Annotated in this window: 47 protein-coding genes and 2 pseudogenes (2 of these 49 cut by a window edge); 18 read left to right on the plus strand and 31 right to left on the minus strand. The window is 66.6% G+C overall.

Features of this window, described 5'->3' with window-relative positions:
- Both MJ956_RS13205 and MJ956_RS13210 read left to right on the plus strand, forming a co-directional pair.
- Positions 1–53: the 3' end of an ATP-binding cassette domain-containing protein gene (locus MJ956_RS13205; RefSeq protein ID WP_253964911.1), read on the plus strand. 736 nt of this gene lie to the left of the window's left edge; 53 of the gene's 789 nt are visible here — the last part of the coding sequence; the start codon falls outside the window, past its left edge; it ends in the stop codon at positions 51–53.
- A gap of 81 nt (positions 54–134) precedes the next feature.
- Positions 135–866: a glutathione S-transferase gene (locus tag MJ956_RS13210; protein WP_253964912.1), complete on the plus strand. Its 732-nt coding sequence runs from the start codon at positions 135–137 to the stop codon at positions 864–866.
- Between the two features lie 86 nt (positions 867–952).
- Here the strand turns inward: MJ956_RS13210 and MJ956_RS13215 are convergent, their stop codons facing one another.
- Positions 953–1,780 carry a lytic murein transglycosylase gene (locus MJ956_RS13215; RefSeq protein ID WP_253964913.1) on the minus strand — a complete coding sequence of 276 codons (828 nt, stop codon included), beginning with the start codon at positions 1,778–1,780 and terminating at the stop codon, positions 953–955.
- A 396-nt stretch (positions 1,781–2,176) separates the two neighbouring features.
- Between MJ956_RS13215 and MJ956_RS13220 the strand changes: the two genes are divergently transcribed.
- A complete protein-coding gene (locus MJ956_RS13220; RefSeq protein ID WP_253964914.1) occupies positions 2,177–4,693 on the plus strand; it encodes an EAL domain-containing protein in 2,517 nt (838 codons plus the stop codon).
- 184 nt (positions 4,694–4,877) lie between these two features.
- Here MJ956_RS13220 and MJ956_RS13225 read toward each other — a convergent pair whose 3' ends face one another.
- Positions 4,878–5,708 carry a universal stress protein gene (locus MJ956_RS13225; RefSeq protein ID WP_253964915.1) on the minus strand — a complete coding sequence of 277 codons (831 nt, stop codon included), beginning with the start codon at positions 5,706–5,708 and terminating at the stop codon, positions 4,878–4,880.
- Positions 5,709–6,572: 864 nt separating this feature from the next.
- On the opposite strand from MJ956_RS13225, the gene MJ956_RS13230 reads away from it, so the two are divergent.
- The gene (locus tag MJ956_RS13230) at positions 6,573–6,818 is read left to right on the plus strand and encodes a hypothetical protein (RefSeq protein ID WP_253964916.1); all 246 of its coding nucleotides are present in this window, start codon (positions 6,573–6,575) and stop codon (positions 6,816–6,818) included.
- Positions 6,819–6,882: 64 nt separating this feature from the next.
- Here the strand turns inward: MJ956_RS13230 and MJ956_RS13235 are convergent, their stop codons facing one another.
- From MJ956_RS13235 to xylF, 6 genes are all read right to left on the minus strand, one after another.
- Positions 6,883–9,144 carry a transglycosylase domain-containing protein gene (locus tag MJ956_RS13235; protein WP_253964917.1) on the minus strand — a complete coding sequence of 754 codons (2,262 nt, stop codon included), beginning with the start codon at positions 9,142–9,144 and terminating at the stop codon, positions 6,883–6,885.
- Between the two features lie 250 nt (positions 9,145–9,394).
- Positions 9,395–10,258, minus strand: a complete 864-nt coding sequence (locus MJ956_RS13240; RefSeq protein WP_253964918.1) for a MipA/OmpV family protein — start codon at positions 10,256–10,258, stop codon at positions 9,395–9,397.
- 287 nt (positions 10,259–10,545) lie between these two features.
- The gene (locus MJ956_RS13245) at positions 10,546–11,940 is read right to left on the minus strand and encodes a M20/M25/M40 family metallo-hydrolase (RefSeq protein ID WP_253964919.1); all 1,395 of its coding nucleotides are present in this window, start codon (positions 11,938–11,940) and stop codon (positions 10,546–10,548) included.
- A 140-nt stretch (positions 11,941–12,080) separates the two neighbouring features.
- Positions 12,081–12,905: an ATP-binding cassette domain-containing protein gene (locus tag MJ956_RS13250; protein WP_423724874.1), complete on the minus strand. Its 825-nt coding sequence runs from the start codon at positions 12,903–12,905 to the stop codon at positions 12,081–12,083.
- Between the two features lie 8 nt (positions 12,906–12,913).
- On the minus strand, positions 12,914–14,227 hold the full coding sequence (locus tag MJ956_RS13255; RefSeq protein ID WP_253964921.1) for a sugar ABC transporter permease: 1,314 nt from the start codon (positions 14,225–14,227) through the stop codon (positions 12,914–12,916).
- Between the two features lie 256 nt (positions 14,228–14,483).
- Entirely contained in the window at positions 14,484–15,527 is a 1,044-nt protein-coding gene (xylF, locus tag MJ956_RS13260; protein WP_253964922.1) for a D-xylose ABC transporter substrate-binding protein, read from the minus strand.
- Positions 15,528–15,714: 187 nt separating this feature from the next.
- On the opposite strand from xylF, the gene MJ956_RS13265 reads away from it, so the two are divergent.
- The 3 genes from MJ956_RS13265 to MJ956_RS13275 are packed head-to-tail and all read left to right on the plus strand — an operon-like array spanning position 15,715 to position 20,050.
- The gene (locus MJ956_RS13265) at positions 15,715–16,935 is read left to right on the plus strand and encodes an ROK family protein (protein ID WP_253964923.1); all 1,221 of its coding nucleotides are present in this window, start codon (positions 15,715–15,717) and stop codon (positions 16,933–16,935) included.
- Entirely contained in the window at positions 16,935–18,347 is a 1,413-nt protein-coding gene (locus MJ956_RS13270) for a di-heme oxidoredictase family protein (RefSeq protein ID WP_253964924.1), read from the plus strand. Before MJ956_RS13265 ends, MJ956_RS13270 begins: the two co-directional genes overlap by 1 nt.
- On the plus strand, positions 18,344–20,050 hold the full coding sequence (locus MJ956_RS13275; RefSeq protein ID WP_253964925.1) for a CRTAC1 family protein: 1,707 nt from the start codon (positions 18,344–18,346) through the stop codon (positions 20,048–20,050). The genes MJ956_RS13270 and MJ956_RS13275 overlap by 4 nt, the downstream gene beginning before the upstream one ends.
- 9 nt (positions 20,051–20,059) lie before the next feature.
- On the opposite strand, the gene modC is transcribed toward MJ956_RS13275, so the two are convergent.
- The 6 genes from modC to MJ956_RS13305 all read right to left on the minus strand — a co-directional run bounded on the left by modC (position 20,060) and on the right by MJ956_RS13305 (position 24,896).
- Positions 20,060–21,190: a molybdenum ABC transporter ATP-binding protein gene (modC, locus tag MJ956_RS13280; RefSeq protein WP_253964926.1), complete on the minus strand. Its 1,131-nt coding sequence runs from the start codon at positions 21,188–21,190 to the stop codon at positions 20,060–20,062.
- Entirely contained in the window at positions 21,187–21,858 is a 672-nt protein-coding gene (gene modB / locus MJ956_RS13285; RefSeq protein ID WP_253964927.1) for a molybdate ABC transporter permease subunit, read from the minus strand. The genes modC and modB overlap by 4 nt, the downstream gene beginning before the upstream one ends.
- A 4-nt stretch (positions 21,859–21,862) precedes the next feature.
- Positions 21,863–22,657, minus strand: coding sequence for a molybdate ABC transporter substrate-binding protein (gene modA, locus MJ956_RS13290; RefSeq protein ID WP_423724873.1), 795 nt, complete (start codon positions 22,655–22,657; stop codon positions 21,863–21,865).
- 38 nt (positions 22,658–22,695) lie between these two features.
- Entirely contained in the window at positions 22,696–23,658 is a 963-nt protein-coding gene (locus MJ956_RS13295) for a ribokinase (protein WP_253964929.1), read from the minus strand.
- 110 nt (positions 23,659–23,768) lie between these two features.
- Positions 23,769–24,266 carry a cupin domain-containing protein gene (locus tag MJ956_RS13300; protein WP_253964930.1) on the minus strand — a complete coding sequence of 166 codons (498 nt, stop codon included), beginning with the start codon at positions 24,264–24,266 and terminating at the stop codon, positions 23,769–23,771.
- A 102-nt stretch (positions 24,267–24,368) separates the two neighbouring features.
- Positions 24,369–24,896 carry a redoxin domain-containing protein gene (locus MJ956_RS13305; RefSeq protein ID WP_253964931.1) on the minus strand — a complete coding sequence of 176 codons (528 nt, stop codon included), beginning with the start codon at positions 24,894–24,896 and terminating at the stop codon, positions 24,369–24,371.
- A gap of 299 nt (positions 24,897–25,195) precedes the next feature.
- On the opposite strand from MJ956_RS13305, the gene MJ956_RS13310 reads away from it, so the two are divergent.
- Positions 25,196–25,753, plus strand: a complete 558-nt coding sequence (locus MJ956_RS13310) for a cytochrome P460 family protein (RefSeq protein WP_253964932.1) — start codon at positions 25,196–25,198, stop codon at positions 25,751–25,753.
- 54 nt (positions 25,754–25,807) lie between these two features.
- Here the strand turns inward: MJ956_RS13310 and MJ956_RS13315 are convergent, their stop codons facing one another.
- Positions 25,808–26,956, minus strand: coding sequence for a CaiB/BaiF CoA transferase family protein (locus MJ956_RS13315; protein ID WP_253964933.1), 1,149 nt, complete (start codon positions 26,954–26,956; stop codon positions 25,808–25,810).
- A 265-nt stretch (positions 26,957–27,221) separates the two neighbouring features.
- On the opposite strand from MJ956_RS13315, the gene MJ956_RS13320 reads away from it, so the two are divergent.
- From MJ956_RS13320 to MJ956_RS13330, 3 genes are read left to right on the plus strand one after another with little or no spacing between them, the layout of a single operon-like run.
- Complete coding sequence (locus MJ956_RS13320) at positions 27,222–28,598, plus strand: MmgE/PrpD family protein (RefSeq protein ID WP_253964934.1); 1,377 nt, start codon at positions 27,222–27,224, stop codon at positions 28,596–28,598.
- Positions 28,595–30,121, plus strand: coding sequence for a fumarate hydratase (locus tag MJ956_RS13325; RefSeq protein ID WP_253964935.1), 1,527 nt, complete (start codon positions 28,595–28,597; stop codon positions 30,119–30,121). Before MJ956_RS13320 ends, MJ956_RS13325 begins: the two co-directional genes overlap by 4 nt.
- Before the next feature lie 33 nt (positions 30,122–30,154).
- Entirely contained in the window at positions 30,155–31,009 is an 855-nt protein-coding gene (locus tag MJ956_RS13330) for an HTD2 family dehydratase (RefSeq protein ID WP_253964936.1), read from the plus strand.
- A gap of 42 nt (positions 31,010–31,051) precedes the next feature.
- Here the strand turns inward: MJ956_RS13330 and MJ956_RS13335 are convergent, their stop codons facing one another.
- The 3 genes from MJ956_RS13335 to MJ956_RS13345 are packed head-to-tail and all read right to left on the minus strand — an operon-like array spanning position 31,052 to position 34,035.
- Complete coding sequence (locus MJ956_RS13335) at positions 31,052–32,581, minus strand: tripartite tricarboxylate transporter permease (RefSeq protein WP_253964937.1); 1,530 nt, start codon at positions 32,579–32,581, stop codon at positions 31,052–31,054.
- 31 nt (positions 32,582–32,612) lie between these two features.
- Positions 32,613–33,053, minus strand: coding sequence for a tripartite tricarboxylate transporter TctB family protein (locus MJ956_RS13340; RefSeq protein WP_253964938.1), 441 nt, complete (start codon positions 33,051–33,053; stop codon positions 32,613–32,615).
- 7 nt (positions 33,054–33,060) lie between these two features.
- A complete protein-coding gene (locus MJ956_RS13345) occupies positions 33,061–34,035 on the minus strand; it encodes a Bug family tripartite tricarboxylate transporter substrate binding protein (RefSeq protein WP_253964939.1) in 975 nt (324 codons plus the stop codon).
- A gap of 269 nt (positions 34,036–34,304) precedes the next feature.
- On the opposite strand from MJ956_RS13345, the gene MJ956_RS13350 reads away from it, so the two are divergent.
- Both MJ956_RS13350 and MJ956_RS13355 read left to right on the plus strand, forming a co-directional pair.
- Complete coding sequence (locus tag MJ956_RS13350; RefSeq protein ID WP_253964940.1) at positions 34,305–35,276, plus strand: hydroxymethylglutaryl-CoA lyase; 972 nt, start codon at positions 34,305–34,307, stop codon at positions 35,274–35,276.
- Between the two features lie 5 nt (positions 35,277–35,281).
- Positions 35,282–36,466 carry a CaiB/BaiF CoA transferase family protein gene (locus MJ956_RS13355; protein ID WP_253964941.1) on the plus strand — a complete coding sequence of 395 codons (1,185 nt, stop codon included), beginning with the start codon at positions 35,282–35,284 and terminating at the stop codon, positions 36,464–36,466.
- 122 nt (positions 36,467–36,588) lie between these two features.
- Here the strand turns inward: MJ956_RS13355 and MJ956_RS13360 are convergent, their stop codons facing one another.
- Positions 36,589–37,539 (minus strand): TAXI family TRAP transporter solute-binding subunit, encoded by a 951-nt coding sequence (locus MJ956_RS13360; protein ID WP_253964942.1) that lies wholly within the window; start codon positions 37,537–37,539, stop codon positions 36,589–36,591.
- Positions 37,540–37,739: 200 nt separating this feature from the next.
- Between MJ956_RS13360 and MJ956_RS13365 the strand changes: the two genes are divergently transcribed.
- A complete protein-coding gene (locus MJ956_RS13365; RefSeq protein WP_253964943.1) occupies positions 37,740–39,911 on the plus strand; it encodes a malate synthase G in 2,172 nt (723 codons plus the stop codon).
- Between the two features lie 118 nt (positions 39,912–40,029).
- Here the strand turns inward: MJ956_RS13365 and MJ956_RS13370 are convergent, their stop codons facing one another.
- The 10 genes and pseudogenes from MJ956_RS13370 to MJ956_RS13415 all read right to left on the minus strand — a co-directional run bounded on the left by MJ956_RS13370 (position 40,030) and on the right by MJ956_RS13415 (position 51,022).
- Positions 40,030–40,377 (minus strand): hypothetical protein, encoded by a 348-nt coding sequence (locus tag MJ956_RS13370; protein ID WP_206455193.1) that lies wholly within the window; start codon positions 40,375–40,377, stop codon positions 40,030–40,032.
- Between the two features lie 1,078 nt (positions 40,378–41,455).
- Positions 41,456–42,682 (minus strand): annotated as a pseudogene (locus MJ956_RS19015) (polyhydroxyalkanoate depolymerase); the annotation flags it as partial.
- A gap of 96 nt (positions 42,683–42,778) precedes the next feature.
- Positions 42,779–43,297: a hypothetical protein gene (locus MJ956_RS13380; protein ID WP_253964945.1), complete on the minus strand. Its 519-nt coding sequence runs from the start codon at positions 43,295–43,297 to the stop codon at positions 42,779–42,781.
- 114 nt (positions 43,298–43,411) lie between these two features.
- A complete protein-coding gene (locus MJ956_RS13385; protein WP_253964946.1) occupies positions 43,412–43,705 on the minus strand; it encodes a DUF1330 domain-containing protein in 294 nt (97 codons plus the stop codon).
- Positions 43,706–43,765: 60 nt separating this feature from the next.
- The gene (gene pyrF, locus MJ956_RS13390) at positions 43,766–44,491 is read right to left on the minus strand and encodes an orotidine-5'-phosphate decarboxylase (protein WP_256477871.1); all 726 of its coding nucleotides are present in this window, start codon (positions 44,489–44,491) and stop codon (positions 43,766–43,768) included.
- Positions 44,488–47,412, minus strand: coding sequence for a DNA polymerase I (gene polA, locus MJ956_RS13395; protein ID WP_253964970.1), 2,925 nt, complete (start codon positions 47,410–47,412; stop codon positions 44,488–44,490). Before polA ends, pyrF begins: the two co-directional genes overlap by 4 nt.
- Before the next feature lie 534 nt (positions 47,413–47,946).
- Positions 47,947–49,404 carry a xylulokinase gene (gene xylB, locus MJ956_RS13400; protein WP_253964947.1) on the minus strand — a complete coding sequence of 486 codons (1,458 nt, stop codon included), beginning with the start codon at positions 49,402–49,404 and terminating at the stop codon, positions 47,947–47,949.
- Positions 49,401–49,826 carry a type II toxin-antitoxin system HicB family antitoxin gene (locus MJ956_RS13405; protein ID WP_253964948.1) on the minus strand — a complete coding sequence of 142 codons (426 nt, stop codon included), beginning with the start codon at positions 49,824–49,826 and terminating at the stop codon, positions 49,401–49,403. Before MJ956_RS13405 ends, xylB begins: the two co-directional genes overlap by 4 nt.
- Positions 49,823–50,020, minus strand: a complete 198-nt coding sequence (locus tag MJ956_RS13410; RefSeq protein WP_253964949.1) for a type II toxin-antitoxin system HicA family toxin — start codon at positions 50,018–50,020, stop codon at positions 49,823–49,825. Before MJ956_RS13410 ends, MJ956_RS13405 begins: the two co-directional genes overlap by 4 nt.
- A gap of 114 nt (positions 50,021–50,134) precedes the next feature.
- A complete protein-coding gene (locus MJ956_RS13415) occupies positions 50,135–51,022 on the minus strand; it encodes a hypothetical protein (RefSeq protein WP_253964950.1) in 888 nt (295 codons plus the stop codon).
- Between the two features lie 201 nt (positions 51,023–51,223).
- Here MJ956_RS13415 and MJ956_RS13420 point away from each other — a divergent pair, with 201 nt between their 5' ends.
- A complete protein-coding gene (locus MJ956_RS13420; RefSeq protein ID WP_253964951.1) occupies positions 51,224–53,122 on the plus strand; it encodes a propionyl-CoA synthetase in 1,899 nt (632 codons plus the stop codon).
- Positions 53,123–53,143: 21 nt separating this feature from the next.
- Here the strand turns inward: MJ956_RS13420 and MJ956_RS13425 are convergent, their stop codons facing one another.
- Positions 53,144–53,713 carry a histidine phosphatase family protein gene (locus tag MJ956_RS13425; protein ID WP_253964952.1) on the minus strand — a complete coding sequence of 190 codons (570 nt, stop codon included), beginning with the start codon at positions 53,711–53,713 and terminating at the stop codon, positions 53,144–53,146.
- Positions 53,714–53,933: 220 nt separating this feature from the next.
- Between MJ956_RS13425 and argB the strand changes: the two are divergent.
- The 3 genes and pseudogenes from argB to rsgA all read left to right on the plus strand — a co-directional run bounded on the left by argB (position 53,934) and on the right by rsgA (position 56,547).
- A pseudogene (gene argB, locus MJ956_RS13430) lies at positions 53,934–54,836 on the plus strand (acetylglutamate kinase).
- A 254-nt stretch (positions 54,837–55,090) separates the two neighbouring features.
- The gene (locus tag MJ956_RS13435) at positions 55,091–55,237 is read left to right on the plus strand and encodes a hypothetical protein (protein ID WP_253964953.1); all 147 of its coding nucleotides are present in this window, start codon (positions 55,091–55,093) and stop codon (positions 55,235–55,237) included.
- Between the two features lie 275 nt (positions 55,238–55,512).
- Positions 55,513–56,547 carry a ribosome small subunit-dependent GTPase A gene (gene rsgA / locus MJ956_RS13440; protein WP_253964954.1) on the plus strand — a complete coding sequence of 345 codons (1,035 nt, stop codon included), beginning with the start codon at positions 55,513–55,515 and terminating at the stop codon, positions 56,545–56,547.
- Positions 56,548–56,587: 40 nt separating this feature from the next.
- Here the strand turns inward: rsgA and MJ956_RS13445 are convergent, their stop codons facing one another.
- Positions 56,588–57,287 carry the 3' portion of an MFS transporter gene (locus MJ956_RS13445; RefSeq protein WP_253964955.1) on the minus strand. Its footprint extends 476 nt past the window's final position, so only the last 700 of its 1,176 coding nucleotides appear in the window; its start codon lies beyond the right edge, outside the window — the gene reads right to left on this strand; it ends in the stop codon at positions 56,588–56,590.

The raw sequence follows: 57,287 nt of genomic DNA on the forward strand, positions 1-57,287 counted from the left end.
TGGCGCTGATGACCGGCGCCAAGCAGCCGGAACCGGAGATGGCGGCGGCGTGATTTCACGCTTGCGAGGGTGACGACCGGCGGCTTACGGCGCACCGCGGGCAGATGCCCCGCATTGAAGGAGCACGCCGACCCGTGGCCTACGACCTCTATTACTGGCCCGCGATCCCAGGCCGCGGCGAGTATGTCCGCCTCGTCCTGGAGGCAGCGGAAATGCCCTATCGCGACGTGGCGCGGCTGCCGGAGAGCGAAGGTGGCGGTAGCGGCGCCATGATGGCGTTCGTCGCGGGCCGTCACGGCCATCGCACCCCCTTCGCGCCACCCTTCCTCGTGGATGGAGATCTGCTGATTTCGCAGACCGCCGAGATCTGTGCCTTTCTCGGCGAGCGTCATGGGCTTGCACCAGAGGACGAAGCGGACCGGCTGTTCGCCCGCTCGATCGCGCTGACCACTGCCGATTTCGTCAACGAGGCGCACGACGCCCATCACCCGATCGGTGTCGAGGACTATTACGAGGACCAAAGGAGCGAGGCGAAGCGTCGCGCGACCGGATTTCGCGACAGACGCATGCCGAAATATCTCGGCTGGTACGAGCGCCTGATCGCCGCCAATCCGACGGGATCGGGCCATCTCGTCGGCGATCGCCTGACCTATGCCGATCTCGGCCTGTTCCAGACCCTTGCCGGCCTCGCCTACGCCTTCCCGACGCGGATGGCGGGCATCGGGGGGGACTATCCGAAAACCGTGGCGCTGGCCGCCCGAGTGGCGTCCCGACCCGCGGTTGCGGCCTATTTGACGAGCGAGCGGCGTATCGCCTTCAACGAGGACGGCATCTTCCGCCACTACCCGGAGCTCGACGGGGCGTAAGCGCGGCGTCAAGCGCGAACGCCCCGGCACGAGGCCGGGGCGCGCAACGTATCAACGGCGGAGCGCGAAGCCCCGCCCTGAGGTCATTAGTTGGCGAGCTTGGAGGCGAACAGCGCCAGCGCCTTCTGATAGACACCGGCACGGTTCCAGTCGCGCAGCACCGAGAAATTCGGCTGGCCTTCCTGGTATCCGGCACCCGGCCGCCAGCCGTGCTGGCGCAGGAAGTTGGCGGTCGAGGCAAGGACGTCGGCCTTGGAATTGATCAGGTCGCGCCGCCCGTTGCCGTCGCCATCGACGGCGAAGCGCAGGTAGTTCTTGGCCAGGAACTGGGTCTGGCCGATTTCGCCGGCCCATGCGCCGCGCATGTTTTCTGGCCGCATGTCGCCGCGATCGACGATCGCCAGCGCCGCCAGGAGTTCCTCCGAGAAAAAGGCCGAGCGCCGGCAGTCATAAGCAAGCGTCGCCAGCGAGCTGAAGATGTTCATGTTGCCGGAATTGCGACCGAAACCCGTCTCCATGCCCCAGATCGCCACAATGACTTCCTTCGGGACCCCATACCGCTTCTCGATGGAGTTCAAAAGGCTGGCGTTCTGTTGGATGATCTGCTTGCCCTTCTTGACGAAGGAAGCCGGCGCCCGCCGCTGCATGAAGGCATCGAGCGACAGCTTCATCGACTGCTGGTTGCGGTCGAGGCTGATCACCTTGCTGCTGTATTTCGTCGGCATCAGCGCGGATTGGATGGTGCCGGCGGAGATTCCGGCGCGTTGCGCCTCCTGGGCGAATTGCTGCTTCCATTGGTTGAAGCCGCCGGGACCGTTGCCGCATTGGGCGGCAAGCGCCGGAGCGGCAGTCATGCCAAGCGTCAGCGCCACTGTTGCCGCGAGCATCCGGATAGATGTCAGTCGAGCCTTCATGGGGTTTTCCTTATTCAGATAGATGGATAGCCACCGCCTGGGCTGGCTGTGTGTCGAAGTTGCGGGGTCGGGCAGAGATCGATCCGCCGCTAACGCGAGCGATGCGCCAGACAAGTTGAGCCGTGATCGTCGCCAGTCTTTTTGAAACCATCGGGTTTCTACCCTATTCGGCTATCCTTGCGTAGTGCATGGATGCGACAATGTCCGGTGGCGTAACACATCGGACGAAGGGAACGTTCCTGCGACGGCCGTGCGGGCGACCCGTCGTCGTGCGGCTGCGGCGTGCGAGGAACGATCGAATGCCGATCGGCGGACGGTCGCCATCGTCCCTGGCGGCAGGAAGACCGATCCGCCGCCTTAACGATTTTTTGCCTGGCGGTCGGGCAGATTGGGCGCATGAGCGACGCCGGCATGCACCCTCTTTGCGAATTCCTCGACGCACTGCCCGACGGCAAGGAGGCGGAACGCTGGCGCTTCGCATTGGAGAGCGCTGGCTCCGGCGTCTGGGACGCCGACCTTGTCGCTGGAACTTGCTACTACTCGTCGAGTTGGAAGCGGATGCTGGGCTACGCCGACGACGAGCTCGACGACGATCCCGATTTGTGGCTCGCGTTCGTGCATCCGGCCGACCGGCACACGGCCATCGCCAGCGGCGATCGCCACGTCGCCGGCGAAACGGCGCGGATCGAGACCGAGTTCCGATTGCGGCACAAGAACGGCGGCTGGATCTGGGTTCTCGACCGCGGCAAGGTGGTCGAACGCGATGCGAGCGGCCGGCCGACGCGCATGATCGGCGCGCAGACCGACATCACCGCTCAAAAGAACGCGGAGCGCCATCTGGCGTTGCTCAACGAGCGTATTCAGCTGGCGCTCGATGCGGGCCAGGTCGGCCTGTGGCAGTTCGAGACCGAGAGCGGCCGCCTCGTCTGGGATCAACGCATGCGCGACATCTACGGCATCGGCCCCGGCCCTGCCGAAGTGCCGCGTTCGACCTGGCACGACCGCCTTCATCCGGACGATGCGGCCGAGGCCGAGCGTGCCATCGCGATCACGGCCGAAACCGGCAAACCGATGAAGACCAGCTACCGGATCGTCAAGCCGAACGGCGAGGTCCGGCATCTGCACGCGCTTGCCCGGCTGGTGCATCACAGCGACGCGCCGCCGCTGCTGGTTGGCAGCATCTGGGACATTACCGAGCAGGTGCAGAACGCGGCGGCGCTCGCGGCCGAGAAGGAATGTTTGCGCATCACCTTGCAGTCGATCGGCGATGCGGTCATCAGCACCGATGTCGGCAACCGCATCACCTTTGCCAATCCCGCCGCGGCGCGGCTGCTTTGCAGCACCCAGTCGGCGCTGGTGGGAGCCAATATCGACGATGTCTTTCCCCTGATCGACGAAGAGACGAAGGCACCGCTCGCCTCGTCGACCCACCGTGCCGTCCTGTCGCGCCGAACCGTGGACCGCGAAGAGAACGCGATGTTCGTGCGAAACGACGGCAGTGGACGGGCGGTCCGTGATCTGGCATCGCCGATCATCGCTCCCGACGGCCAGGTCGTCGGCGCGGTTCTGGTGATCCAGGACATCACCAATGCCCGTGCGCTGCAGCGTCAACTCGCCTACGCTGCGCGGCACGACCCCCTGACCGGCCTTTTGAACAGAGGGGCATTCGAGGAAAACCTGCAGGCCGCCATTGGCAGCCGCGACTGCGCGCTCCTTTATCTGGACCTTGATCGCTTCAAGCTGATCAACGATACGGTCGGCCACGCTGCGGGCGACGCAGTGCTGAAGCTGGTCGCGAACACGCTGACGGCAAGGCTCCCGCACGGCACCGTCGTCGGCCGTTTGGGCGGCGATGAATTCGCCGCCGTCGTTCCGGTCGCCGATGTGGACGATGCGATGGCGGTCGCCGCGGGGCTGCTGGTCGAAATACGCGCCCAGCGGCTGCACTGGGCCGGCAAATACTACGAGATCGGGGCCAGCATCGGTATCGCGGCGATCGACGATGCGCAGCTGGATCTCGAAACCGCCACCGCGCGTGCCGATGCCGCGTGCTATACCGCGAAATCCGCCGGTCGCAACCGCGTATCCGCCTACTCGCCCGGCGTCGGGGAGGCACAAAGGAACCTGGCACGGATCCAGGTGGCATCCGGGTGGGCCGACGCTCTCGCCGAACGGCGCCTGGTGGTCTTCGGGCAGGAAGTTCGCGACCTCGCCGCTCCCTCTCGACCGGGCCGCCATATCGAGATCCTTTGCCGAATGACCGCGGCGGACGGCTCGATCATTCCGCCCGGCCAGTTCATTCCGGCGGCTGAGCGATTTGGCCTGATGGGCTCCATCGACCGCTGGGTCATCGAGCACACGCTCGAAACCCACGCCGCCAATCTGATGGCGAACGGCTTGTCGGTCGCCATCAATCTGTCGGCCAACACGCTGAGCGATCCCGAACTGTGGCCGTTCGTCAGGAAAATCATCGAACGCACCAGGGTCGAGCCGGCCTGCCTCGTCTTCGAGATCACCGAGACGGCGGCTGTCGACAATTTCGTCGCGGCCGAACGCTTCGTCCACGACGCCCGCAAGGCCGGCTGCCGCATCAGCCTCGACGATTTCGGTGCCGGCCTGAGCTCCTTTGCCTATCTCAAGCGCTTTCAGGTCGACAGTATCAAGATCGACGGCGGCTTTATCCGGAACCTGGCGAATAGTCGCTTCGACCGAGCGGTGGTCGCCTCGATCAGCACGATCGCCCATGAGCTGGGCGTCGACGTCGTGGCGGAGCGGATCGAAGACGCGGAATCCGTTTCGATTCTGCGATCGCTCGGCATCGGCTATGGCCAGGGATTTTTCTTCCACCGGCCGCAGCCGCTCGACCAGCTCTTGCGGGCGCGACAAGGCGTGGGCGTTCGCAAAGCGAGCTGAACGACGCGGCTCCCGCGCGGCCAGAATGCGACGAAGGCGAGCGAGACGTTCCGTGCATCGACCGCCATACCGTCCTGCAATCCACGCGGCGCTCGTCGCGCTTGCGCCAATAAGGAAAATCGGTACCGGTTTTCGGCTCGCGTCCCGCGCCCTGATCGATCCGATCCGGTCTCATGAACCCGGTTTAATGCGCGGTCAGCACCGGCACGGTGGCTTTGGCGATGATGTGGCGCGTCGTGCCGCCGAATATCATCTGTCGCAGCCGGCTTTGGGTGTAGGCGCCCTTGACCAGGAGATCGCCGCCCAGCGCCTGCACATGCTCCAGCACGGCCTGGCCTGGCGAGGCCTCGCCGCCGCGCGTGGTCGCTTCGGCCGGGATGCCCGAGCGTGCCAGATTGCGCGCCAGGCTCTCGCCGGAGGGCCCGTCGACCTCCCATCCTTCCACGCTCAGAACGATCACGCGATGCGCCTTTTCGAGGATCGGCATGGCCAGCGCAACCGTTCTGGCGGTTTCCGTGCTGCCGTTCCAGGCGATCACGACCGTCTTGCCGATCCTCGTCGCCCCCGACGGAGGCACCAGCAGCAGCGGCCGGCCACTTTCGAAGAGCGCCGCCTCGACGGTCGCGACCCGGGATGGCTCCCCGGCCGCGTTCGGGCGACCCATCACGATCAGGTCGAACAGCCGGCCGTAACTGCCGATATGCATGTCCGTGGCCAGCCGACCGCCAGCCCAGCCGGCGGAGGGGGCGGTCGAGCCGTCACTATGGGCAGGCACGCCGGCCTGGCTCATGAACTCATCGAAGGCGCGACGAGCCATGTCTACAAGTTCATGCTGCGCCTCAAGGTCGAGCGGCGGCGCGGCGACGATGAATTCCGCCGAAACGACCTCCGGCACCTCGGGGCGCAGCGCGATGCCCTCAATGTAGCTACCGAACATGTCAGCGAGGAGACGCGCCGTCGCCAGCACCGGCCACATCCGTCCATCCGAATTGACCGGAACGAGAATGTTCCTCATGGCACTTGTCATTCAAGGCTGGAGAACAGGCTTGGTAATCGCGGACCACGGGCGTCGACCAACCGTCATAGTCCGGACGCGAGATATACTGGCAATGCGCTATCCAGGAGTGGCTAGGGCGAGCCTTCGACGACTTTAGCGGCTCATCAGCCACTCCCGGAAACCTGTCAGTGAGTAGCCGCTACGCCAGAGCCCGAACATCAGCCCCGGCGATCGTCGCGGCATCGTACATAGGTGGTTCCATGGAGACCTCCCCAGCGTCGGATACGCAAGGAAAAGATTACGCCCGCGTAACGCGGCGTCAAGGAATTTTTTCGCCTGCCCTGGCCAAATCGGCGCCGGCCGCTCGTGAAGGTGCGGCGATTCCGCCCCGGGCGCGGCGTCTGATGATCCCCGCAATGGGCTGCGGCGGGCGCCGGCAGTGACGGCTGAAATCTCGACGCATCCCCCATTTGAGTGATGCGGCAAGAGCTTGCCGATGATGAAATAGCGATGTTCTTCGGGAGGCTTGGCCTCGCGAAAGCTCATCGCTCGCCGTCAACTGCCCCAAGAAACGGCGAGCGATGATTTTTGTGTCGCGCGTCCGCTCCCGAAGGCCGCGCGACCTGTGTCGGCGCCAGCCATCGCCACCCACTGGCAATCCCGTCGCCCCGGAACGAGGCCTAAAATCGACCGCGCCGTGCGGTGAACGGTGGCGAGCCGCATTGGCCTGCCTGCGTCAGATCATGCGACCGTGATCAGATCATGCGACCGTGAATTGTCGGCCTCACGCCAATGCGTATGATCCAGGCACCGGATTGTCCGGCATGGGGGCTGGGCCCGGCCGTCGCGTTGCGCCCGACCCCGCAAGGGAGGTTCTTCGAGATGAAAATCCTCGTTCTTCTAACCACGGCGGCGGCGGTCGGCTTTGCTAGCCCGGCGCTCGCATTCCAGTGTCCGGCCGACATCGCGATCGTTGATCGGGCTCTGGCAACCAGCTCCCTGAGCGATGCCGACCGCGCCAAGGTCGCCGCGCTCCGGCGGGAGGGCGCGCAACTGCATGCCGCCGGCTCGCATGCGCAATCGGTGCAAAAGCTGGCGCAAGCGAAACGGATGCTGGGCCTCCAGTAGCGACGCTACCGCCCGCAAGCAGGCGGGGAGGAAAAACGTCCGCGACCGTTCGATGGCCGGGCTGTCAACCGCCGAACAAGCGCCGGAACAACGACTGGTCGCTCGCCCGCCCGGACCCCACACGTCCCTCCACCGTCACGCCCGGCGGAGGCGGGCCGTCGTGGATGACGACGCCCTGGCCGCCGACGGCGGCGGGCGGCACCGGCGCGTTGCCGGCCTGATTGTAGTACTGATCCTCGCCGCGCGGCATCTCGGAATCGTAATAGCGATCGTCTCCATAGCCGCCGTCCGCCGTCAGCGGCGCTTCCTGCTCGCCGATCCGGTAGTCGCCCGGCAAGGGCATGGCGGGCAGGCCCTCATGGGCGGCCGTCATGAAATCGTGCCAGGCCTGCGCCGGCAACGAGCCTCCGGTGACCTTCTGCATCTTGGCGCCATTGTCGTTGCCGAGCCAGACGCCGGCGGTCAGATTGGCCGTATAACCGAGAAACCAGGCGTCCTTGTAATCCTGGGTCGTACCGGTCTTGCCGGCCACCTGCCATCCCTCGATCGCGGCCTTGCGGCCGGTGCCGCCGGTGACGACGCGGGCGAGCATGGCGTTCATCATGCCGACGACGTCCTCGGAGACGATGATCGGTGGCACTTCGGCGCCGCGCTCCCACAGCACCTTGCCGCTTTCCGTGGTGATGCGGTTGACCAGGTGCGGTGTCGCCCGATAGCCGCCATTGGCGAAGGGGGCAAAGGCGCCCGTCAACTCCAGTAGCGAGACTTCCGCGGTGCCGAGCGCGATCGAGGCATTATCGACCATCGGCGATTTGATGCCCATGCGCTGGGCGGTTTCGATCACCGCCGGAGCGCCGACATTGTCCACGAGCCGCGCCGCGACGGTGTTCAGCGACTGCCTGAGTGCGTCGGCGACGGTGACCGGGCCGCGATACCGGTTGTCGTAGTTCTGCGGCGTCCAGTTTCCGATCTTCACCGGCGCATCGTCGATCACCGTCTCCGGGCGCCAGCCGTTTTCGAGCGCCGTTTCGTAGACGAACGGCTTGAACGACGAGCCCGGCTGCCGTTTGGCGTCGACGGCGCGGTTGAACTGGCTCTGCGCGTAATCGCGGCCGCCGACCATGGCGCGGATCGCGCCAGTGCCGTCGATGGCGACGAGCGCGCCCTGGGAGACGTTCTGCTTGGCGCCGTCGACCGTCTGACGGATGACCTTTTCGGCGATCTTCTCAAGCCCGAGATCGATCGTCGTCTCGGCGATCACGTCCTCCTTCACATCGCCGATGAGGTCACGGATGTCGCGCATGACGAGATCGGCGGCATAGTGCTCGGCGCCGGTCCAGTAGCTCTTGGCGGTGGTCGGCTTCTGCGCCTTGGCGTCGGCGTATTCGGCTTCGCCGATGAACCCTGAGTCGCGCATGGCGGTCAGCACCACTTCTGCGCGCGCCTTGGCGGCGGCCGGATCGCGGGCGGGCGACAGACGCGAAGGCGCCTTAAGAAGCCCCGCCAGCAGCGCCGCCTCGCCCAGATCGACCTCGGCGGCGGACCTGTTGAAATAGCGCCGCGCGGCTGCCTCGACGCCGGTCGCGCCCGAGCCGAAATAGACCCGGTTGAGATACATTTCGAGGATCTGGTCCTTGGTGAATTTGGTCTCCAGCCACAGCGCCAGGATCGCCTCCTGGATCTTGCGCTGGATGGTCTGTTCCGGATTCAGGAAGATGTTCTTGGCGAGCTGCTGGGTCAGCGTCGAGCCGCCCTGCACTGTCTCGCCCGCCGCCATGTTCTCGTTGAAGGCACGGACGATGCCGACCGGGTCGATGCCCCAATGCTGGTAAAAGCGCCGGTCCTCGATGGCGATCACCGCCTGCGGAATATACGGACTGACTTCATCGAGCGAGACTGCCTTGCCGCCGGTCAGGCCGCGATTGGCCATCAGGTCGCCGGCGACCGAGACGATCTTGACGTTCGGCGGCCGGTCCGGGATCGCCCAGGCTTCCTGCGGCAGCTTGACGGCGAAATAGCCGACCACCGCGGCGACCGCCAGGCCGCCGACGAGACCGAGCATCAGGAACAGCCGGAAGATGTGGCCAAAAAAGCCCCGTCGGCGGCGTCCGCCCCGCGATCCGCCTGAACCGCCGCCTTTCGACCGCCGCGCGGTCGAAGCCGGCTTGGCCGAGCGGGTTTTGCCGGGTGCGGCCTTGTTGCGAAGCTTGCGGCGGGCGTCGTTGGAGGCCGTCGGAACGGCCCGGTCGTCGGCGCTGACATGGAAGTCGTCGTCGCCGTCCGGCCCGTCGAAGGTCGGTTCAATGCGCTCGTGCCGTCGTGCCATTCAGCCCAAAGCCCTTTCGGCGAAGAGCATGCCGCCGCGGCGACGGCCCACCCTCAATCATCCCCTTGCTCTCGGCAATGCAGTCTAATTGCGGCGATTTAACGGGGCGTTAAGCAATCGAAGTGGGTCTCGGACGCGAGCGCCGGCGTCCACGGCCCGAGCATCGGACCCCAAGATGGACCCCCTTTTGGATAATTCCGATGCTTCATCGGAGTCTTGGAGCACTATGCGTCCGGAAGACGCACGCGCTCTAGAACAGATCCAGCGAGAAGCGCCGGGAGATGCCGAGACCGAACGTATACTGATTCTCGTCGCCGGCCTTGACGATCGGCGAATCCTTGGCGTCGCCGACCAGCCGCTCATAGGAGGCGTCGGCGTTGACGAACCAGTCGGTGAAGATCTCGTAGCGAGCCGAGGCCGCGACGCCGACGCTCTTGAAGCCGCCTTTGGGCGCGTAGGTCGTGAAGCGGCCGCCGGAGGCGAAGGCCTCCGAGGGGGTGACGCCGAAATAGGCATCCGTATAATCGCTGGAGGCGAAACTCGCGGTCGGACCGGCCTTGAGGATGAGGCGCTCGGTCGGCCGCGCGATCACATTGGCGCCGATGTCGCCGACGAGGCCCTCAGCGCCGCCGAAGGCATAACGCGCCGCACCGTAGATTTCGGCGTTCTCCCATTCGTAGCTGGCCTTGAGACCCAGCTCGTAGGTTGCGTCGACATCGGTCAGTCCGGCGAGTTCCGGAAAATCGGAGGCTTCGCGCTCGCCGGTGTATCCGAACGACGGACCGATCGAGAAACCGCGGCCGTCCCTGCCGCCGAAGGCGCCGATACCGGGAATGCTCAGATATTCGATGCTGACGATCGGCACCGGCGTGATCTGATACTCGTCCGAACCCTCATAGTCCGGCGAGACGAAGCCGGAAATGCCGAGCTCGAAGACGAAATCCGCGTCGCCATAGTCAGAGGCCGCGGGTGCCAGCGGCGCCGGATTCGGATCGTAGGGGCCGGCGACGTGGTCGGCGGCCGTGGCGGCGAGGCTCGAGCCGAAAACAAGGGCGAGCGCCAGGGCGCCGGTACGCACGATCATGTCCTGATACTCCAGCCATTCGCGCCTCATTACGCCGCTTGACGCCGGGCACGTTATGCCCCTCGTTCATACCGGATATCCGTCGATCGGCAATGATTTTGGGCCGGTTTCGCGCGGTCCGGCGCTGTTTCCGCCGCCGCCGTTGCCTGGCGACCACAGCGGCGGTTCGCCGTGACCCGCCGCGACGGAAAAGGGCGCGGCACCCCCTCGGCGCCGCGCCCTTCGCTGGTCCCCCGCTCGTCATTCGAAGCGCATGCGCTCCGCGAGTGCGGTATCCCCGTGATCACTAAAATTACGCGCGATCCGTTAACGACTCGTTAACCCGCCGCCCCGCCAAGCGCCGCAAGCACCCGCGCCCAGGAGCGCTGGCCCTTGTGGAAGGAGGTCATTTCGTACTTCTCGTTCGGCGAATGGATGCGGTCGTCGCCGCAGCCGAAGCCGATCAGCAGCGACTCCATGCCGAGCCGGTCCTTGAACTCGCCGACCACCGGGATCGAGCCGCCCATGGAAATCATCACCGCCGGATTCGGCCATTCCTCGGACAAGGCCCCCCGCGCCTTTTCGAGCCAGGGCGAATCGAACGGCAACTGGATCGCCGGCGAGCCGCCATGCGGCGCAAATTCCGCCGCGCAGTCGGCCGGCAGACGGGAGGTGACGAACTCGCGGAAGGCGGCGCGGATCCTGGCCGGATCCTGGCGGAAGACCAGACGGAACGAGACTTTCGCGAAGGCCTCCGCCGCGATCACGGTCTTGAAGCCCTCGCCGGTATAGCCCCCGGAAATGCCGTTGAATTCGGCGGTCGGCCGCGCCCAGACCTGCTCCAGCACCGACCGCCCCTTTTCGCCGGCCGGCACCGACAGGCCGACCTGGCCGAGGAAGTCGGTTTCCGAAAAATTCAGGCTGTCCCAGATCGCGCGAACGTCATCCGGCAATTCGTCGACGCCGTCATAGAAGCCTGGGATCGTCACCCGGCCGTCGTCATCGTGGATGTCGGCTAGAATTTTTGCCAGCACGCGGATCGGGTTCTGGGCGGCGCCACCGAAATAGCCCGAATGCAGATCGCGGCTGGCCGCCTTGATCGTCACCTCCTCGCCGACGAGGCCGCGCAGGCCGGTCGAGATCGCCGGCGTGTGCCGGTCCCACATGTTGGTATCGCAGACGAGCGCGACGTCGGCCAACAGCTCCGCCCGGTTGGCGTCGAGGAACGGATTGAGCGAGGGCGAGCCGGATTCCTCCTCGCCCTCAAGGAAGATCGTCACCTTGCAGGGCAATCCACCGGTCTCGGCCTTGTAGGCCCGGCAGGCCTCGATGAAGGTCATCAGCTGGCCCTTGTCGTCGGCCGAACCGCGCGCCACGATCCGCTTCGTGCCGTCCGGCATCTCCCGGATCGTCGGCTCGAAGGGCGGGCTCTCCCACAATTCCAGCGGGTCGACCGGCTGCACGTCGTAATGGCCGTAGAACAACACGTGCGGCGCGCCGGAAGGCCCGTCGTGATGGGCAACCACCATCGGATGGCCGTCCGTGTCGCGCACCGAGGCATCGAAGCCGATCGCGTCCAAATCGCCGGCCAGATACTCCGCCGCGCGCCGGCAATCGGCCGCATAGGCCGGATCGGTGGAGATCGACGGGATTTTCAGAAGCTCGGTGAGCCGGCCGAGCGCCCGGTCGAGATTGAGGTCGAGGCAGGCGAGCACGCTGTCGAGATTGGCCATGGGGGTCCCCTCATTGGAGAAAGCGCCGAATGGCAGCTGCCCTCACGGGTCGCGGCGGCCATCGAACGCGGACATCAGGGGGCTATCGTTAAGGGAGCGGGACGGTCGGGATCAAGGCCCCAGACGGACGGTGCCCTGCGTTACTCCACCATCGCGCCGGGGCCGGGCGTCGCGCCCGGCGGGCACTTGCCAAGGATGATCATGCCGAGCACCTCGTCCTTGGTGACGTCGCCGGTCCTGGCGCCGCCGACGATCTGGCCGTTCTTCATGACGATCACCCGGTCGGCGAGATCGAAGACATCGTGGATGTCGTGGCTGATCAGGAAGATGCCGATGCCGTCCTTCTTCAACTCCTTGATCAGTTCGCCGACCTGCGCGGTCTCCTGCGGCCCGAGCGCGGCGGTCGGCTCGTCCATGATCAGGATCTTGGCGTTGAAGAGGATCGCCCTGGCGATCGCGACCGACTGGCGCTGGCCGCCGGAGAGCGCCTTCACCGGTTCCTTGAAGCGGCGGAAGTTCGGGTTCAGCCGGCCCATCACCTTGCGGGCCTCGGACTCCATCGCGGCGTCGTCGAGCGTGCCCCAAGCCGTCAGGATCTCGCGGCCGAGGAAGAGGTTGGCGGCGGCGTCGACATTGTCGGCGAGCGCCAGCGTCTGGTAGATCGTCTCGATGCCGTAGGCCTTGGCGTCGCGCGGGTTGGAGATCGCCGCCTCCTCGCCGCGCACGTGGATCGTCCCGGCATCGCGCTTGTAGGCGCCGGAGAGGATCTTGATCAGGGTCGACTTGCCGGCGCCGTTGTGGCCGAGCAGCGCCACGACCTCGCCGGGATACAAGTCGACCGAGGCGCCTTCGACCGCGTGAATGCCGCCGAAGGCGATCGAAATGTCGCGCATGTCGATCAGCGCCGGCCCGCTGCGGTCGACGGCGCCGGGGTGGCCGGGGCCGTGATCGGTGATGGCCTCCATCGTCGTGCTCATGCGGCCCTCCTGCGGTAGGTGGTGTCGATCCAGACGGCGATGACGAGGACGATGCCGACGACGATCGACTGCAGCGGCGAATCGACACCCAGAAGCACCATGCCCGATTGCAGCGACTGCATGACGAGGGCGCCGAGCATCGCGCCGATGATCGTGCCGGCGCCGCCGGCGAGCGAGGTGCCGCCGATCACCGCGGCGGCGATGACATAGAGTTCGTCGAGCGTGCCGAGGGCGTTGGTGGCGGCGTTGAGGCGAGCGGTGGAGATCGCCGCGCCGAGAGCCGCGAGCGCGCCCATCAGCATGAACACTTTCATCAGTACCCAGCGGGTGTTGATGCCGGCGAGTTCCGCCGCCTCCGGATTGCCGCCGATGGCGAAGACGTAGCGGCCGAAGCGGGTGCGGCGGGCGACGAAGGTCATGACGATGCCGACGACGATGGCGAGCAGCACCGGCACGGCGACGCCGTAGCCGATCTGCAGGCCGCCCTCGGGGATCTCGATGCCGTTGGCTGTGGCGTAACGCCGGGCGATCGCCGACGGCCATTTATAGGCATTGACGATGGCGGCGGCGCCGATGATCGCTATGAAGGCAATCGCGCCGATCGTCGCCTCCGCCCAGATCGGCCGGAGCGGGAAGCCGAAACTGAGGCGTCGGCGCCGCGCGACGACGAGCGAGAGGGCGACCGCGACGCAGGCGACGAGCGCCAGCACCCAGGTCCATGTCTCGCCGAGCGAGCCGGTGGCGCCGCCGCCCATCAGCCGGAAGGTATCGTCGAGCGGCGCGACCGTTCGGCCGGAGGTCAGCCACCAGGCGCCGCCGCGCCAGACCAGCAGGCCGCCGAGGGTGACGATGAAGGCCGGCACGCCGAGATAGGCGATGACATAGCCTTGCAGGCCGCCGATCGCGACGCCGACGAGGACGCCGCCGAGAAGCGTGATGATCCAGACGAACGGATTGTCGAAACCGAGGAGACCGGGCAGGATCTGCGCCTGCAGCGCCGCCATCGCCATGCCGGTGAAGCCCAGGATGGAGCCGACCGACAGGTCGATGTTGCGGGTGACGATGACCAGCACCATGCCGGTCGCCATCACCGCGATCGACGAGGTCTGCACCGTCAGATTCCAGAGATTTCGGGGCGTCAGGAAGATGCCGCCGGACAGGACGTGGAAGACCAGCCAGATGACCAGCAGCGCGCCGACCATGCCGAGCATGCGCGTGTCGACCTCGGTGGCGCGGATGAAGCCCTTGAGGCCACCGCCGCCCGGCGTCGCCGCCGCTCCGGCTGTCGTTCCCGATGCCGCTTGACTCATGGCCGCCTCCCGAGCGCGGAATGAGGAAATGGGTCGCCGGTTTTCCGCCCGCATTCCGCGCGAACTTGCTGGAATCGATCCGATTTCATCGTGATCGAGAGCGGCGCTTTCTCACTGGCCCGTATGGGGCGCGGCGAGCGCTTGGCTCCGCCGAACTGTGCAACGAATGACGCCGGATAGAAAGCCTTCGGCGGCGTCGCCACGCGTCTTTACGATCGTCGGCCGCCGCCCTCGCGGGCAGCGGCCACAGGTCGTGTTAGCCGCAGGCCGGGACAGAGCCGGCTTCGACACCCTGGCAGACGACGTCTTTCGACACCCAGCCGGCGTCGATAATCGTGTCCAAATTGTCCTTGGTGATCGCGACCGGCTTCAGGAAGATCGACTGCATCTCGACACCCTTGGGACCGCCGCTGAACGCCTCGACGTCCGCGACTTCGCTCATCGCCGTCCCGTTGGCGAGATCAAGCGCGATTTCCGCCGCCCGCTTGCCGAGTTCGCGGGAATCCTTCCAGACCGAGACGGTCTGGGTGCCCCGGGCGATGCGGTTCAAGGCCGCATGATCGGCGTCCTGGCCGGAGACCGGGACGGAGCCTGCCAGACCCTGCGCCTCGAGCGCCGCGATGGCGCCGCCGGCGGTGCCGTCATTGGAGGCGACGACCGCGTCGACCTCGTTGTTGGTGGCGGTCAGGATCTGTTCCATGTTCTGCTGAGCGTTGGCCGGCAGCCAGGCGTCGGTGTAGGCCTCGCCGACATTCTTGATCTTGCCCGAATCGATGGCTTCCTGGAGCACTTCCATCTGGCCGGAGAATAGGAAGTCGGCGTTCGGATCGGCCGAGGAACCCTTGATGAAGGCGTAATTGCCTTCCGGCTGCACCTTCTGCACCTCGCGGGCCTGGATACGGCCGACCTCCTTGTTGTCGAAGGTAATGTAGAAGGCGTCCTGATTCTCGATCAGACGGTCATAGCCGACTACCGGAATGCCGTTGTTGACGGCGCTTTCGACGGCGGGACCGATGGCATCGGAATCCTGCGCGAGAATGATCAGGGCATCGGCGCCCTGAGAAATCAGCGACTCCACGTCGGTGAGTTGCTTCGACGCCGACGACTGGGCGTCGGCCGAGATGTAGCTGGCACCGGCGGCTTCCAGCGCTTCCTTGATCGCCGCCTCGTCGGTCTTCCAACGCTCTTCCTGGAAGTTCGACCAGGACACGCCGACGGTCTTGCCCTCCTGGGCGGAAACCACGCCCACGGCAGCCATCGAGAACACCGCGCCGGCAAGCGCGAGCTTCAGAATTTTCATGAAATCCTCCCGGCGCACTGGCGCCCAACGATCAGACGACCGGACCGTTCTCCCGACCGGTCGAGACTTTTTCCAAGCCTCGTAAAAAATCGTGACAGCAATTCCCATCCGTGTCAACGTGCCATTGGAGGAACCCGCGCGATCCGACTTCAAGAGCGGCGGCGCGGCCGGGAGAACAGGCAGGAACATGCTCGCGAAAACCGATGCGGAGGACGTGCGCGCGCACAACCGGCGCGCCGTCATCGACCATCTGCGGCGGACCCCGGTCTCGACGCGCAAGGCCATGAGCGCGGCCACCGGCCTGTCGGTCTCGGCCGCTTCCGCCATCGCGACGGCGCTGCTGCGCGCCGGCCTGATCGTCGAGATCGATGACGACGAGCGCGCGGCGCGGCGCGGTCGACCGGGCCGAAGCCTCGCGCTCAACGGCTCGGCCGCCAGCGTCGCGGTCGCCAAGATCGCCGTCGGCGAGCTGGCCGTTCGCGTTTGCGACTATCGCGGCGCCATGCTCACGGAGGCGCGGCGAGATTGCGACCTCGCCGATTTCGGTCAGGACGAGATCGTGCGGTTTCTGGCCATGCTGCTCGGCGAAGCGACGGCGCGATTGGCAGGCAATACGATGCCGCAGAACCTCGTGGTCGCCGTCCAGGGAAAAACCGACAGCCATGCCCGGCGCATTCTCTGGTCGCCGGCGCTGAAGGCTCGCGACCTCGACATCGCCGATCCACTCACCGCCCTGACGAAGGTGCCCGTCGGCGTCTTCAACGATTGTTCGCTGATGCCGGAGGCGTTCCGCTGGAAGCCGGATTTCGCCCATCGCGATTTCGCCACGCTGTTCATTGGCGTCGGTGTCGGCATGGGGCTGCGGCTGGGCGGCACCACCTTTCGGGGTCAGCGCTCCTCGGCGGTCGAGTTCGGCCATATCAACCACATTCCCGGCGGCGCCCTCTGTCGCTGCGGCAATCGCGGCTGCATCGAGGCCTATGCCGGCGACTATGCGATCTGGCGGCGGGCGAACGGCCGGACGGACGAAATCTCGGCGGGCCGGGTCAGCGATGCCGACATGCACCATCTCGCCGCCCAGGCCCGATCGGGTGATCCCGCGGCGACGCGGGCCTTCGCCGAGGCGGGCACCGCAATCGGTTACGGTCTCGGGCGCATGTTCACGCTGGTCGATCCCTTGCCGGTCGTCTTCACCGGCTCCGGCGCCCATGCGATGGATCTGCTGGAGCCGGTGATCCGCGCCGGCATCCGCGACAGCGCCATCGACGGGGTCGGCGCCGACATCCCGTTCTCGCTGGCGGACGATGTCGACGAACTTATCTTCGGGGCCGCCACCGCCAAGGGGCTGGCGGCATGCGACGATGAATTCGCCCGAGCCGGCAACGTCGAAACGAGGGAGGCCGCCTGATGCGACGCGCGATCCTCGTGACCGGCCTGATCGCCGCATTGGCGCTCCCCGCCGCGGCGCAAGAGCCCGCCTGGCGCGAAACCGCGATCAAACAGCGGATCGATCCGGCGAGCCTGTCCGGCCTCCTCTCCGCCGAAGCCCTGCGAGACCTTGCGCAGAAAGGCCGCGCGCTGTTCGAAGCGCGGTTCACCATCCTCGACGGCGCCGGCCGCCCGAACGCCACCCAGGCGATCGTCCCGACCGCCTCCCGCCGTCCCGCCGAGCAGGCGTTTCAGCGGCTCGCCGGCCCCGACGCCAATGCCTGCGTCTCCTGCCACAACGAACCCGTCACCGGCGGCGCCGGTGGATTCGTAACAAACGTCTTTGTCTCCGAAGGCTTCGAAAGCGCCGATTTCGACACGCTCGACCCGCAATTTTCCAACGAACGCGGCACCAACCATCTGTTCGGCGCCGGCCTCGTCGAGCTGCTTGCGCGCGAGATGACCGCCGACGCCGTCGCCGCGCGGGCGAGGGCGCTGAGACAGGCGCGCGCGTCAGGCGAGGCGGCGCGCATGGACCTCGCCTCCAAGGGCGTCTCCTTCGGCCGGATCACGGCGCTTCCCGATGGGTCGGTCGATCTCGCCGAACTCGACGGCGTCGACGCCGATCTGGTCGTGCGGCCCTTCACCCAGAAAGGCGTGATGACGTCGCTCCGCCAGTTCACCGTCAACGCGCTCAACCATCATCATGGCATGCAGCCGGACGAGCGCTGGGGCGCCCGCTGGACCGGGACGGCGGATTTCGACGGCGACGGCGTCGCCGACGAGATCGGCACGGGCGAGGTTTCGGCGCTGGTGGCCTTCCAGGCGAGCCTGCCGCCGCCGCGCGAGACCGCGCCGGACGATCCGGCGTGGCGAAAGGCCGCCACCACCGGGCGTCAGCGCTTCGCCGATCTCGGCTGCGAGACCTGCCACCGCCCGGCCCTGCCGCTGGAAAGCCTGGCCTTCGCCGACCCCGGCCCGGTGGATATGGCCGGCACGCTGCGCCAGGGCGATGTGGCAACCCCGGCGGTCTACGATCTCGCGCTGCTCGATTGGGCCAGGACGTTGCCCCGCAACGACAAGGGCGAGATTCTCGTGCCGCTGCTCGGCGATCTCAAGCGTCACCGCATCGCCGACACGAGAACCGCGGCGCTCGGCAACGAGACGCTCGCCCAGCGCTTCGTCGAACGCGACGTGTTCATGACGGCCGAATTGTGGGGGATCGCCGATACCGGCCCCTACGGGCATCGCGGCGACATGACGACGCTGGACGAGGTGATTCGCGCCCATGGCGGCGAGGCGAGCGAAAGCGCCGAAGCCTATCGCGACCTGCCCGAGGCCGAGCGCTCGGCGCTGATCGCCTGGCTGAAGACGCTGAGGATCGAACCGTGAGCCGCCGTCTCGCTCAGAGGGGACGGGGCCTTGCGATCGGTCTCGCCGGGCTGCTCGCCGCCGTCTCCGCCCGTGCCCAGGAAAATCCGACGCCGTCCTTCGCCGGCGATACGCCGGTGTTTCAGGAAGAGGCGAAGGCGGCCGGCATCGACCATGTCTATGGCGGGCCGTGGGAGTTCTTCGTCGGCGGCGGCGGCGCGGCCTTCGACTGCAATGGCGATCGCTTCCCGGACATTTTTCTCGCCGGCGGTAAGGGCGCGAGCGCGTTCTACGTCAACCGGTCGAAGGCCGGCGGTCCGCTCGCCTTCGAGACAATCGCCCAGGATCTCGACCCGAAGGACCTCGCCAACGTCACCGGCGCCTATCCGATCGACATCGACCAGGATGGCCGCGAGGATCTCGTGCTCTTGCGGGTCGGCGGCAATATCCTCTTGAAGGGCGGCCCCGACTGCCGCTTCGACAAGGCGAATTTCGACTGGAAGTTCGATGGCGGCCGCGCCTGGACGACGGCGTTCTCGGCGATCGTCGAGCCGGGGGGGCGGTTTCCGACGCTCGCCTTCGGCAACTATGTCGACCGCTCGGCGCCCGGCTCGCCCTGGGGCACCTGCGCCGACAATGTCCTGCTGCGTTCCAAGGAGGGCGAGACACCGAACTATTCGGAGCCGACGATGCTGACGCCGGGCTATTGCGCCCTGTCGATGCTGTTCACCGACTGGAACCGCTCGGGCCAGCCGGCGCTCAGGATCACCAACGACCGGCAGTATTATCGCGGCGGCGAGGAGCAGCTGTGGCGCGTCGAGCCCGGCCGGGCGCCACGCCCCTATCGCAGGGCCGACGGCTGGCAACATTTGACCATCTGGGGCATGGGCATCGCCGAGGGCGACATCGACGGCGACGGCACGCCCGAATACGCCCTGACCTCGATGGGCGACACCAAGCTGCAATTCCTCGATCGCGAATTCGAGGACGCCCCGACCTATCGCGACGAGGCCTATCAGCGCGGCGCGACCGTCCACCGGCCCTACAAGGACGACGCGGGCAAACCGTCGACCGGCTGGCACGCGGGCTTTGCCGATTTCAACAACGACACCGCGCTCGATCTCTTCATCGCCAAGGGCAATGTCGAGGCGATGCCTGATTTCGCCGCCTATGACCCGGACAATCTCCTGATGGGCGGCTTCGACGGCCGCTTCACCGAGCGCGGCGGCGAGGCCGGCCTCGCCTTGCCGACCAAGGGACGCGGGGCGCTGATCAGCGATTTCAACCTCGACGGCGCGCTGGACCTCCTGGTCGTCAATCGCGGCGCTTCGGCGAGCCTGTTCCGCAATCTCGGGGCGAAAGCGGATTTCGGCCAACGGCCGCTGGGCAATTTCCTTCAGATCGCGCTCGGCCAGAAGGACCAGAACCGGGCAGCGCTCGGCGCCAAGCTCGCGGTCCGCGTCGGCACGAAGACCATCAACCGCACGGTTCAGGTGGGCGGCGGCCATGCGTCAGGCTCGGCTGGCTTCGTCCATGTCGGCCTCGGCACCGCCGAGCGCGCCGAAGTGCGGGTGCAATGGCCGGACGGCGAATGGAGCCATCCCTACCGGGTCTTCGCCAACAATTTCGTGCTGATTGATCGCGGCGCGGCGGACGCCCGCTATTGGTATCCCGACGCCGACCGTCCGGTCACGCGCCCCGCAAGGGCCGCCGACATCCGCTGAGGAAACCCCCTATTTGCCGAGCGGCGGCGCGGTGGCCAGCGACACCGACTTGATCTGGGCAAAGAGCTGGTCGCCGACGGCAAGGCCCAGCCGCACCGCCGAGCGCCGCGTCACCTTGGCGACGAAACTCATCTCCGGCGCTCCGTCGAGGACGAGCACGAAGGCCAGGCTGGCGGCCGCGGCGGTCGGCTCCACAGCGACGATCCGCACGGCGAGCGTGTTGAGGATGGTCGAAAGAGTCGGCACCTCCCGCGACAGGCTGACGTCGCTGGCCTCGATGCGCAGACGCCGCAGCCCGCCGATGTCGTCCGGCCCGCAGCCATCGACGAACACCCGCTGGCCGCCGAGATCGAGTTCGGCGAGCGCGTCCGCCGCGTCAAACGCCACCACGCGCGCCGGCAGCACCGAAGCCGCGTGCGGATCACGCACGAAGCCGAGACCGGCGTCGGTCAGCGCCATGTTAAGCGGACCGCTGGCGCGCACCCGGCCATTGTCGAGCACGACGATCCGGTCAGCGAGGCGCTCGACCTCGGACATATCGTGGCTGATATAGAGGATTGGGATTCGCAGCCGATCGTGCAGCGCCTCGAAATACGGCAGGATCTCATCCTTCGCCATGCGGTCGAGGGCCGCAAGCGGCTCGTCCATCAACAACAGGCGCGGCCGCGACAGGATCGCGCGGCCGAGGGCGACGCGCTGGCGTTCGCCGCCGGACAGCGTCGTCGGTGAGCGGTCGAGCAGCGGAGAGAGGCCGAGCAGGCCGACAATCTCGGCGAACCGCCCTTCATCGAGGCCGCCGACGCTGCGCCGCGCGCCATAGACGAGGTTTTTGGCGACCGTCAGATGGGCGAACAGGCTCGCCTCCTGGAAGACGTAGCCGATCTCGCGCCGGTGCGGCGGGCGAAAGGTCCGTGCATTCTGCCAGGTCTCTGAGCCGACCACGACCCGGCCCTTGAGCCGTGTGAGGCCGGCAATGGCCCGGAGCACCGAGGTCTTGCCCGAGCCGGACGGGCCGAACAGGGCGGTGACGCCGGAGGCGGGCAGATCGAAGGCGACGTCGAGCGCGAAAGCCCCGAGCCGGCCCGCAAGCGCGATGTCGATGCGGGCCGTGTCCGCTTGGGAGCCATCATGGGTCGTCACGGCTGCGGCTGCCCCATCCGCCGGCCGATCAGCGTCATGGTCAGGATGACGAGGAAGGAAAACACCAGCATGCCGCCGGCGAGGATATGCGCCTCGGTCCAGCGCAGGGTCTCGACGTAATCATAGATCGCGACCGACAGCACCTTGGTCTCGCCGGGAATGCTGCCGCCGATCATCAGGACGACACCGAACTCGCCGACGGTGTGGGCGAAGCCGAGCACCGCGCCGGTGAGGAAACCCGGCCGTGCCAGCGGCAGCGCCACCGTCAGGAACCGGTCGAGCGGCGCGGCGCGCAGCGTCGCCGCGACCTCCAGCGGGCGCTCCCCGATCGCCTCGAAGGCGTTGCGGATCGGCTGCACGACGAAGGGCATCGAATAGACCACCGAGCCGATCACCAGCCCCTCGAAGCTGAAGGCTAGCGTTCTCACGCCGAGAAGCCCGCCGAGACCGTCCGGCCCGAGCGCGATGAGAAGATAGAAGCCTAGGACGGTCGGCGGCAGCACCAGCGGCAGCGCGACGAGCGTGCCGACGATCTCCTTCCACCGCGCCCGGGATCGCGCCAGCCACCAGGCGAGCGGCGTGCCGATCAGCAACAGGATCAGCGTCGTCGCGGTCGCGAGCTGAAGTGTCAGGACGACCGCGCTCAGGATTTCGCCGCCTTCGAACACGGCGTCAATCGCCCGTATCGTAGCCGAAGCGGCGGATGATCGCGGCGGCCTCCGGCCCCTTCAGGAAAGTAAGAAATGCCTTGGCCGTCTGGCTGTCCCGGCCGGTTTCGAGCAATACGGCATCCTGCCGGATCGGCGGATGAAGATCGGTCGGCAACTCCCAGAGCGAGCCGCTCTCGTTGCCGGCGACCTGCGCCAAGGCGACGAAGCCGAGTTCGGCATTGCCGGTCGCCACGAACTGGAACGTCTGCGCGATATTGGTACCCTGGACGAGCTTGGGCTCCAGCGCGTCGTAGACGCCGAGCGCCTTCATCGCCGCAATGGCGGCGGCGCCATAGGGTGCGGTCATCGGATTGGCTATGGCGATCCTGTCGAAATCGCCGGCTTTCAGCGTCTCCGCGCCGGTGATCCGGTCCGGATCGGCGCTGTAGAGCACGATCTTGCCAATGGCATAGGTGAAGACGGTGCCCTCGACGGCGAGCTTCTCCGCCACCGCCTTTTTCGGCCGTGCGTCGTCGGCGGCCAGAAACACCTCGAAGGGGGCGTTCTGGGAGATCTGTGTGTAGAGCGTACCGGTGGAACCGAAACTGAGTTCGGCCGTGTCGCCGGTCTTCGCCGCGAAAGCGGCGGCGATCGCCTTGGCGGCCTCGGTGAAATTCGCCGCCACCGCGACCCGCACGGTCGCGGCATCGGCGAAGGACGGCGCGCACAGCGCAACGAGAAGGCCGGCGACGGCCAAAGAGCGGATCCAGCGACGCAAGCGACATCCTTTGCTTGGGCATGAGGTCAGGCGGACCATAAACGCCCGAACCGCGGCCCGCCAGAGCGCCCGCGCCCTCAGCGGTCGGCAAGCGCCCGTTCGATTTCGGCCGCCGTCGGCATCGCCGATTGCGCCCCGACCCGGCGACAGGCGAGCGATGCGGCGACGACGGCCCGTTCGGCCGCTTCTGCGGTGGCGCAATTTTCGGAAAGGCAGGCCGCGAAGACGCCGACGAAGGTGTCGCCGGCGCCGGTGGTGTCGACCGGCTCCACCGCCAGCGCCGGAATCGCATGAACCCCGTCGCCGCCGGCCACCAGCGCGCCCTTGGCTCCCAGCGTGGCGATGACGACGAGACCGAAGCAGGCGGCGAGAGCCGTCGCCAGCGCGCCGGGCTCCTCCCCGCCGATTGCGGACAGCGCGGCGGCGGCGGCAAGCTCGCTCTCGTTGACGACGAGGTAATCGGCCGGCGCCAGCAGCCCCGACAGATCGTCTGCATCGAGTTGGGCGGGCACCGGGGCCAGATTGACCACCACGCGCCCGCCCTTGGCGCGGGCCCGCTCCGCCGCAGCGAGGCTGGCGGCGAGCGGCGTTTCCATCTGCAGCACGAGCACGCTGGACGGGCCGAGCAGGCCATCCGGCAGCGCTGCGGCGTCGAGGCGCGCGTTGGCGCCGCTCGCCACCGTGATGGCGTTCTCGCCACCGCTGTCGATGCTGATGAAGGCGCAGCCGGTCCGGGCCGGCGCCGTCTGCAGACCGGTGATGTCGATGCCCTCATTAACCAGATTGTCGGCAACCGCTTTGCCCAATTCGTCGTCTCCGACCGCGCCGACCATCGCGACGCGGTCAGCTCCGCCGAGAACACGCGCGGCGGCAACCGCCTGGTTGGCACCCTTGCCGCCGAACAATTGTTCGTAATCCGGGGCAAGCACAGTCTCGCCCGGACGCGCGATCACCGCGACCCGGCAGACCAGATCGACGTTCAGCGAGCCGAAAACAAGGACGGCCGCGGCTTTTAAACCCCGGTCAGCTTGATCGGCCATGGCCTGCTCCTTCGCTCGCATTGTTCTGGGAAAGGCCGCGAGTGGCAAACGCGCCGCGCATGACCCGACGGGTCGGGCGGTATAGGAAAACCCGCCGCGTCATGCCGGGCTCAGGCCCCGCCGCCGGGATGACGATGGATCGGATCGACCCAGTAGACCTCCTCCGGTCGCTCGACCGGCTCGAGGTCGGTGATGTTGACGACGACCGCCTCGTTGTCGGAGCGCACGAGCACGCATTCGAGCGGATTTTGCGGATCGGCGTTGATCTCCTGATGCGGCACATAGGGCGGCACGAAGATGAAGTCGCCGGCTTCGGCCTCGGCCACGAATTCCAGCCGCTCGCCCCAACGCATGCGGGCCTTGCCGCGCAACACGAAGATCACGCTTTCGAGTTCGCCGTGATGATGGACGCCGGTCTTGGCGTCGGGCTCGATGGTGACCGTGCCGGCCCAGATCTTCTGCGCCCCGACGCGGGCATGATTGATCGCCGCCTGGCGAAACATGCCGGGCGTCTGCGCGGTGTTGGAATCGAGCTGATCGCCCTTGATGACGCGGACCCCGTCATGCTTCCAGCGGGAGGGGCTCGGGGATGGGGAACTGTCGCTCATGCTGCCCTCGTCGGCGTGGTTGCTCGGCCGAACGGGACGCTATCCGGAAAACCCCCGGGGCAAAAGCCTCGCCCGGAGGTCGTATTCGCTGCAAGCCGCCGCTCAGGCGGCGACCTTGCCGCGGATCGGATAGTCGTTTTCGAGGATGAAGCTCAGGCCCTTCTTCAAGCCGTCCAGCGTCGGGCGGGCGAAGGGAACGCTCTGGAAATGCAGCGCATAGATCGTGCCATCCGGGTAGATCATCGCGATACCGGGCTCGGCGAAACGTGCCGGCTCGGAATCCTTCTCCTGGCCGGAAATGAACAGCCCCCATTCGCGGGCGCTCTCCTCGCTCAGACCGTAGCCGATCGGCAGATCGTCGATCTTCCATTCCTGCCTTTGGCGCTCGGCCCGCTCGCGGGAATCCATCGACACGGCATGGACGGAGATGCCCATTGCCTCGAATCCGGCGCGCTTGTCGTTCAGTTCTTCCAGCTGCGTCTTGCAGATCGGGCAGTGGACGCCACGATAGAAGAACACCAGCGACATCTTTTCCGGCGTGGTCCCCGCAAGTTCCAGGGCTGCGCCGCCGAGAACATCGACCGTGAGGTTTGGGGCCTTGTCGCCGGGGACCGGTGTCGTGTGTCGCATGATGTGTGCTTTCGCTTTCGCATGTTCATCGGATCGTTCGCTGCAGGAACGCGGGCCATGCGATCGGGTTGCGCCTGACGCCGATCACTCCCGACATCGTGAGCGGCCAAAAAGGACTTGATGGCGCGGCGAATTATCTTTTCCACCTCGACGTTACAAAACCGGGCCTTGCCGCGAAGGACCATCGAGCGTGCAGGTTTCTTGCCGCGCCGAAGACGTCGGTGAGGTGAACCGGGCTGGCACCGCTCGTACGATCTTTCGGGGATCAACCTCGGAGTCGGAAGAAGGTGGAGGAAATCATGACATCTCGTTTAAAGCTGGTTGGAAGCCTCGTCGTCGCCTCGGCGCTGACCATGGCTGTAGCCCAGGCGCAGACCCCGCCCTTCGGTCAGGAAGAGGACACTGCCTACGCCCAGAAGGTCTGGGCGGCGATGGAAGAACTGAACCTCGCCGGCGACGGCGCCATTCACGCCTTTCCCTATGCCGGCACCGACCCGCACGGCATGATGCTCGAGACCTTCTACCAAAACGCGGAGATCGACGGGCAGGCCGGAACGCTGGTCGTCAAGCGCAATTACGGGCCCGAGGGCGTCACCGCCGACCAGGTGCTGTCCGATCCGGGCGAGCATCTGGGTTCGGTCACGGTCATGTTCAAACGCGAGTCCGGTTACGACGCGGAGAACAAGGACTGGTTCTACGCGAAATATCTGCCGGACGGTTCGCTGGACAAGAATCCTGGTGGCATCGAGCTCGCCGGCCGGGTCGCCAAGGGCAACGCCGAGGCCGGCTGCATCGCCTGCCATTCGGCCGCGCCTGGCGAGGATTTCCTGTTCACCACCGACCGCACCGGCTGGTAAGCAGCTGATCCGGGAGTGCGAGCACGTCAGCGTTTCGCGCTTCGGCTTGGCCCGTCAGCCCTTTGCGGACGCAGGTTCGGCCAGGCCGAATTCGGCGAGGACCCGTTCGGTGTCCTCGCCCAGAGCCGGCACCTTGCCGAATTCGGGAAGCGCGTTGTCGATGAGGAATCCCGGCGCCAGCATGGTGACCGGACCTGTCGGCGTATCGACCGTCACTGTCCGGTTCTGGGCGTGGTTCTTCAGGTCCTCCATGTCGGACAGCCGGCCATAGGCGATCTGCGCCGCCTCCAGGCGCGCGGCCATTTCGTCGCGATCATGGCGCGCGAAGATTTCCTGGATGATCGCCTCCAGCGCCGGTCGGTTGGCGACCCGCCGGTTGTTCGATGAGAACCGTTCGTCGGTGGCAAGCTCCGGCTGCTCCAGCGCCTTGGCGCACAGATTGACCCATTCGCGCTCGTTCTGGATCGAGAACAGGATCGCGCGGCCGTCGGAGCACTCATAGACGCCATAAGGGGCGATGGTCGGGTGGCTGAGGCCGTTGCGCGGCGGCGTCAGGCCGCCATAGACATATTGCAGATACGGAACGTTCATCCAGTCGGAGAGGGCGTGGAATAGCGACAGCGAGATGTGCCGCCCGTGCCCGGTCCGCTCGCGGGCGTAGAGCGCCTGCATGATGCTCGACAGCGCGGTCATGCCGGCGGCGATGTCGCAGACCGAAACGCCGACCCGCGCCGGGCCGTGTTCGTTGCCGGTGACCGACGACAGGCCCGTCTCGGCCTGCATCAGCAGGTCGTAGGCTTTCAGATGCGCGAGCGGGCCGTCGTCGCCATAGCCGGAAATCGAGCAGGTGATCAGCCGGGGATAGCGCGCCCGCAGTTCGTCGGGGTCGAAGCCGAGCCGCGAAATGACGCCGGGGGCGAGATTCTGGATGAAGATATCGGCCTTGCCGATCAGCCCGGCAAGGCGCTCGCGATCCTCGGCATTTTTGAGATCGAGCCGGACCGACTCCTTACCGCGATTGAGCCAGACGAAATAGGCGCTCTCGCCATGCACGAAGCTGTCATAGCCGCGGGCGAAGTCGCCCTCCGGGCGTTCGATCTTCAGGACCCGCGCGCCGGCATCGGCGAGCCGCCCCGAGACATAGGGCGCGGCAACGGCCTGCTCGACGGAAACGACGAGAACGCCGGCGAGATCATCGTTCATTCCTGGACTCCGTTTCACTGCTTTCCAGCCAAGAGCGATCGCTCTCGACCGACCGTCGCGCCGCGTTTTAATGGACCACGAGGAGATCGGCCAGAGCCGGCGGCAATGGCTGCCCTCAACTGGGGGACCACGACGAGCACGGCGCCGGGTCGATTCGGCCTCGGCGCTTGACCCGCGCGACAATGCCAATAAACCGACAAGCTTACGATTGTCGCGCCGGAACGGGACGAGCGGGCCACGTGACGATGCTTGGGAGGGCACGAGCATGAGCGACGAAACCAGGATCCTCGCGACATACGTCGCCAGGCTGTCCTTCGACGCGATTCCGCCCGAGGTCGCCCTGCGCGCCCGCCATCTGGCGCTCGATCTGACCGGCAGCATCGTGCGGGCCCATGCCGAATCGGAATCCACCCCGAGCCTCTATGCGACGCTGGACGAACTCGGCCTCGGCGGGCCGGGCGCCGCCAGCGTCATCGGCACCGGACGCCGGTTGGCGCCGCCGGTGGCGGCGCTGGTCAACGGCATGCTTGGCCATTCCCTCGATTTCGACGACACCCATGCCGATTCCTCGCTGCATCCCTCCGCCCCGGTCGTGCCCGCGGCGCTGGCGGTCGGCGAGATGGTCGGCGCGAGCGGCGCCGAGATCGTCACCGCGATCGTCGCCGGCTACGAGGGCTGCTGCCGGCTCGGCAACGCGCTCGATCCGACCAGTCATTATGCGCGCGGCTTCCACCCGACCGCTACCGCCGGCACCTTCGGCGCGGCGGCGGCGGCGGCGCGGCTCTTCGGCCTCGGCGCGGAGGGTGTCGCCAGCGCCTTCGGCGTCTCCGGCAGCCAGGCGGCCGGTTCGCTGCAATTCCTCGTCAACGGCGCCTGGAACAAGCGCTGGCAGGTCGGCGCGGCGGCGATGAACGGCGTCTTCGCCGCGACATTGGCCAAAAACGGCTTCAAGGCCGCGTCCGCCCCGGTCGAGGGCCGGCACGGTCTGCTCGTCGGCTATACCGACGCGGCTGATCCGGCCAAGGCGGTGGCCGATCTCGGCTCGGTCTGGGAGACCATGAAGATCGGCATGAAGCCCTACCCTTCCTGCCGCTACACCCACGCCGCCCTCGACGGGCTGCTCGCGCTGCGAGGCGAGGAGCGGCTCACCGCAGAGGACGTCCGCTCCGTGACGGTCGGGCTGCACCGCAACGGCATCACCCTCACCGGCGACCCTCTGCCGGAAAAGCGCCGGGTGCGCACCATCGTCGACGGGCAGTTCTCGATGCCCTTCGTCGCCAGCGTCGCCCTCGATCAGGGGTCGTTCGGCTGGGACGACTATCGGCGGATCGGCGAACCGGCGCTCGACGCGCTGTCGGACCGGATCGACGTCGTGCGCGACGAGAGCCTGGAAGGGCTGGCGCATCCCTTCGGCGCGACGTTGAGCGTCGAGACCGGCGCTGGCACGATGGAACGTCGCATCCCCGATCCGTCCGGCGAACCGGCGACCTTCCCGGACGCGGCCGCCATTCGCGCCAAGTTCATGGCGCTGGCCGAACCGGTTCTCGGCGACGAGGCGCGGCGTCTGGCCGACAGCATCGAAGGCCTCGATCGGCTTCCAGCCTTCGGCGCGATGCCGCATTCCAGCGAGGCGGCGGCGTGAGCGCTTCTTCCATCACCGAAGACGACTTCATCCGCTCGGTCGCGGACGCGCTGCAATACATCGCGGTCTACCACCCGCCGGATTTCATCGCCCATCTCGCCGAGGCGTATCAGCGCGAGGAAAGCGCCTCGGCGAAGAACGCCATGGCGCAGATCCTGGTCAATTCGCGCATGGCCGCGCTCGGCGGGCGGCCAATGTGCCAGGACACCGGCACGGTCAACGTCTTCGTCAAATTCGGCATGGAGGCACGCCTGGCCACCACGCGCCCGCTCGCCGAGCTCGTCGACGAGGCGGTGGCCATCGCCTACACCGACCCGGCCAATCCCCTGCGCCCGTCGATCCTCGACGACCCGATCTTCGAACGGAAGAACACCGGCACCAACGCGCCCGCCGTCACCCATGTGGAGCTCGTGACCGGCAGCAGGATCGCGGTCACGGTGGCGGCCAAGGGCGGCGGCTCGGAAAACAAGGCGCGCTTCGCCGCGCTCAACCCGGGCGACTCGGTCGTCGACTGGGTGCTGAAGACGGTCGAGGGACTCGGCGCCGGCTGGTGTCCGCCGGGCATTCTGGGCATCGGCGTCGGCGGCACCGCGGAAAAGGCGATGCTTCTGGCCAAGCAATCGCTGATGGCGCCGATCGACATGACGGCGCTGATCGCGCGCGGACCAGCCTCGAAGCTCGAGGAACTGCGCATCGAACTCTACGAGAAGGTCAACGCGCTCGGCATCGGCGCGCAGGGCCTCGGCGGCCTGACCACGGTGCTCGACGTCAAGATCGCGACCTATCCCGTCCATGCGGCGTCGAAGCCGGTCGGACTGGTGCCGCAATGCGCCGCCGACCGGCATCTGAGTTTCACGCTCGACGGGACGGGACCAGCGGAATTCACGCCGCCGGCGATCGATCGGTGGCCCGACATCGCCCTCGGCGGGGGAGATGCGGCCGTGCGCCGCGTCGACCGCGATACGCTGACGCGCGAGGAGGTCGCCGGCTGGCAGGCCGGCGAGACGCTGCTCCTGTCGGGCCGGCTCCTGACCGGCCGCGACGCCGCCCACAAGCGGATGATCGCGATGCTCGATCGCGGCGAGGAACTCCCCGTCGATCTCAATGGCCGCGCGATCTACTACGTTGGCCCCGTCGATGCGGTACGCGACGAAGCGGTGGGACCGGCCGGCCCGACCACGTCGACGCGCATGGACCCGTATACGGACCAATTGCTGGAGGCGACCGGCCTCCTGGTGATGATCGGCAAGGCCGAGCGCGGTGCGGCCGCGACCGACAGCATTAGACGGCACGGCGCGGCCTATCTCATCGCCGTCGGCGGCGCGGCCTATCTCGTCTCCAAGGCGATCCGTTCCTCGCGCATCCTGGCCTTCGACGATCTCGGCATGGAGGCGATCCGCGAATTCGTGGTCGAGGACATGCCGGTGACGGTCGCCGTCGATGCCGGCGGCACGTCCATCCACACCACCGGGCCGGCGCGCTGGAAGCGGCCGGAAATCCGGGTTTCCGGCCAGGCGCTCTAGGGTATCGCCACATTGCAATTGAGTGAGAAGCCGATGACTGAGACGATCGATATCGACCATTTGAAAAGCTGGATCGGCCGCACGGAGGAAGCCCGCGACCAGATCGACGCGCGCCTTGTCCGCTCGTTCCTGGCGACGCTCGACCGCGACCCGGGAAACGTGTCCGAGGGTGATCCGGCCCCCCTCTGCCTGCACTGGTGCCTCGCGCCGCCAGTGGTGCCGAACTCCGCCACAGGGCCGGACGGCCATCCAACGCGCGGCGGTTTCCTGCCGCCGGTGCCGCTGCCCCGACGCATGTGGGCGGGCGGCGAGCTGCGTTTCCTCGCGCCGCTCGTCGTCGGCGACCGGGTGACGCGCCGGTCGCGCATCGAAGACGTGCAGCTGAAGCAGGGCCGCTCAGGGCCTTTGTGCTTCGTGACCGTCCGCCACGACATCCTGGCGAAGTCCGTCGTCGCCATCGAGGAGCGCCAGGACATCGTCTATCGCGCCGCCGCGACCGGCGGCACCGCGCCCGTAGGGCGGCCCGAGGCGGCCGAAACGCCGAAAGGCGACGTCAGCCGTGCCTTCGAGCCGACCCCGCTTGCCCTGTTCCGTTATTCGGCCCTGACCTTCAACGGCCATCGCATCCATTACGACCGGTCCTATTGCCTCGATGAAGAGCACTATCCCGGTCTCGTGGTGCATGGGCCGCTGCAGGCGACGCTGCTGGCGCATCTGGCGGCGGAGACGCTCGGCAGGACGCCGGCGGTGTTTGCCTATCGCGGCGTCAAACCCCTGTTCGACGGCAAGACGATGGGGCTGCACGCGCGACGGGACGGCGACGGCTGCGAACTCTGGTCGAGCGGCGCCGATGGCGTGGCGCGGATGCAGGCGACGGCTTCGGTCTGATCGGCAAGGCGTAGGCCGAGCGGATCAGCGCGGGCCGGCCTGTCAGTCCGCGATGGTTTGCTCGGTCTCCAGCGCCGGCTTCGGCCGGCGCCGCTTGCGGAAAGCGAAATAGACGGCCGCGCAGAGGAAGAAGCCGGTTACCGTATAGAGCCCGATCGAAATGCCACTGCCGACGAGGATGGCCGGATCGCCGCCGGAGATCGACAGCGCTCGCCGCAGCATGCTTTCCATCTCGCCGCCGAGCAACAGCCCGAGCACGACCGGAACCACCGAGATCTCGAGCTTGCGCAGGACAAAACCGAGCACGCCGAAGCCGACCATGACGTGCAGGTCGAAGGTCGAATGGCTGATCGAATAGATGCCGACGAAGGAGATCATCACGACGAAGGGCATCAGCGCCCACATCGGGATCGCCAGCATCCGGGTGAACAGGCCGACCAACGGCAGATTGAGGATCAACAGGAAGACGTTCGCCATGAACAGGGCGGCGATCAGGCCCCAGACGATGTCCGGCTGGTTCTGGAACAAGAGCGGGCCCGGCGTGATGTTCAGCGAGATCAGCAGCGCCAAAAGCACTGCGGTGGTGCCCGAGCCCGGCACGCCGAGCGCCAGCATCGGCACCAGCGCTCCGCCGGCGGCGGCGTTGTTGCCGGCCTCCGGCGCGGCGACCCCGCGCGGATCGCCCTTGCCGAAGGTGTCGTTGCCGTTCGAATAGCGCTTTTCCAGCGTATAGGCGATGAACGAGCCGAGCGAGGCGCCGGCGCCTGGCAGAACGCCCGAGACGAAGCCGAGTCCGGACCCGCGGATCATCGCGCCGAGGCCCTTGCGGATATCGGCCCAGCGCGCGAAGGCCCGCTTGACCGGAATCGCCCCGGAATGGCCGCCGGCGCCATGTTCCAGCAGGATCAGCGCCTCGGATATGGCGAACAGGCCGACGATGGCGATGATCGCGTGAAAGCCGTCATAGAGATGGAAGCTGCCGAATGTGTAGCGCGGGACGCCGCTTTGCGGATCGATTCCGACCGTTGCCAGCGCCAGCCCGATCCCGGCCGCGAGCAGCGTCTTGGCGGGATTGGCGCCGGTGATGCCGCCGATGGTCGCGAAGGCCATGACATAGAGCGCGAAGTACTCGGCCGGACCGAAGCGAATGGCGAATTGGACCAGCAACGGCGCGAACAAGACGAGGCCGATCGTCGCGGTCACCGCCCCGACGAAGGAGGCGATGCCGGAGATCGCCAGCGCCTCGGGCGCCTTGCCCTGCTGGGCCATCGGATAACCGTCGAGGCAGGTCATCATCGCCGGTTCGTCGCCGGGGATGTTGAGCATGATCGAGGAGATGCGGCCGCCATACATGCAGCCGTAGTAGACGCAGGCCAGCAGGATCAGCGCCGAGCCGGCCGGCAGTTGCAGCGAGAACGCCAGCGGGATCAGGATGGCCACGCCGTTGACCGGGCCGAGGCCCGGCAGGGCGCCGATGATCGTGCCGATGAAGCAACCGAACAGGGCCAGGCCGATATTGGTCGGCGTCAGGGCGGTAGCGAAACCGTCGGCGAGAAAACCAAGAATTTCCACGTCGTCTCCTGAGCGCCGGACGGTTCGTCCGCTAACCGAAGATCGGCCCGGCTGGCAGCGGCAGTCCAAAAATCGTGTCGAACAGTACGAACAGGCCGAAGCCGATCACCAGTCCGGTCAGAACGGATTGAAGCCATGTTCCGCCAAGAATTCGAGCCAACAGCGCCGCGGCAATGCTGGTCGATAGCGGGAAACCGGTCGGTTCGATGGCGAAGGGATAGATGACGAGGATCGCCAGCATGGCGATCTGGCCCCAGACATGCGGCCAGCGGAACCAGATCGGATCAGGATCCGGCTTGACGATCAGAAACGCCGCGAACAGCCCCAGCGGCACCGCGACCATGCGGGGAAACAGGCTGGGACCCGCGGGATCGCCGTAGGCGACGACATAGCCGCCGGCGGCGATCCAGTACCAGATCGCGAAGGCGAGCAGAATCGCCCCGGCAATCCGGTCGCTGAGACGAAGGCTCATGGCCGCCCTACTGGATGACACCGATGGCCTTCGAGATTTCGGCGGCCTTGTCCTTCGACTCGCGGACGAAGGCGTCGAACTCCTTGCCGCCGCGCCAGATCGGAGTCAGGCCCGATTCGGTTGCCGCCGTCTGCCAGCCTTGCGAATCGTAGAGGGTCTTCATCTTCTCGACCCAGAAATCATAGGCTTCGTCCGGAACCCCGCCGCCCATGTAGAAGCCGCGCCAATTGTAGCCTTCGGCGTCGATGCCCTGTTCCTTGGCGGTGGCGATGTCGGGATAGGCCGGCAGCCGTTCATCGGACATGACCGCCAGCGCCTTGGCGTCGCCGGACTGGATGAAACCGCCGATTTCGCCGATGTCGGTGAGGACGACGTCGATATGGCCGCCGAGCAGCTGGGTGACGGCGTCACCCCCGCCGGAGAACTCGACCCAGCGAATGTCCTTCAGCTTGTCGGTCGGAACGCCGGCTTCCTGCGCCAGGATCAGGAACCGCAGATGATCCCAGCCGCCGATCGAAGACGAGCCGCCGACCACGATACCGGCCGGATCCTCCTTGACGGCGGCGAGCACGGCTTCCAGCGAATCGTATTCGGAGTCCTTGTTGACCAGCACGGTGCCGACATCGGCGCCGAGCATGCCCAGCCAGCGCATCTGGTCGATGCCGGCCGGATACTTGTCCTGGGCGATCTGTGTGATGCCGACGGTCGAGGTCGCCACGATCAGGTTGGGATCGTCATTGCGCTTGGAAGCGACGTTGGCGAAGGCCACCGCGCCGACGGCGCCCGGCATGTTGGTCACCTGGACGGAGCCCGGCACCAGGCCTTCCTCCTGCAGCAAGCGGCCGACCGTCCGGCAGGTGAAGTCCCAGCCGCCGCCGGGATTGGCCGGCGCGATGCACTCGACATTCGACGGTTCGAACGCCGCCGCCGGCAAGGCGATCGACGCTACGGCCGCGGCCATCAACAAACGTCTCAAAAACATGGCTTTCCTCCCACTGGCGACGGTTCTTGCGTCCCCCGCCCCGTTGTCGGCCGCAAGCGATCGTGCCGTCACCGGCGTCTGTCACTGCGTGCCCTCGTTGATGGATGGCACCGAAGCAAATGCCGGGTCAAGGCTGGAACGCCGCCCTCTTGTGCTGCACCGCACATAGAATCCCCTCCGCAATGCGGAATGAACAAATGGAAATTTACTTTGAAGCGAAGCTTCGGCTATGGACCGTAATGCATCCGAAACGAAACAGGAGCGGAACGATGGCCGGAGCGGGCAATGTGCTTCCCATGCCGGTGCGGACGGGCAGCGTGATCGAAATCTGCGAAGTCGGCCCGCGCGACGGTTTCCAGATCGAAAAGCGCTTCATACCGACCGAGCGCAAGATCGAGATCGTCAACGGCCTGATCGACGCCGGCCTGAAAAAGATTCAGGTGACCTCCTTCGTCTCGCCGCGCGCCGTGCCGCAACTAGCCGACGCCGCCGAAGTGCTGGCCGGCATCGAAAAGAAGCCGGGGGTGATCCTGACCGCGCTGGTCCCGAACGCCCGCGGCGCCGAGCGCGCCGCCGAAACGCAGCTCGACATCATGGGATTGTTCTGCTCGGCCTCCGAAGCGCACAGCCGCAAGAACGTCAACGCCTCGATCGACGAGACGCTGGCCCGTTTCCCGCCGGTGGTCGAGATCGCCAGGGCGGCCGGCAAGCGGGTCCAGGGCGGCGTCGCCACCGCCTTCGGCTGCCCCTTCGAAGGCGACGTACCGCCGCAATCCGTCGTGCGGATCGCGCGCTTCTACCGCGATCTCGGCATCGTCGATCTCAATCTCGGTGATACCACCGGCATGGCGACACCGACCACCGTCCGGGCGGTGCTGGCGGCCCTGCGCGAAGCGGTGCCTGAAATGAAGGTCACGCTGCATTTCCACAACACGCGGGGCGTCGGTCTCGCCAATGTGATGGTCGGCCTTTCCGAGGGCGTCTACCGTTACGATTCCTCCATCGGCGGGCTCGGCGGCTGCCCCTTTGCCGCCGGCGCGACTGGCAACATCTGCACCGAGGACCTGGTCTATCTGCTTGAGGAAAGCGGTTATGAGACCGGCGTCGATCTCGAACGGCTGATCGATGTGGCCAAACGCACCGAGGCGGTCCTCGGCCATGAACTGCCCGGCCAGGTGATGAAAGCCGGGCCGCGACTGACCCGGCACGGCGTCGACGCCGTCTCGACGGCGGCGGGTTGAGCGGCATGGAGCAGCCGCTCGCCGGAATCCGCGTCGTCGATCTGACGCGCATTCTCTCCGGACCGTTCTGCTCGATGATCCTCGGCGATCTCGGCGCCGATGTGGTCAAGATCGAAACGCCGGGGACAGGCGATCATGTGCGTGGCCAGGGCGCGATCATCGACGGCATGTCCTGGTACTTCGCCAGCTTCAACCGCAACAAGCGCTCGATGACGCTGGATTTGAAGCGCGCGGAGGGAAAAGCCGTCCTGCGCAGGCTTCTGGCCGAGGCCGACGTGCTGGTCGAGAATTTCCGGCCGGGCGTCCTTGCCGCCATGGGGCTCGACCGCGCCGGACTCGACGCCATCAATCCGCGGCTCGTGGTCGGCTCGGTCAATGGCTACGGCTCGACCGGCCCCTACAGCGAGCGGCCGGCCTTTGATTTCATCACCCAGGCGATGTCCGGCTTCATGGCGGTGAACGGAACCCTGGAGAGCGGTCCGATCCGCGCCGCGCCGCCGCTGACCGATCTCATCGCCGGTCTCTATACGGCACTCGGCATCGTCGCCGCCTTGCGGGTGCGCGACCGGGACGGCGCCGGCCAGGCGGTCGAAGCCTCGATGATGAACGGCATGATCTCGATGCTGGCCTATCTGTCCGCCGCCCAGCTCGCCACCGGGCGGACGCCGCCGCCGAACGGCAACGACCACCCCATCGCCTCGCCCTACGGTCTGTTCCAGGCGTCCGACGGTCCGGTAGCCGTCGCCGCGTCGACCGCGCCGATCCTGCGCCGTTTTCTGGAGACGACTGGGCTTTCGGCAATGCTGGAGGATGCGCGCTTCGACACCAATGCCAAGCGGGTCGAGCGCCGCGCCGGGGTCGACGCGATGATCGACGACGCCATGCGCCACGACACTCAGGATGCCTGGATCGCGCGGCTGAACGCCGCCGGCGTCCCCTGCGGCCGGGTGCAGACGCTTGCCGAGGTGTTCGATGACCCGCAGGTGAAGGATCAGGAAATGGTCCTCGACGTCGATCATCCGGGGCACGGCACGGTCAGAATGACCGGCTTTCCGATCAAACTCTCCGACACGCCCTGCGCCGTCCGCCACCCGGCGCCGGATCTGGGCGCCGACACCGACACGCTTCTGGCCGAGGCGGGCTATTCGTCCGCCGAGATCGCCGAGCTACGGGACGAGGGCGTAATCTGACCGCCGCGCGGAAACCGGCCGAACGATTTCACGACCTGTCGGCGATGGGAGCCGCACGAATGAAAAAAGGCCGCGCACCCTTTCGGATGCGCGGCCGATTCACGTGAAACAAATGGCTGCCTTTAGAGCAGGCCAGCTTCCTTGTAATAGCGCTCCGCGCCCGGATGCAGGGCGACCGGCAGGTTCTTCGCGGCCGCGGCAGGGTCGATCGATTTCGCCGCATTGTGAGCGGCGACCAGTTCCGGCAGATTCTCCATCAGCTGCTTGGTCATCTGGTAGACCAGCTCCTCGTCGACGTCGCTCGAGGTGATCAGGATGTTGGTGATCGCCAGCGTCGGCACAGCGGCGTCCTGGCCGTCATAGGTGCCGGCCGGAATCTCCGCCGCCTGGAACGGCGCACCGAGCTTCTCGGCGATCTCGGCCGGAACCGCGACGACGGTGATCGGCAGCGACGAAGCGAGATCGCGGATCGAGGCAACCCCAAGCCCGGCCGACTGGAGCGTGGCGTCAAGCTGGCGGTTCTTGATCAGCTCGACCGACTCGGCGAAGGGCAGATATTCGGTCTTGCCGAGGTCGTCATAGCTCATGTCTGCAGCCGAGAAGATCGCCCGTGCGTTGAGTTCCGTGCCCGACGCCGGTGCGCCGACCGACAGCGCCTTGCCCTTCAGGCCGGCCAGATCGGTGATGCCGGAATCCTTGGAGGCGACGACCTGGACGTAGTTGGGATAGATCGCGGCGATGGCGCGCAGCTTTTCCACCGGCTGCTGGAAGCCGGCATCGGCGTCGCCTTCGGCGGCGGCCTTGACCGAGTCGCCGAGCGCGAACGCGATCTCGCCGCGACCCTGCGCGATCAGATTGATGTTTTCGACCGAGGCCTTGGTCGACTGCACCTGGGTCTTCACCCCCTCGATCTTGTCGCCGTAGACCTTGGCCAGCGCGACACCCAGCGGATAGTAGACGCCGGACGTGCCACCAGTGAGCACGTTGATGAACTGCTGGGCCGAGGCCGCGGCCGGCGCCATGGCCAGGCCCGCGACGAGCGCCGAAGCGGCGAGACGGTTGAATAACTTCATGAACGGTTCTCCCAAAAAGGGCCACGGCGGCCCGATCGCCGATTTGTAACAGCCGGCGGCAAAACCTCAAGGGCAGTGCCATCCAGGGGCTTCGGCGCCGGGTAGCGCCGCCGCGCGTGGCGTGCCTGCGTCCTCCGCCGAATTGACTTCACGCGCGCCATGTCGGATGTCCTCCCGCAACGCAATATCGGAGAACCCGCATGTCCGACATGATCGACGTCCACGACCTCAAAGTTGCGACCATCCTGAAGACTTTCATCGACTCCGAAGCCTTGCCGGATACCGGGATCGCGCCGGATGTCTTCTGGAAAGGGACCTCGGACATCCTCAACGGGCTGGCGCCGCGCAACCGCGAGTTGCTGCGGGTCCGCGAGGACATGCAGGCCAGGATCGACGACTGGCACCGCGAGCGCCGCGGCAAGCCGATCGACATGAAGGAATACAAGGCGTTCCTGAGCGATCTCGGCTATCTCGTGCCGGAGGGTCCGGACTTTGTCATCGAGACCGACAATGTCGATCCGGAGATCGCGTTGATCCCCGGTCCGCAGCTCGTCGTGCCGCTGATGAACGCCCGCTACACGCTGAACGCGGCCAATGCCCGCTGGGCTTCGCTCTACGATGCGCTCTACGGCACCGACGCGATGGGCGACCTTCCCGAGGGCAAGGGCTACGACCGGGCGCGAGGGGCGCGCGTCGTCACCTGGGCGAAGAGCTTCCTCGACGGCTTGGCCCCGCTCGATCGCATCTCGCATATCGACGTGAAGGCCTATTCGGTCGAGGAGGGCACGCTCGCCGCCACCTTCAACGGTGGCAAGCAGGCGCGGCTGAAGAACCCGGGCGCCTTCGCCGGCTATCGCGGCGACGCGGCGGCGCCGACGGCATTGCTGTTCAAGCATAACGGTCTGCATCTGGAAGTGACCATCGATGCGACCAGCCGCATCGGCAAGAACGACCCGGCGAACGTCGCCGACATGGTGATGGAATCGGCGATCACCACGATCTGCGACTGCGAGGATTCGATCGCCGCGGTCGACGCGGAGGACAAGACCGCCGTCTATCGCAACTGGCTCGGCCTGATGAAGGGCGACCTTGAGGACAGCTTCGAAAAGGGCGGCGAGACGGTGACGCGGCGGCTGAACCCGGATCGCGACTATGTCGGCGCCGACGGCGCGCCGCTGACCCTGCCCGGCCGTTCGCTGCTCCTGATCCGCAATGTCGGCCACCTGATGACCAACCCGGCCATGCGGCTCAAGGACGGCAGCGAGGCGCCGGAGGGCATAATGGACGCGGTGATCACCGCGATGATCGCGATGCACGACCTCAAGAAGACCGGCGGCCTCCGCAATTCGCGTGTCGGCTCGATCTACGTCGTCAAGCCGAAGATGCACGGACCGGACGAGGTCGCCTTCTCCGACGAGATCTTCGGCCGCGTCGAGGATCTTCTCGGCCTGCCTCGCTACACGTTGAAGATGGGCATCATGGACGAGGAGCGCCGCACCACGGTCAACCTCAAGGAGTGCATCCGCGCGGCCAAGCACCGGGTGTTCTTCATCAACACCGGCTTCCTCGATCGCACCGGCGACGAGATCCACACCTCGATGGAAGCCGGTCCGATGGTCCGCAAGACGGTGATGAAGGACCGCACCTGGATCAAGGCCTATGAGGACTGGAACGTCGATGTCGGCCTCGCCTGCGGCCTCACGGGCAAGGCGCAGATCGGCAAGGGCATGTGGGCGATGCCGGCCAGGATGCACGACATGCTGGCACAGAAGATCGGCCATCCCCAGGCCGGCGCCAACACTGCCTGGGTGCCGAGTCCGACAGCGGCAACGCTGCACGCGACGCATTATCACAAGGTCGACGTGCTCGCCTGGCAGCAGGCGATCGCCCAGAAGGGCCGGCGGGCGATCCTTTCCGACATCCTGACCATTCCGCTGGCCAACCGCGCCAACTGGCCGGAGGAGCAGGTGAAAGGCGAGGTCGAGAACAACGCGCAGGGCATCCTCGGCTATGTGGTGCGCTGGATCGATCAGGGCGTCGGCTGCTCGACCGTGCCCGACATCAACGATGTCGGCCTGATGGAGGACCGCGCCACCTGCCGGATTTCCTCCCAGCACATCGCCAACTGGCTGCATCACGGCGTCGTCTCCAGGGACGAGGTGATGGAAGCCATGAAGAAGATGGCCAGGAAGGTCGACGAGCAGAACGCCGGCGATCCGAACTACCAGCCGATGGCGGAAAATTTCGACGGCTCGATCGCCTTCAAGGCGGCCTGCGATCTGGTCTTCGAGGGACGTGAACAGCCCTCCGGCTATACCGAGCCGGTTCTGCATCGCCGCCGGCTGGAGAAGAAGGCGCAGACGGCGTCCTGACGCTTTCATCGCGACGTGACGGCGCGGGGCGCAAACTTGGCCGGCTCGACTGGGATGTTTGAATGGAAAAAAGGCCCGTCGCGCGGCGACGGGCCTTCGATCTTCGTTGGCAGCGCGATTACTGCTGCGACTTCATCTGCTTCTGCACTACCTGGGTCAGCGCCTGTGACGAGGAAGAAGCGTCGCAGGTAGCGCCTTCGTCGGTCTTCTTGTCCGACGCCAGGACGTTGGCCGTCACGTCACAGACATTTGCCGCGACGCCTACGGGCACTTCGACGGTCACCGGAATCTGCGAGACATCGACGTTCAAGTCCTGGGCGATCTGGCTGACGACCACGTCCCCCAGCGTGACATTGACGAGTCCCTCCGACTGACTGTTGTTGCCGCCGCCGCTATTGCTCTGGGCGAAGGCAGAGCCACCCATGGCGAGCGCGAAGGTGGCGGCGAGTGCTGTGGTCTTGAACATGGAAAGTTCCTTTTTCTCGAATCGAGTTGTCCCTGTCGCCACCTCTAACCCGCTGATAACGAGAGTGTTCCGGCGTCGGAGCATAAATATCACGGCGCCGTGATATGGCCCCCTTACGGACACCGACGCGGCGTATTTCCTCCACACATGCGGCCTCCGATCCTACTTGCGGACGGTCGACGCCGCAGCGTCCGAGATGGCCTTACCGGGACCAGGGTCGGCGATGCATCAACGGACCTCTCTCGGCCTCCAGCCGGAATGAAGCTCCAGCTGACGCGCATGAGAAAGCCGCCGGAGGCACGTCCCTCGAGCGGCTTCGCTGGATGGAATTTAACGGGAGCGGTACGCGCTCCGCCCAGAACTACCGGCGGGTTCGCGGCTTGGCGGCGGCACTGGCGGCCCGGCGAGCACGGCGATTGAGACGCGCCGTCGTCGTCGGAGCGTCCGAATTGGCCGCCGGCTGCACCGGCTCGCTCTTTCGCGATGTGGAAACGCGTTGAGCCGCGCTCTTGGTCGTCGACGACGTAGCCGCAGCGCCGGTGCTCGCGGACCCGGTCCCGGTGTCCTTCGCCATGTCCTGCTGGGGTTTCGGCGCGGCGTTGGAAGCCGCCTTGACCGGCTCGGCATTTGCCGGCTTGCTCCGCGCAGCTTCGGTAGCGGGCTTGGACGGCGTCGATGCTCCGAACAGGTTGGGCGTCGAATCGTTCGCGGCAAGCTTGGCCTTGGCCGCGCGAGCCTTGGTCTTGTCGCCTTTCGGCTTGGCGGTCGGAGCCGATTTGGTAGCCGGCTTGGCTTTGCCACGTTTCACCGGAGCGGCCTTGGCTTGCAATGGCGCGCTCGTCGCGCCGTTGGCGGAAGCAGCCCCGCTTTTGGTCTTCGGGGTCTTCGCGGTGCTAACCTTGGATTTCGTCGCGGGCTCCGTCTCCGCAAGCGCCGCATCGGCGGCCGCCATGGCGGCGACCTCGGACTCGCCGACGATGGCCTTGCCGAGCTTTTCGGCCTTTGCCTCCCGTTCGGCGACGGCGCCCTCGCGCCGCGGCGCCACATCCTTGTGCGGCTGGGTCGCGTTGGCGTGCGTCGTCCCGTGCGTCAGGGCGAAGTCGACGATGCGCGGGCAGATCTCGGCGCGGAAGCGCGAGCCGTTGAAGACGCCGTAATGACCGACCTTCGGCTGCACGTAATGGACGCGCATGTCGGCCGGAATATTCGAGCAAAGCCGCTGCGCCGCCTCGGTCTGGCCGACGCCGGAGATGTCGTCGTTCTCGCCCTCGACGGTCAAGAGCGCCGTGCGCCTGATCTTGGTCAGGTCGATCCGCTTGCCGCGATGCATCATCTCGCCTTTCGGCAGCGAGTGCTTGATGAACACCTCCTCGACGGTCTGGAGATAGAACTCGGCGGTCAGATCCATCACCGCGTTGTATTCGTCGTAGAACTCGCGGTGCTTGTCGGCCGAGTCGCCGTCATCCTTCACCATATGCCAGAAGAATTCCTTGTGCGCCGTCATGTGCCGATCGAGGTTCATCGACATGAAGCCGGTCAGCTGCAGGAAGCCGGGATAGACCGGCCGCATGAAGCCCGGCTGCGGGAAGGGCACGGTCATGATGACGTTGTCGCGGAACCAGTCGATGCCCTTTTCCTCGGCCATCTGGTTGACCGCCGTGGGATTGACCCTTGTGTCGATCGGACCGCCCATCAGCGTCATCGTCGCGGGCGTGCAATCGTCCTCGTCCGCTTCCATCAGTGCCACCGCCATCATCACCGGGACGGCCGGCTGGCAGACGCCGATGATGTGGGTGTCAGGTCCAAGGAACTGGAGCATCTCGATGAGATAGTCGACATAGTCGTCGAGGTCGAAGCGACCGTCGGTCACCGGCACCTTGCGGGCGTCGGTCCAGTCGGTCATGTAGACCTCGCCATAGGGAAGCAGCGCTTCCACCGTGCCGCGCAGCAACGTGGCGTAATGGCCGGACATCGGCGCGACCAGAAGAAACCGCGGGTCCGGCCCGTGCCGCTTGGGCAGTCCCCGGTCGAAATGCAGCATTCGGCCGAAGGGCTTCTCCCAGACCACCCGGTCCTGGACGGGAACCCGCTGGCCGGCGACGAAGGTCTCCTCGATACCGAAATCCGGTTTGCCGTAGACCCGCGTGGTCCGCTCGAACAGCTCGGCCGCCGCCGCGATGGAGCGCCCGGCCGTGGTCTGCGACAGCGGATTGAGCGGGTTCTGGTAGAACAGCCGGGTGACGTCGGCCATGGCCCGAAGCGGAGTGAGCGCCGCGTGATTCCATTCGTAAAAGTGGTACAACATCAACTCCCGCCATGCCTTCCGATTGAATCTAGCAGAATTTGCTGCAACGCACAAATCAAGTGACGTTGCGAGGATTTTTCCAGCTGATTCGCTTCATTAGAGCCATTTGACCCATATCATCGGGGTGTCGAGATCACCGACCTCGCTCGCTCCGGTCGCCTTCCGATGCGGCAGTCTATCCTCAAGTTCCTTACGCGAGACCGTCACGAATCCGTCACGTTCATTGGACGCCGCATTGCGGGGGTTGTCGACAGTAGCAGGTATGCCAACCGTCAAAAGGCCGAACCAGCGTGCCCTTTGGGTCACAGCCGCGATCAGCGCCTCTCCGACAGGGGCGCCCGGCGGCGTTGAAATACAGTGCACCACAAGCCAGTAGACGTCGCCGTGCTCCTGCGCGGCGGCAAAACCGACCGGTCGGCCGTCGCGCTTGGACGCGAGGACGAAAATCTCATGCGACAATAAGAAGCGGATGAATTCCGGCAACGCCGGCGCCGCCGGCCGTGCCTTGCGCCGGATCGCCAGCAAGGCCTCGGCCTCGCCGGGCTCCATCATGCGAATGCGGTAGCCTTTCGGCGCCAGACCCTTGAAAGCCTTACGACCAGGCTTCTTCGCCATCGCCACACCATGCGGTGGGCGGCGGCTTGGCATACCACCCACCTGTTCTCATGCCAGGGGCGCTTCGCGCATCGCATCGCCTGCGGATCGGCGCCCTTGTATCAATGCGATCCGCTACCCCTCATAGCCCTCGACGATGATCATGTCGGCATCGGCATAGCGTTGCCGGATCGCCTTGGCCTTCTGGTATTGGTCGCTGTGGTAGCAGGCCTTGGCGGTCTCGACGCTGTCGAACTCGATGACGACGTTGCGGCCGCGCGCGGTTCCTTCCAGCGCCTCGAACTCGCCGCCACGGGCGAGAAACTTTGCGCCATATTCGCGGAATGCCGGCGCGGCGGTCTCGACATAGCCCTTGTATCCCTCGGGGTCGCGCACGCCGACGCGTGCGATCCAGTAACCTTTAGCCATGCGTCCTTGCTCCCATTCAGCGCCTGGCCCCTCCGGTCGGCGCTTTGCTGCAATGCGTCCTTACGCCCTGGAGGCGAGCGCCGCCGCCATCTCGTCGAGGATTGCCGCCGCGGCCTGGCGCGGGTTCCCGGCCGCGACGATCGGCCGGGCGACGACGAGATGCGATGCCCCTGATCCAAGCGCGTCGGCCGGTGTCGACACCCGTTTCTGATCGCCGGCGGGCGCCCCGGCCGGCCGGATGCCAGGCGCGACGATCGCCATCTCAGACCCGATCAGCGCGCGCATCGGCGCCGCCTCGTGCGCTGCCGAGACAATCCCGCCCATGCCGATGTCGCGTGCCTGCTCCGCCCGCATCCGCACCAGATCCGAAACACCATGGGCATAGCCGGCCGCCTTCAGATCGGCGTCGTCGAGCGAGGTCAGCACCGTGACGCCGAGCAGCGACAGCTCCGAACCTTTGGCGGCGTCGACGGCGGCCCGCATGGCGTGCGGATAGGCGTGGATGGTCAGCATCGACGCGCCGAGCGCAAGCGCGCTGTCGACGCCCTTGGCGACCGTGTTGGGAATGTCGAGGAGCTTCAGGTCGAGGAACACCCGCTTGCCGGCATTCGCAAGCTCCGTGACCAGCGGCAGCCCGCCCGCATAGGCGAGTTGATAGCCGATCTTGTACCAGGAGACGGCGTCGCCGAGCGTCTCGACGATCATCTCCGCCTCGGCGCGGGTCGACACGTCGAGCCCGACGATCAGCCTGTCGCGCGCCGCGTCGCTGGCATTGGCGTCGCTCAATGGGCTTCCTCCCAGTTGTCGGCGGCCTTGGCGTCCACTTCGATCGGCACGGTGAGTTCGACGCGCGGCAGCGCCGCCCCTTCCATCACCTGCTTGATGACGGGCAGGCTCGCCTCGACCTCGTCCTCCTCGACCTCGAAGATCAGTTCGTCATGCACCTGCAGAAGCATTTTCGCCGACAGGCCTGCGGCGGCGAGCGCCGGCTCCATGCGGATCATGGCGCGACGGATGATGTCGGCCGCCGTGCCCTGGATCGGCGCGTTGATGGCGGCGCGCTCGTTGAAGGCGCGCACGGACGGGTTCGGCCCCCTGATATCGGGGTAATGCGCCCGCCGGCCGAACAGCGTCTCGACATAGCCGTGCTCCTTGGCGAAGGCCTTGGTCGCGTCCATGTAGTCGCGGATGCCCGGGAAGCGCTCGAAATAGCGCTTGATGTAAAGCCCGGCCTCCTCGCGCGGGATCGACAGCTGGTTGGCGAGGCCGAAGGCCGAGATGCCGTAGATGATGCCGAAATTGATCGCCTTGGCGCGCCGCCGCACCATCGGGTCCATGCCCTCGACCGGCAGGCCGAACATTTCCGACGCGGTCATGGCGTGGATGTCGAGCCCTTCGCGGAACGCCTCCTTGAGCTGCGGAATGTCGGCGATATGGGCGAGGATGCGCAGCTCGATCTGACTGTAGTCGGCCGAAACCAGCTTCTTGCCCTTGGGCGCGACGAAGGCGGTGCGGATCGCCCGGCCCTCCTCGGTCCGCACCGGGATGTTCTGCAGATTCGGCTCGGAGGAGGAAAGCCGGCCCGTCGTCGTCGAGGCCATGGCATAGGAGGTGTGGATGCGCCCCTCATCGTCCATATGCGCTGGGAGCGTGTCGGTGTAGGTGCCCTTCAGCTTGCTGAGCTGGCGCCAGTCGACGATGCGGCGCGGCAGCTCGTGCCCCTCGGCCGCGAGTTCCTCCAGCACCCGGGCGTCGGTCGACCACTGCCCGCTCTTGGTCTTCTTGCCGCCGGGCAGGCTCAGTTTGCCGAACAGGATTTCGCCGAGCTGCTTGGGCGAGCCGGGATTGAACGCCTCGCCCGCCATCTCGGCGATCTCGGATTCGAGCCCCGCCTGCTTCTGGGCAAAACGGCCCGACAGCCGCGACAGGATCTGCCGGTCGGTCTTGATGCCGCGTTGTTCCATGCGCGCCAGCACTGGCACCAGTGGCCGCTCCAGCCGCTCATAGACCGAGGCGAGACCCTCGGCGACGAGGCGCGGCTTCAGGACATGCCAGAGACGCAGTGTCACGTCGGCGTCCTCGGCGGCGTATTCGGTGACCTTGTCGATCGGGCAGGCGGCGATCGCCTTCGCGCTCTTTCCCGAGCCGCAAAGCTCCTTGTAGGAGACAGGCTTGTGGCCGAGGAAACGTTCCGACAATTCGTCCATGCCGTGCCCGTCGAGCGAGGCCGAGGCATCGAGGGCATAGGAGATCAGCATGGTGTCGTCGAAGGGTTCGACCGCGATCCCGTGCTGGAGTAGGACGAGATAGTCGTATTTGAAGTTCTGGCCGATCTTCAGGATCGACGCGTCTTCGAGCGGCGGTTTAAGGATCGCCAGCGCGTCATCGAGCGGCAGCTGCGGGCCGATCTCGTCTTCGACGGTTCCCTCGGATAGAAGATCCGCCGCGCCGGCGGGAGAGACATGGCCGAGCGGCAGATAGGCGGCGCGGCCCGCACGGGTGGCGAAGGAAACGCCGACAAGATCGCAATTCATCGCCGACAGCGAACTGGTCTCGGTGTCGAAGGCCATGACCCCGGCCTCGCGCGCTTCCGACATCCAGGCTTGAAGCGTCGCGGCGTCACGGATGGTCACATAGGCCGAGCGATCGAACGTGGCCGCCGCCGCCGCCTTGCGGCTCTCGACGAGCCCGGCGGGGGTGAAGGGCAGCAGGGCCTCGCCGTGGCCATGCGGCTCGGCGGGCGGGGCGGGGTCGCGGTCGGGCCCGCGGACCGGGCCTTCGACGGTGATGTCGGCGGTTTCCACTTCGGCGGCGTTGGTGTCGAGCCGGGCGGCGACGCGCCGGGTCAGCGTGGTGAATTCCATCGCCTTGAGGAAAGCGATCAGCTTCTCGCCGTCCGGCTCGTGAATGAACAGATCGTCCAGCGGTGTGTCGAGCGGCGTGGCGCAATCGAGCGTCACCAGCTGCCGCGACAGCCGCGCCTGTTCGGCGAATGCGATCAGGTTCTCGCGCCGCTTGGTCTGCTTGATCTCCGGCGCCCGCGCCAACAACGTTTCGAGGTCGCCATATTCCTCGAGCAGCTGCGCCGCCGTCTTGGGGCCGATGCCCGGCACGCCAGGCACGTTGTCCGAGGTGTCGCCGACCAGCGCCTGCAACTCGATCATCTTGTCCGGATAGACGCCGAATTTCTCCTTCACCTCCTCCGGCCCGAGGCGCTTGTCCTTCATCTGGTCGTAGAGGATGACGCACGGCCCGACGAGCTGCATCAGATCCTTGTCCGACGACACGATGGTGACATCGCCGCCCGCTTCAAGCGCGTGGCGCGTATAGGTCGCGATCAGATCGTCGGCCTCGAAGCCCTCCTTCTCGATGCAGGGCAGGTCGAAAGCCCGCACCGCCTCGCGGATCAGCGAGAACTGCGGCACAAGGTCTTCCGGCGGCGCCTCGCGATTGGCCTTGTACTGGTCGTAGAGCTCGTTGCGGAAGGTCGTCGAGGAATGGTCGAAGATCACCGCGAAATGGGTCGGCGCGACGCCGACCGAGGTGTCGCGCGATTCCTCGACCAGCTTCCACAGCATGTTGCAGAAGCCGGAGACCGCGCCGACCGGGAGGCCGTCGGATTTGCGGGTCAGCGGCGGCAGCGCGTGATAGGCCCTGAAGATGTAGGCCGAGCCGTCGACGAGGACGAGGTGATCGCCCTTTTGCATGCGCCGGAGATAGCTTGGCGCCCGCCCCAAGTCCATCGCTCAGGCGCCGGGGCGTGCGTTGGAGCGTCGGCCGGACGGACGACCAAGATCGCGCGGCGGGAGGATTGCTGGCCGCAAGAAATCTGCCGCTTGCATTGTGCGACCGCGCCCTGTTTATTACCGCGAATTAAGCTTCCCATCACGGGTATGTGACGCGCGCGCGGATGCGCTCCCTTGATTTATTTCCACCCGAGTCGCATTTTAGCTTAGGCGATGCCTCAAGGCGTCGCGTTCGGCCGAAGCACGTCCCCCGCTTAAGCCGAATTGAGAGCGATGCGGCCCTCTTCCCCCTCTCCAGGGCCCTCGTTCGATAGAAGCGAGAGAGTCGTTGCGGTGTATCCCCCTCCAGGCCGCGGCGGCTCTCTTTGCGTTTGGGGATGACATTGGGTCGTTCCCCCGCCGGGCATGCCGCGAAACCGTCACGACCACCTGACAATGCATCAATTCTCCCATCGCTTCCCGGCGGTCCCGTCGAGCACGCGGCAGGTTGTGCTCCTACACCGCCATCGCTGCCTTCACCGCCGGATAAAGCGCGCGATAGCGGCGCCAGGCGTCTGCGTAGGCTGCCGCCTTCTCGGCCTCCGGCGCAAAACGCCGCGCGATCGGCGGCTCGCGCATGACCGATGCGGGATCGGCGCCGGTCGCGGCGCACAGGCCGAGCCGCGCCGCGCCAAACGCCGCGCCGAAATCGCCGGCTTCCGGCAGCGCGATCTCGCAGCCGAGCAGCGTCGCCATCAGTTTCAGCCAATAGGCCGAGCGCGAGCCCGCGCCGACGGCGATCAGCCGCTCCGGTCGCGCTCCCGCGCCGCCCGCTTCCAGGCAATCGCGCATGGAAAAGGCGACGCCTTCCAGCACCGCCCGCGTCATCGCCTCCCGATTGCTTCCCGCCTCCAGACCCGCGAAGACGCCTCTGATCTCGGAATCATTGTGCGGTGTGCGCTCCCCCGACAGATAGGGCAGGAAGACCAGCCGTCCGGGCTCGGAGAGGGTCTCGCCCAGCGCCCCGGTCAGCACGTCCGGCTTTTCCTGCAAGAGCTGGGACAGCCACTCGACCGAGCCCGCCGCCGACAGCGTCACGCCCATCTGGTGCCAGAGGCCGGGAATGGCGTGGCAGAAGGTGTGGAGCGCCGTTTCGGGCACCGGGTCGAAGCCGGCCGTCGCGGTGAACAGGACGCCGGAGGTGCCGAGCGACAGAAAGCCGGTGCCGGGTTCCACGACGCCGACACCGCAGGCCGACGCCGCGTTATCTCCGCCGCCGCCAGCGACGACCGTCCCCGCCCTCATCCCGAAGGAGGCCGCGAGTTCCGGCCTGAGACCGCCGGAAACCTCGGTGCCCTCGACGAGCCGCGGCATGTGGGACAGCGACAGGCCGGTCTTCTCCAGCATGCGGGTCGACCAGTCGCGCTGGCCGGTGTCGAGCCAGGACGTGCCGGCGGCGTCCGACATCTCCGAGACCGTCTCGCCGGTCAGCCAGAGGCGCAGGTAGTCCTTCGGCAGCAGTACTTTTCGGATCTTCGCGAAGATCTCCGGCTCGTTGCGCGCGACCCAGAGAAGTTTCGGGGCGGTGAAGCCCGGAAACACGATATTACCGCTGATCGCCCGCGATTCCGCGTCGTCGAGCTCGCGCGCCTCTTCATGGCTGCGCGTGTCGTTCCAGAGAATGCAAGGACGCAGCACCGCATCGTCCGCGCCAAGCAGCGTCGCCCCGTGCATATGGCCCGAAAGCCCGATGCCGGCGACGGCGGTAAGTTCCTCCGGATGCTCGGCCTTCAGCTTTGCCAGAACGTCCTCGCAAGCCGCGATCCAGCTGGCCGGGTCCTGCTCCGACCAGCCGAAGCGCGGCCGCTCGACGTCGAGCGGCACGGAGACGGACGCGATGGCGCGCTGTTTATCGTCGATCAAAAGCGCCTTCAGCGAGGATGTACCGAGATCGAGGCCGAGAAAGGTGGTCATCGGTCTGCTACACCCTTGCGGGGCTTGTCGCTTCGACCAAGCGTCCGTCGCGCAGCGGCGGCGAGAAAACCAGACCGCGTCAGGCCGTGGTCGCGGGCATAGGCATCGATCGCCTCCAGATCCGCCTCCGGCAGCGTGACATTGACGCGTATCGAGCGCTTGGTCCGCGCCGGCGCTTCGACGAGCACGGCGACGCCATCCCGGAACCGCCGATCCCGCATGATGGTTTCGAGCGAGGAAGGCAGCGGTAATTGCGCCCCGTCCTCGATCAGCCCCTCGACATGAAGAGCGAGCGCCTCTTCGGCCATGGCGCGCGCCTCGTCCAGATCGCGCCCCGCCGTCACGCAGCCGGGCAGATCGGGGAAGGAGACCCCGAAATCGCTCTCCGCCTCCTTGTGAAGGATCGCGATGTATTCGGTCATGGGTCGCGCCTCAAATCGATTCCGGCCTGTTTTTCGATGCTCCGCAGCGTTCCGACAGGGATGTCGCGTTTGGGATGCGGAAGCGTGACCCGGCCGGGCTTCTCGGGATGTTTCAGCTGCAGGTGACTGCCGCGCTGGCGAACCTCAACCCAGCCGTCGGCCAGAAGCCGCGCAAGAACGCGACGACTATCCATGTGTATAAATACACATCCTAGTCATGCTCTTACAAGTCCCCTCACACATACCGGTTCACCACGCGCTCCAGATATTCCTGCCGGCCGCAGCGCGGCTGCCCGCCGCCGCTTTCGTCAGAAACGATACCAGAGAGCAGTGATCAAGCCCCGTTCCTTGATCGCGTTGGTCCCGGCCAATGTGGCGAAGCCGCCCGCCTGCAGCGACCAACGCTCGTTGACATCGTAGACCATCGAGAGTTGTGCCTTGTGATAGGCATAGGTCTCGACATCCTCGCCGCCGCCGGCCGAGAAGGTTGCAAAGCCCTGGGCAAGGATCAGGATATTCGACCACGGCCGGACGCCGAAGGTGAGGTCGAGCTTCACTTCGTCCGGCCCGTCGCCGACCCGGTGGCGATAGGCCGCTTGCGCGTCGACGAAGGCAGGATAGTCACCGACCCTGAAGCCGTAGCCGGCGAGCGCCCGCGCCTCGATTTGCGGCGCGTCCCAACCAAAGGTGTCGACCGCCGCGTCGGCCGCGCCGAAGGCATCCTCGACCCGCGCCGAAATCTGGCCGGAGGCGACGAAGCCGTCGGCCTCGTACAGGCGCAGACGGCCGCCAATTCCGGCGTGCGACAGCGCCGGCCGCGCGAACGGCAGATCACCCTCGCGCTCGGCGCCGAATTCGCCCTCGCCGAGCAGCGTGAATGTCTCGGTGAGGCCGTATTCGACGAGGACCGCGACCGCGCCTTTCTGGAAATCCGGTCGCGGGGCGGTATGCCCGTCCGCGTCGAAGGCCTCGTCGGCCTGCGAATAGAGGCCGGTGACGATCGCCTGCCCGGCGCCCTTCTCCAGCGTCCAGGCGCCCGCGAACGCGGGACCGCTTGCGCCAAATACCATCGCGCCGACCGTCATCGCGGCTGAGACGACGAGTGCCGCCAATGCTGGCAGGAGACCGCCGACGCGATATTGGCCGGCCCCGCTCCCGACGGCGCGTCGCGAAAAATCCCCCCTCACCGCCGGCATCAGTGCCCCTTTCGCGAGACACCGCATCCGTTGCGGAGTTTAGAGACAGACTCGGAAAGGTTGCAAATGGATTCCAAGCTTTGCGAACAATGGCACCGAAAGCAGCATTTCCGTTCCGGACCCCGCCGAGTAGACTGCCGGCCGAGGAAAGCGGGAACGGCCGCGGCAACGCTGGCCGCGACGCGATCGGGAGGGTTTTTCATGGCGAGCCGCTACCACGAGGGATACGAGGCCTGGCGCAAGGACCCCGCGGGGTTCTGGATGAAGGCCGCCGAGAATATTGCCTGGACGAAGGCCCCGACCCGCGCGCTCGACGCCGATGCCGGTGTTTATGGCCGCTGGTTTCCAGACGGCGAATGCAACACCTGCTTCAACGCCCTTGACCGCCATGTCGAAGCCGGGCGCGGCGAACAGGCGGCGATCATCCACGACAGCCCGGTCACCGGCACCAAGCGCCGCGTCACCTACGCGGAACTCTTGCGCGAGGTGAAGGCGCTGGCGGCGAGCCTGACCGATCTCGGCGTCGAAAAGGGCGACCGGGTGATCATCTACATGCCGATGATCCCGGAAACGATCGTCGCCATGCTGGCCTGCGCCCGGCTCGGCGCGATCCATTCGGTGGTGTTCGGCGGCTTCGCGGCGCGCGAACTCGCCACCCGCATCGACGACGCCACCCCGAAGCTGATCCTGTCGGCCTCCTGCGGCATCGAGCCGGCCCGGCAGGTCGAGTACAAGCCGCTGCTCGACAAGGCGATCGAACTGGCGGCGCACAAGCCGCGAGCGACGATCGTCCTGCAACGGCCCGAACTTGAATGCACGATGGTCGAGGGCCGTGACCATGACTGGGCCGCCTTGCGCGACAAGGCCTTTGCCGAGATAGTGGTTGGTCGCGACGTGCCTTGCGTTCCCGTCAAGGCGACCGATCCGCTCTATATCCTCTACACCTCCGGCACGACCGGAAAGCCGAAGGGGGTCGTGCGCGACAATGGCGGCCACATGGTCGCGCTCCACTGGTCGATGGACGCGATCTTCGGCACCGAGGCCGGCGAGGTGTTCTGGGCGGCTTCCGACGTCGGCTGGGTCGTCGGCCATTCCTACATCGTTTACGCGCCGCTCCTGAAAGGCTGCACCACGGTGCTCTACGAGGGCAAGCCGATCGGCACGCCCGACGCCGGCGCGTTCTGGCGGGTCGTCGCCGAACACGGCGTCAAGGTGCTGTTCACCGCGCCGACGGCGATCCGCGGCATCCGCAAGGAGGACCCGGACGGGGCGCTGGCCGGGCAATATGATCTGTCGCGCTTCGAGGCGCTGTTCCTCGCCGGTGAACGCGCCGATCCCGAAACGCTGATCTGGGCGGAAGAAACCCTCGACCGCCCGGTGATCGACCATTGGTGGCAGACCGAGTCGGGCTGGCCGATCGCCGCCAATCCCAAGGGCCTCGGCCTCTTACCGATCAAGCGCGGCAGTCCCGGCGTCGCCATGCCCGGTTACGAGATCCATGTGCTCGACGAGACCGGCAAGGAGACCGCGCCGGCCGAAATGGGCGCGATCGCGGTGAAACTGCCGCTGCCGCCGGGCGCGCTGCCGACGCTGTGGAACGCCGAGGATCGCTTTCGCGACGGCTATCTGACGGCCTTTCCCGGCTATTATTCGACCTCGGACGGCGGCTTCATTGACGAGGAAGGCTATCTCTACGTCATGGGCCGCACCGACGACGTGATCAATGTCGCCGGCCATCGTCTGTCGACCGGTGAGATGGAGGAGGCCGTCGCCGCCCATCCGGCGGTCGCCGAATGCGCCGTCATCGGCATGCGCGACGTTATGAAGGGCGAGCTACCCTGCGGCTTCGTCGTCCTCAAGACCGCCAACGGCCAGGATCGCGCCGAGATCGAACGGGAACTCATCGCCATCGTGCGCGACCGTATCGGCCCGGTAGCGGCGTTCAAGCGAGTCGTCATCGTCGACAAGCTGCCGAAGACCCGCTCCGGCAAGGTGCTGCGGCGCACGATGAAGGCGATCGTCGACCACGACCCTTTCGACACGCCGGCGACCATCGAGGACGCCAGCGCCATCGACGACGTCAGGCGCGCCGTAGGGTAAGGCGCCGGAGGGAGGGGGCCATCAGTCGGTGCGGATGCGCCCGGCGACGGTGACATCGCCGTTGGCCCCGACGGAGACCACGACGATTTCACCGGAAGCGGGATAGATGTCGGTCAGTGCCGTGATGTTGACCTGATGGCTGACCAGCGCCGCCTTGCGCCCGGCTGCATCCAGCTCGACGAGCCGCGCCTTCAGCGCCGCTGTCTGCGCCGCGCCATCGTCGCGATTGGCAAAGAAGGAGTTCAGCTCCAGAGCGGCCTTGACCGCACCAAACCCGAGAAGCTCGGCCGTTTCGCGCGAACGGCACCATTGGCTCGACAGGACGGTGTCGATGGGGACGCCATTCTGGCGCAGTCGCTCGCCGATGCGGCGGGCCTGCGCCCGGCCCGCGTCGGACAGGTTGCGCTGGGTGACGCAGTCGCCGAGCGCGAAGTCGGCCGGGTCGCCGGTACCCGGCGCGATGGCGTGGCGCATCAGGATGTGCGTGCCCGCCGAACGCGCTGCCGACCAGGATTCCTGCGCCTGCCCGGTGGTCGCGGTGGCGAGCACCAGCGTCAGAGACAGAAGGCAGGCGGCAATGACGTTCGGCATGGTGGGGTCGGCTCCTGTGCTGGCATCGATCACGGGAGATGTCGGGCATTTCTGCCGATCGGACAGGGTGCCCAAGCCCACGATTGCGTGAGGCGTACGGCACCGCGGACGCGGAATGGCACGGCGAGGGCCGCTCCTGCGCTGCGAAGCGGTTCCTCTTCGCCCCGTTTCCGGCTAGAAGCCCGGCGCGACCCACAAGCACGGGTTCGGGAGACCGCCGATGAGCGATACTGATCTGCCCCAGGACAATGGCGAGACCCAGGCGCGCCTGCTCGCCCAGGCCCTGCCCTTCATGCAGGCCTATGAGAACAAGACCGTCGTGGTGAAATATGGCGGCCACGCCATGGGCGATCCCGAACTCGGTCAGGCCTTCGCCCGCGACATCGCGCTTCTGAAGCAGTCCGGCGTCAACCCGATCGTCGTCCATGGCGGCGGCCCGCAGATCGGCCGGATGCTCTCCCAGATGGGCATCGAGTCGCGCTTCGAGGGCGGATTGCGCGTCACCGACGAGGAGACGGTGAAGATCGTCGAGATGGTCCTCGCCGGCTCGATCAACAAGGAGATCGTCGCCCTGATCAATGCCGAGGGCGAATGGGCTATCGGCCTTTGCGGCAAGGACGGCAACATGGTCTTCGCCGAAAAGGCACGCAAGACCGTCGTCGATCCCGATTCCAACATCGAGCGGGTGCTCGACCTCGGCTATGTCGGCGAGCCGGTCTAGGTCGACCGCACGCTGCTCGATCTTCTCGCCCGTTCCGAGATGATCCCGGTGATCGCGCCGGTCGCCCCCGGCCGCGACGGCGCCACCTACAACATCAACGCCGACACCTTTTCCGGCGCCATCGCCGGCGCGCTGGAGGCCGCGCGCCTCTTGTTCCTGACCGACGTTCCCGGTGTCCTCGACAAGTCCGGCCAGCTCATCAAGGAGCTGTCGGTAGTGGAAGCGAAGAAACTCATTCGCGATGGGACGATCTCGGGCGGCATGATTCCCAAGGTCGAAACCTGCATCGAGGCAATCGAGCGGGGCGTCGAGGGCGTCGTCATCCTCAACGGCAAGAAGCGTCACGCGGTGCTGCTGGAGCTGTTGACCGAGCACGGCGCGGGCACGCTGATCGTTCGGTGATGGGCACCAGACCTGGGCCCGGAATGCTCCGGTCGGCGCCGACGCTTTGGTCGCACCGCGGCACTTCCTGAAACGCAAATCCTCGCCATCCAGGGACCTGCGTTGTAGACTGACGATCGAGGCGAACCGGCGAAAACCCGAAAATCGGGCGTCCATCCGATCGCCGATCGACAAGAACGCCGCATCCGCTTTCGACCGGCGTGGATCGCCGGCCGGATCGGCGGCAACGTCCACACAGAAGAAAAGGAGCCATAATGGCGAGAAAGCCCAATTTCGATTTCGAGCGTCAGGAACGCGATAAAGCCAAGGCCGCCAAGAAGGCCGCAAAGGCCGAGGCGAAGGCCGCCGCCAAGGAACAGGCAGCCGCCGCCCCCGCAAAGACCCCGGAATCGCGGGACTGAGCCTTTCGTCGAGCATTCATCGGGGGCAAAGCCCTTCAGAAACGAAGGTCTGCCCATCACAAGTCGGTTCGAAACGACGCTGAACACCGGACATGATGGTGTGAGCGGCGGAACGCCCGGCACCCTCCAGGTCGGGATCGACGCACGGTGCAGCTGAAACAGGCGACGCCATACCCTCCGCAGGACTTCCCTGCCTGTCGTTTCGAGATCGGTCGCGGACGACAGCAGGCTTCGTCAGCCCATGGATCAAAGGCTTGCCGGGATCGGGCAGACCGATGAGTAATCCGGTCGCGCCTGTCCGAGACGATCCGCTGTTCGATCTGGGCTGGTCCGCGTTCTTTGCAGAGCAGCTGACATCGGCTGACGAGGGTCTCCAGCCGGTGCGCGTCGCGAAAATTCATCGCTCGCGCATCACCGCGATGTCACCCACAGGTTCTGTCGAGCCGGTGCTGCCGGCCGACATCCCGATCAGCCACTTCGCGGTCGGCGACTTCGTGCTGGTCGATCCCGAGACGCTCCTCGTCCATCGCCGGCTCGACCGCCGGTCGATCCTCCAGCGCCGGGTGACGGGCACGCATGTCCCGCAATGTGCCGGCGCCAACATCGACACGCTGTTCATCGTCACGTCGTGCGATGCCGATTTCAATGCGGCCCGGCTCGAGCGTTATCTGGCTGTCGCCAACCAGGCCGGAACAGAGCCGGTCATCCTGTTGACGAAGGCGGATCTCGCGACCGACCCGGACGCCTTTCATCGCCAGGCCGGCGCGTTGCAGCGCGGCCTCGACGTGGTGATCGTCAATCCCAAGGCAAGCGAGGCGGCGCTTGCGCTGGCGCCGTGGTGCGCACGCGGACAGACGGTGGCGGTTGTCGGATCGTCGGGTGTCGGCAAGTCGACGCTGGTGAATACGCTGGTCGGATCGACCGCGGCGGCGCCGCAGCTGACCGGCGCCGTGCGCGAACACGATTCCAAGGGGCGGCACACAACCACCGCGCGCTCGCTTCACGCGATCGCGGGCGGCGGCTGGGTGATCGATACGCCGGGGATCCGGTCGCTGCAGGCCAGCGACGTCGCCGACGGTCTCGACCGGCTGTTCGCGGAGATCACCGAGCGCGCGCCGCAATGCCGGTTCAGCGACTGCACCCATGCGCACGAGCCGCAATGCGCCGTTCAGGCCGGCGTTATCGCCGGCGACATCGATCCCGAACGGCTGGCACGCTGGCGCAAGCTGAAGGACGAGAACGCCGACAATGACCGCGCCGAGACGGGCTGGGCCGGCCGCTCCGGGGGCGGGCGCAAGAAACGACGTTGACCCACCACGACCGCGCTCTGTGCCTGTCGCCGCTCGCGCGTCAGGCGGGCGACCAACGCTCCCGCGCGACATGCGGCAGGATCGACGCTGCAGTCACCCCTGCGATTGCCGCCGCGCCGAGGAACATCGCCTCCGGCCCGAAGGCCCCCGACGCGAAGCCGGCGAACGCCGGCCCGATGACGCTGCCCACGGCCACGGCCAGAAGCACCGCGGTAAAGCTGAGGGCGGGCAGTGAGGGGAAGAGCCTTTCCGCCCAAAAGGCCAGCACCGCGCTCATCATCATCACGTAGGCGCCCTGAAGGCCGGCCGAGATTACAACTCCCGTCCAGGAGTTCGGCGTCAGCGCCACCAGCGCCAACGCCGTGGCAGCTGCGATATGCAGAAGGCGCAACAGCCAGGGCAGCCCGATGATCTTGTGGATGCGTCCGGTCGCGAGGCCGATCAGGCCGCAAATGCCGTAGGCGAGGAACACGACGGCCGGCGCGGCCCTTTCCACAATTCCGGGCAGCCCGCCCGCCTGCTGGATCCGATCGGCGGCGAAGGAGATAAAGATCGTGGTGGTAATACCGAAGGACAAGGCAATCAGCAGAAGCGGCCGCGCGGGCCCCGCGACGAGGGTCGCCCAAGGGGTGCTCGAAGCAGGACCCGGGTCGCCGGCTAACTCGCGCAAGGCCGCCCAGTTCGCCAGGAGCGTCAGGAGCGCGGCGAGCGCGAAGGCGGCCCAACCAAAGCGCCAGGAT

It is taken from the genome of Aurantimonas marianensis (assembly GCF_024195285.1).
Taxonomy (GTDB): domain Bacteria; phylum Pseudomonadota; class Alphaproteobacteria; order Rhizobiales; family Rhizobiaceae; genus Aurantimonas; species Aurantimonas marianensis.

What these genes read in the sequence shown, in the direction of transcription:
- rsgA (WP_253964954.1), top strand. Translation starts at nt 55,513, where the DNA reads ATGAGTAATCCGGTCGCGCCTGTCCGAGACGATCCGCTGTTCGATCTG.
- MJ956_RS13250 (WP_423724874.1), bottom strand. Translation starts at nt 12,905, where the DNA reads ATGGAGGCCATCACCGATCACGGCCCCGGCCACCCCGGCGCCGTCGAC.
- MJ956_RS13215 (WP_253964913.1), bottom strand. Translation starts at nt 1,780, where the DNA reads ATGAAGGCTCGACTGACATCTATCCGGATGCTCGCGGCAACAGTGGCG.
- MJ956_RS13370 (WP_206455193.1), bottom strand. Translation starts at nt 40,377, where the DNA reads ATGTTCAAGACCACAGCACTCGCCGCCACCTTCGCGCTCGCCATGGGT.
- MJ956_RS13345 (WP_253964939.1), bottom strand. Translation starts at nt 34,035, where the DNA reads ATGTTTTTGAGACGTTTGTTGATGGCCGCGGCCGTAGCGTCGATCGCC.
- MJ956_RS13415 (WP_253964950.1), bottom strand. Translation starts at nt 51,022, where the DNA reads ATGCCGGCGGTGAGGGGGGATTTTTCGCGACGCGCCGTCGGGAGCGGG.
- MJ956_RS13420 (WP_253964951.1), top strand. Translation starts at nt 51,224, where the DNA reads ATGGCGAGCCGCTACCACGAGGGATACGAGGCCTGGCGCAAGGACCCC.
- MJ956_RS13410 (WP_253964949.1), bottom strand. Translation starts at nt 50,020, where the DNA reads ATGGATAGTCGTCGCGTTCTTGCGCGGCTTCTGGCCGACGGCTGGGTT.
- xylB (WP_253964947.1), bottom strand. Translation starts at nt 49,404, where the DNA reads ATGACCACCTTTCTCGGCCTCGATCTCGGTACATCCTCGCTGAAGGCG.
- MJ956_RS13355 (WP_253964941.1), top strand. Translation starts at nt 35,282, where the DNA reads ATGGAGCAGCCGCTCGCCGGAATCCGCGTCGTCGATCTGACGCGCATT.
- MJ956_RS13360 (WP_253964942.1), bottom strand. Translation starts at nt 37,539, where the DNA reads ATGAAGTTATTCAACCGTCTCGCCGCTTCGGCGCTCGTCGCGGGCCTG.
- MJ956_RS13320 (WP_253964934.1), top strand. Translation starts at nt 27,222, where the DNA reads ATGAGCGACGAAACCAGGATCCTCGCGACATACGTCGCCAGGCTGTCC.
- MJ956_RS13385 (WP_253964946.1), bottom strand. Translation starts at nt 43,705, where the DNA reads ATGGCTAAAGGTTACTGGATCGCACGCGTCGGCGTGCGCGACCCCGAG.
- MJ956_RS13405 (WP_253964948.1), bottom strand. Translation starts at nt 49,826, where the DNA reads ATGACCGAATACATCGCGATCCTTCACAAGGAGGCGGAGAGCGATTTC.
- MJ956_RS13435 (WP_253964953.1), top strand. Translation starts at nt 55,091, where the DNA reads ATGGCGAGAAAGCCCAATTTCGATTTCGAGCGTCAGGAACGCGATAAA.
- xylF (WP_253964922.1), bottom strand. Translation starts at nt 15,527, where the DNA reads ATGAAAATTCTGAAGCTCGCGCTTGCCGGCGCGGTGTTCTCGATGGCT.
- MJ956_RS13225 (WP_253964915.1), bottom strand. Translation starts at nt 5,708, where the DNA reads ATGAGGAACATTCTCGTTCCGGTCAATTCGGATGGACGGATGTGGCCG.
- polA (WP_253964970.1), bottom strand. Translation starts at nt 47,412, where the DNA reads ATGCAAAAGGGCGATCACCTCGTCCTCGTCGACGGCTCGGCCTACATC.
- MJ956_RS13240 (WP_253964918.1), bottom strand. Translation starts at nt 10,258, where the DNA reads ATGAGGCGCGAATGGCTGGAGTATCAGGACATGATCGTGCGTACCGGC.
- MJ956_RS13350 (WP_253964940.1), top strand. Translation starts at nt 34,305, where the DNA reads ATGGCCGGAGCGGGCAATGTGCTTCCCATGCCGGTGCGGACGGGCAGC.
- MJ956_RS13310 (WP_253964932.1), top strand. Translation starts at nt 25,196, where the DNA reads ATGACATCTCGTTTAAAGCTGGTTGGAAGCCTCGTCGTCGCCTCGGCG.
- MJ956_RS13300 (WP_253964930.1), bottom strand. Translation starts at nt 24,266, where the DNA reads ATGAGCGACAGTTCCCCATCCCCGAGCCCCTCCCGCTGGAAGCATGAC.
- MJ956_RS13365 (WP_253964943.1), top strand. Translation starts at nt 37,740, where the DNA reads ATGTCCGACATGATCGACGTCCACGACCTCAAAGTTGCGACCATCCTG.
- MJ956_RS13340 (WP_253964938.1), bottom strand. Translation starts at nt 33,053, where the DNA reads ATGAGCCTTCGTCTCAGCGACCGGATTGCCGGGGCGATTCTGCTCGCC.
- modA (WP_423724873.1), bottom strand. Translation starts at nt 22,657, where the DNA reads ATGGTCCGCCTGACCTCATGCCCAAGCAAAGGATGTCGCTTGCGTCGC.
- MJ956_RS13220 (WP_253964914.1), top strand. Translation starts at nt 2,177, where the DNA reads ATGAGCGACGCCGGCATGCACCCTCTTTGCGAATTCCTCGACGCACTG.
- MJ956_RS13295 (WP_253964929.1), bottom strand. Translation starts at nt 23,658, where the DNA reads ATGGCCGATCAAGCTGACCGGGGTTTAAAAGCCGCGGCCGTCCTTGTT.
- MJ956_RS13230 (WP_253964916.1), top strand. Translation starts at nt 6,573, where the DNA reads ATGAAAATCCTCGTTCTTCTAACCACGGCGGCGGCGGTCGGCTTTGCT.
- MJ956_RS13305 (WP_253964931.1), bottom strand. Translation starts at nt 24,896, where the DNA reads ATGCGACACACGACACCGGTCCCCGGCGACAAGGCCCCAAACCTCACG.
- MJ956_RS13330 (WP_253964936.1), top strand. Translation starts at nt 30,155, where the DNA reads ATGACTGAGACGATCGATATCGACCATTTGAAAAGCTGGATCGGCCGC.
- MJ956_RS13245 (WP_253964919.1), bottom strand. Translation starts at nt 11,940, where the DNA reads ATGGCCAATCTCGACAGCGTGCTCGCCTGCCTCGACCTCAATCTCGAC.
- MJ956_RS13255 (WP_253964921.1), bottom strand. Translation starts at nt 14,227, where the DNA reads ATGAGTCAAGCGGCATCGGGAACGACAGCCGGAGCGGCGGCGACGCCG.
- MJ956_RS13315 (WP_253964933.1), bottom strand. Translation starts at nt 26,956, where the DNA reads ATGAACGATGATCTCGCCGGCGTTCTCGTCGTTTCCGTCGAGCAGGCC.
- MJ956_RS13425 (WP_253964952.1), bottom strand. Translation starts at nt 53,713, where the DNA reads ATGCCGAACGTCATTGCCGCCTGCCTTCTGTCTCTGACGCTGGTGCTC.
- MJ956_RS13265 (WP_253964923.1), top strand. Translation starts at nt 15,715, where the DNA reads ATGCTCGCGAAAACCGATGCGGAGGACGTGCGCGCGCACAACCGGCGC.
- MJ956_RS13270 (WP_253964924.1), top strand. Translation starts at nt 16,935, where the DNA reads ATGCGACGCGCGATCCTCGTGACCGGCCTGATCGCCGCATTGGCGCTC.
- MJ956_RS13235 (WP_253964917.1), bottom strand. Translation starts at nt 9,144, where the DNA reads ATGGCACGACGGCACGAGCGCATTGAACCGACCTTCGACGGGCCGGAC.
- MJ956_RS13380 (WP_253964945.1), bottom strand. Translation starts at nt 43,297, where the DNA reads ATGGCGAAGAAGCCTGGTCGTAAGGCTTTCAAGGGTCTGGCGCCGAAA.